The sequence below is a fragment of the Halorussus salinus genome, from assembly GCF_004765815.2.
In the GTDB taxonomy this organism is placed as follows: Archaea; Halobacteriota; Halobacteria; order Halobacteriales; family Haladaptataceae; genus Halorussus; species Halorussus salinus.
In genome coordinates, this window is sequence record NZ_ML974127.1 from 536,927 (window position 1) to 593,011 (window position 56,085).

Below are 56,085 nucleotides of genomic sequence, written 5' to 3' on the forward strand. Positions count from 1 at the left end.
GGGGGGGGGGCCTGTGGTGGGGGGTGGGCGCGTGGGGGCTCGTGGGCGCCCCCCGGGGGGGGGGGCGCCCCCCCCCCCCCCCCCCACGACTCGGGGGCTTCGGCGGCGTCCCCCTCGCTGTCGCCGAACGGGTCGCCAGATTCGCCCTCGCGTCTCCGTTTCTCCTCGTCGTGGCCCGCGATGTTCAGCGAGAACTCGTCGTCGCCGTCGTCCGCTTCGCCACCGGCGGCCTCTGTATCGCTCGCGGCTTCGCCGCTCGCGTTTCGAGACTCCTTCGGAGTCTCGCTACTCGCGGTTTCATCGCTCGTGTTCCGAGGTTCCTCCGGAACCTCGCTAGTCATCCGCGGGCACCTCCTCGTCGCCGTCGCCCAACTGGATGCCGGTCACGGTACTCACGTTGTCGCCCTGCATCGTGACGCCGATGGCGCGCTCCGAACGCTCCATCATCGCCGAGCGGTGGGAGACGACGACGAACTGGGCGTCGCCCGCGAGTTCGTCCACCATCTCGCCGACGCGCTCGGCGTTCGCGGCGTCGAGGAACGCGTCCACCTCGTCCAGCGCGTAGAACGGCGCGGGGTTGAACCGCTGGATGGCGAAGATGAAGGCGAGCGCGGTCAGACTCTTCTCGCCGCCCGACATCGCGTCGAGGCGCTGGATGGGCTTGTCGCCCGGTTGGGCTTTCATCGTCAGGCCGCCGTCGAATGGGTCGGCCTCGTCTTCGAGGTGGAGGGTCCCGGTCCCGTTCGACAGACGTTCGAAGATGTCCTCGAACTGCTCGTCGATCGCCTCGTAGGCGTCCATGAACGTCGCTTTCTTCTGGTCCTCGTAGGAGTCGATGCGCTCGCGGATTCCCTCGCGCTCCTCCACGAGGACCGACTTGCGCTCTTGGAGGTCGTCCAAGTCCGACTTCACGTCGTCGTACTCCTCGATGGCCAGCATGTTGACCGGTTCGAGTTCTTCCATCTGGCGCTCCAGACGCTCGATGTTCTGCTCGACCTCCTTCAGGTCCGGAATCTCGTCGGCGTCGTACTCGCCGACCTGTGCTTCGAGGTCGGCGATGTCGTCTTCCAGTCGCTCGACGCTCCGACGCAGGCTTTCGAGGCGGTTCTCGACGGTCTCGACCTCCGACTTCTTCTCGTCGCGGGCCTGTTGGGCCTCCCGTAAGTCGCCCTTCACGTCCTCGCGCTCGTCTTTGAGGTCCGCGAGTTCGTCTTCGAGTTCCGCGACGGCCTCGCGCTTCTCTTCGAGGAGGGCCTCTTGGTCCTCGATTTTGCCCTCCAACTCCTCGATTCGCTCCTCCTGTTCGGCCTTGCGGTTCTGGGCCTGCTCGATGTCGTCGTGGAGGTCCTCGATGGCGTCCTCGGCGTACTGCTTTTCGAGTTGAAGTTCGTTGAGTTGGCCGTCCAACTCGTCCATCTTGCCTTCGAGTTCGTCTATCTCGTCTTCTATCTCCTCGGCCTCGGCGGTGAGTTCCGGAATCCGCGAGTCTTCGAGTTCGGTCTCCAACGCCGCGATGTCGCCTTCGATTTCGGCGATGGTCTCGTCGCGCTCGTCTATCTCGTCTTCTAACTCCTCCATCTGCTCGTTGACGGCCTCGCGCTCGGCCTCCATCGCCACGAGTTCGTCTTCGAGGTCGGCGATGCGCTCTTTGGCCGACTCGACTCGCTGTTCGGTCTCCTCGATGTCGGACTCGATGGAACGCACTTGGTCGGTCGCGTCGCTCTTGCGGTCGCGGGCGTCGTCGAGTCGGTCGTCCACGTCGCGTAGCTCCTCGCGAATGGACTTGCGTTCGTCCTCCAACTCGTTGATGCGCTGGGCGACCCGCTCCAGTTGGCCCTTGCCGGATTTGGAGAAGGAGTAGCGCGACCCGGACTTGGACCCGCCGGTCATCGCGCCGCTCTTCTCGACCAACTCGCCCGAGAGGGTCACGAGTCGGTAGTCGCCCATCAGGTCGCGGGCGGTCTCCATGTCCTCCACGACCAGCGTGTCGCCGAGGACGTAGGCGAACACGCCCGCGTACTGGGAATCGAAGTCCACGAGGTTGTACGCGAAGTCCACGACCCCCGGTGCCGAGGGGGCGCTCGGGAGGTTCCGCGTGTGCATCTCGGTCAGCGGGAGGAACGTCGCGCGCCCGGCGTTCCGGGATTTCAGGTACTCGATGCACGACTGGCCCACGCCGTCGTCGTCCACCACGACGTTGGCCATCCGGCCGCCAGCCGCGGTCTCGCAGGCGGTCGCGTACTTCTGGTTCACGCCGCCTAACTGGCCGACCGTGCCGTGGACGCCCGGCTTCTCGGCGTTCAGGACGGTCGAGACCGCCCGGCCGTACGACGAGTCGCCGCTCTGTCCGGCCTTGGCTTCGAGTTCGGCGTACTCCTGCTGTTTGGCCTGAATCTCGTCCTCGACCGAATCGAGGTCGTCCTGCAACTCGCGTTTCTCCTGCTTGAGGTCGGCGACCACGTCGTCAATCTGGGCGCGGTTGCGCTCGGCCTTGGCCAACTCGTCTTCCAAATCGTCCAGTTTCGTCTCCAACTCCGGAATCGACTCGCGGGCCTCGTCTAGCTCCGCCTCCTTCTCGCTCTCGGCGTTCGACCGGCGTCTGGACTCGTCGATGAGGCGGTCTTTCTCGCGCTGGAGGTCGTTCTTCTCACTCTTCTGGGCTTCCAGCGCCTCCTTCTTCTCGGCGAGTTCGGCCTTCACCTCGTCGTACTCGGTGTCGATGGCGTCGATTTCGGCCTCGACCTCCGCTAACTCGGTCTCTTTCTGCTGCACGTCGGCTTTCACCGAGGACTTCTCTATCTTCAAATCGCGGATGTCCGACTCGAACTCGTCTACGTCCTCCTGCTTGCGGTCTATCTCCACGAACGCCTGTCGGCGCGTGTTCTCGGCGTCCTGAATCTTCTCGTCGGCCGACTCGATGGCGTCTTCGAGCCGGGAAATCTCGCCTTTGACCTCCTCGATTTCGCTCTTGATACGCAACTGCTCGTCTTCGCCCTTCCGCTCGATTTCGGCGTTCAGCTCCTCTAGCTCGTCTTCGAGGCGGATGACCGCGCCCTGCTTCTCGTCCAACTCGGCTTGCAGGTCGGCCAGTTCCTCCTCGCGGTCTTCGACATCCTCGCGGGTGTGCGCGAGGTCTTCGCGCTTCTCCTCTAACTCGGCGGCCTTGAGGTGCCCCTCGTACTCCTGTTTCTCGTCGCGCAGGCCCTGATATTCGAGGGCGGTCTCGCGCTCGTCGGCCAACTGGTCGAGTCGGTCCTGCTTCTCCTCGATGCGGAGTTCGGCCTCGCTGATGCGCTCTTTGACCGTCTCCAACTCTTCGAGTGCGTCCTCTTTCTTGGCGTCGAACTCCGCGACGCCAGCGATTTCGTCGATTATCTGGCGACGCTCGTACGGCGTCATGTTGATTATCTCGGTCACGTCGCCCTGCATGACGACGTTGTACCCCTCGGGCGTCACTCCGGCCTGCGCCAGCAGGTCTTGGATGTCCGAGAGGTTGACCGACCGGCCGTTGAGGTAGTAGTACGAGTAGTAGTTGTCCTCGGTCTCCTTGACCCGACGCTTGATGACGATTTCGTCCACGTCGCCGACGTTCTCCGACCCGGCGGCGTTGACGACCTGCGCTCGGTCGAGGGTTCCGTCGCTGTTGTCCAACACGACTTCCACGATGGCCTCGCGTGGACCGGAGGACTCCTCGCTCCCGTCGGCGTGGCCGGGGTTGTAGATGAGGTCGGTCAGTTTCTCGGCGCGGATGCCCCGCGTTCGGGCCAACCCGAGCGCGAACAGGATGCTGTCGATGATGTTACTCTTGCCAGAGCCGTTCGGGCCGCTAACAGTGGTGAAATCCTCGTAAAATGGGATTTCGGTCCGTCGTCCGAAGCTCTTGAAGTTGTCCAAGACGAGCTTTTTGATGTGCATGGTTGCTCGTACGTAGGGACCCTAGGCGACGATGATGTCGTCGCCCAACCCGGAATCGTCCCCCGTCTCGTCTTCCTCGTGGGACTCTTGGCTTTTAGCCTCGTCGTTTTGCTCGGTTTCGGTCGTCTGCGGTTCGGAGGCTTCCGTCTCGGTCCGTGTCCGAGTCGTCTGCTCGGCGGCGTCGGTCTCTTCGAGCGTTTCGAGTCGGTCGTGAACTTCGACTAACTCCTCGGTGAGTCCCTGAATCGTCGCTTCGAGTCGCTCGACTTTCGATTCGAGTTCCTCGACGCGCTCGGCTTGGTCGCTCATGTCCGTGTTGGCCCACGGCAGGACCATAAACGTACGTCAGACACGTGTCGATAATATTACTATGTTCCCGGCGCGACGACGATTATTTCGCGGATGGTCAGCTTCGGAGAGTATAAGTATTTACTACAGGTACCTTCGATACTCTGAACAGATGAACGGGGGTATCGACTCGAAGCCGCGGCGCTCACCGACGAGGTCGAAGCGGGCGCTCGCGACACTGGCCGTCGTCGGTCTGGTCGTCGCCAGCCTCGCGCCCGCCGTCGGCGTCGCCCTCGCCGACGGTAGGTCGGGCGTGAACGCACTCCCGACGACCGACGCGACTGGCTCGAACTCCCCGAACGAGACCGCCGAGGAGACCACGACTCACGAGGTCACCATGCCGGTCGAGCGGCCGACGAAGACCTCGACCGGGCGCTTCTCGACGACCGAGTCCACCGTCGAGCGGGCCCCGACGACCGACGAGACGACGACCGAAGCGGGCGACCCCGGAGGCGGACGCGACGGTGGCCGGACCACTCCTCCCGGAGGAGAGCCGCCGGACAGCGGGTCTAACGAAACGTCTCGGAGTCCCGGACCGCCCGGCGGAGACGGGCCGCCCGACGAGAGCGGACCGCCCGACGAACGCGGTCCCCCCGACCGGAACGGGCCGCCCGGTGGCGACGACTCGTCCACGACCGAGCGACCGCCCGGTCTCGGCGGCACGCCGGACGTGACCGACCCGAGCGACCCCGACGCGGCCGACCCGCCGGGGCGAGTCGGTGGTGGCCGGACTCCAGCCGACCGACCCGCAGACCGAGACGAATCGCCGAAGAATCGCGCCGGACCGCCCGCCGACCCGCCCGGCGGTCCGGGCGACGGGAGCGACGCCCCCGGCAATCGGTCGTTCGGCGATAACCGGACGCTTCCGGGTAATCGAACGCTTCCGGGCAATCGAACGCTTCCCGGAAACCGGACTCGCTCCGGGAATGCGACCGAACGCGGACCGCCGGTTCGCTCCGCCGAGGCTCCGACCGTCAACGTCACCGTCGAGAACGCCTCGGCGAACGAATCGGTGGCGGTGAACGTCTCGGCGTCCCCGGACCCGAGCCGGAACGTCTCGTTCTCGACGGTGGAAGTGACGCCGACCCGGAACGCGAGTTTCACGCTGAACGTCACCGGGAGCGACCGGCCGATAGCCGAGAAGACCCCGACCGAACGCCTCTCGAACGGCACCGAACCGTTGGCGTTTCTGAGCGTGGACCACTCGCTCCCGGACAGCAACATCAGTAGCGTCAACTTCACCTTCCGGCTCCGGCGAGACCGCGTGAACGCCTCCGAACGCGGCGACATCGCGCTCTATCGGTATCACGACGACTCGTGGAACGAACTCCCGACGACGCTGGTCGAGACGACCGCGAACCACTACGTCTACCGCGTCCGCTCGCCCGGCCTCTCGGAGTTCGCGGCCGGGAAGAAGCGCCCGAAGTTCGAGATAACCAACGCGACGGTCGACCTCTCGGCGCTCTCCATCGGCGACGCGCTCAAGGTGCAGGTCCGAATCTCGAACGAGGGCGACGCCGACGGGACCTTCACCGCGAAACTCGTCCTCGGCGACCAATCGGTCGCGAGTCGCCAACTCACCATCGCGGCGGGCGGGATGCGCCAGACGACCTTCGAGCGCACCGTCGCCGAACCCGGCACCTACGAGGTCTACGTCAACGACTTCCGGGTCGGCGACGTGGCGGTGAACGAGACCGACCCGACCACGGCGGCCGGAGCGACCGACGACGCGACGAGTGCGGGAGCGACCGACGACGCTACCGACCGCGACGGGACCGTCACCGACGACCGGTCGGACGAGGAGACGACCGCCGGAGCGCCCGGCTTCGGGGGTGGCGTCGCCATCGTCGCGCTCGTCGGGTCGCTCGCCGTCGCGCGCTGGCGGCGGGACTGAAACCTGCTTCCGCCACGGACTCCCGCGGTCACTCCTCGCTCGCGGGTCGCAGGTCCATCCGGACGACCGACCCGCGCGGGTCGTTCTCGGTGAACGAGAGTCGGCCGCCGGAGCGTTCGACGACCCAGTGGACGAGCCACAGGCCGAGTCCGCTCCCGTGTTCGAGGGCGGTCTCCTCGCCGTCGGTCAGGACCGCGCGCTCGTGGTCGGGGATGCCCGGTCCGTCGTCGGCGACCGCCACGCGAACCCACTCCTCGCCGTCGTCGGTGACGGAATCGACCGAAATCGACACCGTGGGGTCCGTCGCGTCGTTGTGTTCGACCGCGTTCTCACAGACGTTCTCGACCGCCGCGTCGAACGCGGGCGTGGTGACCGCGAACTGCCGGTCGGGCGCGTCGACCGACACGTCGGCGGCGGGGTACTCGTCGCGGACCACCGCCGCGGCGTCGGTGACGACGGCGGCCACGTCGGTCTCGACCGGTTCGGTACCCGACCCTTCCATACCCGCACCGAGTCGACGGGCCTTCTCGCTCAGGTCCACGAGGTCCCAGCCTCTGGCGGCGATCTTCTCGGCGGCCTCGCTGATTTCGGGGTCGTCGGACTCGTCGGCGACGTACTCGGCGTAGTTCACCACGACGGTCATGTCGTTGCGGAGGTTGTGGCGTAAGACGCGGTTGAACACCTGAATCCGCTGTTCGCGCTCGCGGAGTTCGGTCTCGCGGTCGTCCAGCGAGTCGGCGAGGTCGGCGAACCCCTCGCGTATCTGGTGCCACTCCTCACCCGACGCGAGGTCGGGCGTCCGGTCGTAGTCACCGTCCCGGAGCGCGTCGAAGCCGTCGAGGAGCTTCTCGGCCTGCCGGATGTTGGCGTTGTACTCCCAGACGGCCACGCCGAGGACCAGCGAGAGGACGAGCGCGAGGCTCCCCGTCTGGAATATCGCCATCTCGCGCAGGCGGGCGTCCAGTCCCGCCCGACTTCGACTGACCCGGACGGTCCACCCGGTCGAGGAGACCGTCGCGTTGGCGGCGACCTCGTCGGCGAACGACGCCTTCGGCTCGTGGAGCGTCTGATTGCGCGCTTCGACCGCGACCGTCCGCGCGTCGGTCTCCAAGGGCTTGACCATCGTGAGGAACGTGAACTCGTTGACCGGGACTGCGGCCGCGAGGACGCCGGTTATCCGGCCCTCCTCGAAGATGGGTGCGCTGACGACGACGATGTACTGATTCGTCCCGTTGACGCGCTCGGGTTCCGTGACGTATATCTCGCCGGTTCGGGCGGGATATTGGACGTAGGTTCGGTCGCCGATGTCGTCGCCGACCGTCTCGCGGCGCACCCCCGACGTTACGTCGCCCTCGAAAGCGACGACGGTGCCGTTGGCCGAGACGACCTGTCCGGCGAACATGTACGGGTTGGTCAGGAACTCGCGGAGGAACTCGTCGGACCGGCTGAAGTTGCTGGCCTGCGGCCGCGACGCGTAGAACCCGACGTAGTCCTTCTGGCGGCGAATCTGGGCGTCTATCTGCTCGGCGGTCTGGACCGCGGTCTGATCGACGCTCTCCTGCATTCGGGAGACGGACCGGTCTTTGGCCAGTTCGACTTGACCGTACACCACCGCAGTCAGTGCGAGCGTGACCACCAGCATCAGCACCGCGAACTTCGTCCGGACCTTCACGTTTCCTGCATCTGTTCGCTCGGGGGTAATGAACCTTCGTTCGTTAGTCTTTAGCGGCACGACCGCAAACTGGCGAGTAATGACTGCACAGGCTGTCCAGCGGGAGGACCTCGCGGTCGTCATCGGACTGGAGGTCCACGTTCAACTGGAGACGGACACGAAGATTTTCTGCGGCTGTTCGACCGACGTGGCCGACGCCGAACCGAACACCCACACCTGTCCGGTGTGTCTCGGCCTGCCGGGCGCGCTCCCGGTCCTGAACGAGGCCGCCGTCGAGTCGGCGGTCAAGGTCGGGAAGGCCATCGACGCCGACATCCCCGAGGAGACCACGTTCCACCGGAAGAACTACTTCTACCCCGACCTGCCGAAGGGGTTCCAGATTACCCAGTACGACGCGCCGGTCTGTCAGGACGGCGAACTCGACGTACAGGTGGACGGCGAGCGCCGCACGGTCGGCATCCAGCGCGCCCACCTCGAGGAGGACCCCGGAAGCCTCCAGCACGAAGGCGGGAGCATCGACCGCGCAGACTACACGCTGGTCAACTACAACCGCGCGGGCGTCCCGCTGATGGAGATTGTGACCGACCCCGACTTCCGCGGTGCCGAGGAGGTCCGAGCGTTCCTCGCCAAACTCGAAGAGGTCCTCGAGTACCTCGGCGTGTTCGACAGCCAGCGCGACGGGAGCCTCCGCATCGACGCCAACCTGAGCGTGGTCCCCGCCGACGAGGTGGGCGAGAACGGCGAGATTAGCGACGAGGCGCTCGAATCGGCCAACCGGACCGAGGTCAAGAACATCTCCAGCCACAAAGGTGCGGAGAAGGCGCTGGCCTACGAGGCGACCCGTCAGAAGAACTCGATTAAACGAGGGCGGGAAATCGAGCAGGAGACCCGCCACTGGGACGAGGGCCGCGGCGTCACCGTCTCGATGCGCTCGAAGGAAGAAGAAAAAGACTACCGCTACTTCCGCGAGGCCGACCTACCGCCGCTCCGAGTCAGCGACTGGAAGCAGAAGCTCGACATCCCGGAGTTGCCCGACGCCCGCCGCGAGCGGTTCCGCGACGAGTACGACCTGAGCGAGGAGGCCGCCTCGAAACTCACTTCCACGAAGCAGGTCGCGGACTTCTACGAGGACGTGGCTGGCGAGTACGACCCCGACCTCGCGGCGACGTGGGTCGCCGACAACCTGTTGGGCGAACTCAACTACCGCGACATGGAGATTACCGACGTGGAGGGTCGGCTCGACGAGTTCATGCACCTCATCGAGTTGGTCGCCGACGACGAGATTACGACCAAGAACGCCGAGGAGGTCGTCCTCCGCGAGATGTTGGACGAGGGCGAAGGCCCCGAGACGGTCATCGACCGCGAGGGGTTGGGCAAGGCCGACGAGGGTGCCGTCGAGGGTGCGGTCGAGGAGGCCATCGACGAGAACCCCGACGCGGTCGAGGACTACCACGCTGGCGAAGGCGGCGCGCTGAACTTCCTCGTCGGGCAGGTCATGCAGAAGACCGGCGGGAGCGCCGACCCCGGTTCGGTGAACCAGTTGCTCCGCGAGCGACTGGACGAGTAGTCGGTCCTCGCGGAACGCGAGCGACCGGGGCGAACAGGCGGCGCGTGGCGTTCTCGATTTTTCTCTCCGCGAGGAGCGCGCCGCGCTCCCGCCCGGACTCCTCGCGGCGGTTCTCAGGTCACGGTCGGGATTCGTCCCGGCTTCCGGTGTAAAGCTTCGCATGCGCCGTCGGCCGATACTTCTACGATTTCTAACTATTCGTCGGGGATAGAAGCGGAGGGTACTCGTTTAAATTATATCTACAGTAGTTAGAAAAATATTTTAGCTTGCTCCTCGATGGAAAAATGTAACATGCACTCACGACGCGACATGCTCAAGCGTATCGGCGCGACGGGAACGGCGGCGGTCGCCGTCACGGGACTGAGCGGGTCTGCGGCCGCGGCACCCGGTTCCATCCCGTCGAACTACCTCAGCGAGTACCGCGCGACGGGCGACGCCTACGGCATCGACTGGACGTATCTGGCGGGCGTCGGCTGGATAGAAACCCAACACGGCACCTACGAGTCCGGGTGTGCCGAATCGTACGCGGGCGCTCGGGGTCCGATGCAGTTCATGCCCGCGACGTGGGACGCCTACGGCGTGGACGGCGACGGCGACGGCTACGCCGACATCTGCAACTACAAGGACGCCATCCCCGCCGCGGCGAACTACCTCACCGCCTCGGGCGCGCCCGAGAACTGGGACGACGCGCTGTACGCCTACAACCACAGTTGGTCCTACGTCAACGACGTGAAAGACGCCGCGGCGTACTACCGCGACGCCTACGGCGGTGGCGGCGGTGGCGGTACCGGCTTTAGCGAGGGCGACCAAGTGACCCCGACCGTGGACCTGAACACGCGCAAACAGCCCGGCACCGATTCGACGGTCGTCGCCACGGTCTCGCCCGGCGAGGTCGGCGAAATCGTGAACGGTCCGACCGCGAAGGACGGCTACACGTGGTGGGGCATGCACTGGCTCGACCGCGACGTGTGGGGCTGGTCCGTCGAGCAGTACCTCGACCTCGCCTGAGGCGGCGAGGGTAGCGGTTCACCGACGGCGTTCACGCGCCACTTCCACCTGTCATCCACCGGTTGCGCATCCGTGGTCCCTGCGGAACCGCGGACGTATTCGACAATTTTCAGATACGCCTCGAAATCGTACCGGAGTCTTCGAGATGGGTAGCGTCGCTAATCGCCCGGCGTCGCCGTTCCGTCTCTCTCCACGACGCCCTCGCGCCAGCGACCGAGACTGAACCACGCGACGCCGACGAGGAACGACCCGATGGCCGAGAACGACCACGCCCACCAGAGACCCTCGACGCCCACCGCCAACCCCGCGAGCGGGACGCCAGCGACCGTGACGCTCCACGAGTAGGCGACGACGACTGCGGCGGGAATCCGGAGGAGCCACCGCGAGAGGACCGACAGCGCCATCGCGGTCCGGGTGTCGCCCGCGCCCCGGAACCCGCCCTGCACGACCATCAGGCCGCCGAAGAACGCGAGGAACGGACCGATGATGCGCAGGAACTCCACGCCCGCCGCGACGACCTCGGCGTCGGCGATGAACACGCGCATGGCTTCGTCGGGGAAGGCGACCATCAGCGCGCCGACGCCGAACAGCACCGCCATCGTGCCCCCGGTGGCTTTCCACGTCACGGTCGCCGCGCGGTCGGGCGTCTCCGCGCCGAGGTTCTGGCCGACGCCGGTCGCGGTGGCCTGACCGACCGCTCCCGAGACGGTCCACGACACCGACATCAGGCGGAGACCGATGCCGTAGGCCGCGGTCGGGACCGCGCCGAATCTGGCGACCAGCGCCGCCATCGCCACCGCCGCGAAGCTTCTGGCGAGACCGTCGAGCGTACCGGGGTAGCCCACGTCCACGAGTTTCCGGAGGACCGGCCAGTCGGGCCGGAGGTCCGCGACGCGCAGGCGGACGCCCCAGTCGCCCTTCACGAGGAGACCCACCCCGATGGCGGCCGCCAGAATCCGGGAAATAAGCGTCGCGACCGCGGCCCCGCGGACGCCCCACGCGGGGAACGGGCCGTAGCCGAGGACGAGAAACGGGTCCAAGACGACGTTGGCACCCGCCGAGAGGACCATCAGCCACATCGCGGTCCGGGTGTCGCCCGCGCCGCGCAGGACCGCCCGGAAGACGAAAAAGAGGAACGTGAACGGAATCGAGACGAACAGGACCTCGATGTACTGGAGCGAGTAGGCGTAGACCTGCCCCTCGGCACCGACAAGCGAGAGGAGTGGGTGGCGGAAGACGTAGCCGAACGCCGACAGGACGAGCGCGACCGCGACGGTCAGGATGGTGGTCTGAGCGACTACGTTGTCGGCTTTCCGGTCGTCGCCCGCGCCGACGTGCTGGGAGACCAGCGCGACCGACGCCGCGGTCAGGCCCATCGCCACCGAGACGAACATCCACGCGGTCGGGAACATCAGCGAGACGGCCGCGACCGCGTTCGGGCCGACGCGACCCACCCAGAACATGTCCGCGAGGTTGTAGAACGTCTGCAGTAAGTTCCCGGCCACGAGGGGCCACGCGAGGCTCACCAGTTTCGGCGTAATCGCCCCGGTCGTCATATCGACGCGACTGTCCTGTTGGTCCGACACGCTCTCGCCGGAAGGTCGTGCGTGCGGGTGGTAAACGTGTCCCTTCCGTTCGGGGTTGCCGGATGTCGCACTCGGGAAGAGGAGCTATCTCTCGGGTCACGTACGCGCACCGACTTGCGCTCTCGCACGCACGGCGCACGCGCCTTGGACCGCCGCCCGCTTACGATTTTTCGCGGCGAAAGCTTTACCGTTTCACTTGTCCTAGCGGGGACACGATGGACGACGAGCGACTCCCGAGCGGCGGGCGACTCCCCCGAGAGCGACCGCGCCGCGCCGGGCACTCCCCCGAAGTCGGAGGTGAGGCATGGAACTGATAATCACCGAGAAGGACAACGCGGCCAGACGCATCGCCGACATTCTGAGCGGCGAGTCCGCCGAAGCCGAGCGCAAGAACGGCGTCAACGTCTACAAGTGGGGCGGCCGCCGGTGCATCGGCCTGTCGGGCCACGTCGTGGGCGTGGACTTCCCCGACGAGTACAACGACTGGCGCGACGTGGAACCGGTCGAACTCATCGACGCGCCCATCGAGAAGAAGGCCACGAAGGAGAACATCGTCTCGACCCTGCGCCTGCTCGCGCGGAAGGCCGACCAAGTGACCATCGCGACCGACTACGACCGCGAGGGCGAACTCATCGGCAAGGAGGCGTGGGAACTCGTCCGCGAGGTCAACGACGAGGTGCCGATTCGCCGGGTCCGGTTCTCCTCGATTACGCAGAACGAGGTCACGAACGCCTTCGAGAACCCCGACGAGTTGGACTTCGATTTGGCCGCCGCGGGTGAGGCCCGACAGGAGATCGACCTCATCTGGGGGGCCGCGCTGACGCGGTTCCTCTCGCTCTCCTCGCGCCAACTGGGCGACGACTTCATCTCGGTCGGCCGCGTCCAGTCGCCGACCCTCAAACTCATCGTGGACCGCGAGCGCGAAATCGAGGCGTTCGACCCCGAGGAGTACTGGGAACTGTTCGCCGACCTGTTGAAGCGGGCCGACGACGAGAGCGACGAGGGCGAAGACGAGTCCGCGGCGTTCGAGGCCCAGTACTTCTACCGCGACGAGGACGGCAACGAGGCCGAGCGCGTCTGGGACGAGGAGACCGCCGAGAGCGTCTTCGAAGCCCTCGAATCGGCCGCGTCGGCGACCGTCGAGCGCGTCAACCGGCGCACTCGGACCGACGACCCGCCCGCGCCGTTCAACACCACGCAGTTCATCCGGGCGGCGGGGAGTCTCGGCTACTCCGCACAGCAGGCTATGAGCATCGCGGAAGACCTCTACACCGCGGGGTACATGACCTACCCGCGGACCGACAACACGGTCTACCCCGACGACTTGGACCCCGAGGAGCTTTTGGACACGTTCTCGGGCAACTACCACTTCGGCGACGACGCCGACGACCTGCTGGAACTGGACGACCTCGAACCCACCGAGGGCGACGAGGAGACCACCGACCACCCGCCGATTCACCCGACCGAGGACGTGCCGACGAAGGGCGACCTGAGCGACGACGAGTGGGAGATATACGAACTCGTCGTCCGGCGCTTCTTCGCTACGGTCGCCGAGTCCGCGACGTGGGAACACCTCAAGGTGGTCACCGCCGTCGAGGCGGCGTCCGGAGACGACCACACGCTGAAGTCCAACGGCAAGCGCCTGCTGAAAGAGGGTTACCACGCGGTCTACCCCTACTTCAACACCTCCGAGAACTACGTCCCCGACGTGGCCGAGGGCGAGGAGTTAGCGGTCACGGACACCCGCATCGAGGACAAGGAGACCCAACCGCCCCGAAGATACGGTCAGTCGCGGCTCATCGAGACGATGGAGCAGATGGGCATCGGGACGAAGGCGACGAGACACGAGACCATCGAAAAGCTCTACGACCGCGGCTACGTCGAGAGCGACCCGCCGCGCCCGACCCAACTCGCCAAGGCGGTGGTCGAGGCGGCCGAGAAGTTCGCGGAGTTGGTCGTCAGCGAGGAGATGACCGCGGACCTCGAAGCGGACATGACCGCCATCGCGGAGGGCGAGGCCGACCTGAGCGAGGTGGCCGACGAGTCCCGCGAGTATCTGGAGCAGGTGTTCGACGAGTTGCGCGACTCGCGCGAGGAGGTCGGGGACCTTCTACAGGAGTCGCTGAAAGCCGACAAGAAACTGGGTCCCTGCCCCGAGTCGGACCACGAACTGCTGGTCCGCCAGAGCCGGAACGGCTCGTACTTCGTCGGCTGTGACGGCTACCCGGACTGCGAGTACACCCTGCCGCTCCCGAACAAGGGCAAGCCGCTCATCTTGGACGAGGAGTGCGACGAACACGGCCTGCGCCACGTCAAGATGCTGGCGGGACGCCAGACGTTCGTCCACGGCTGTCCGCTCTGCAAGGCCGAGGAGGCCGACGAGCAGGAGGACGAAGTGATTGGCGTCTGTCCCGAATGCGGTGAGGAAGAAGGCGGCGAACTCGCAATCAAGCACCTCCAAAACGGGTCCAGACTCGTCGGCTGTACGCGCTACCCCGACTGCGACTACTCGCTCCCGCTCCCGCGCCGGGGCGACATCGAGGTCACCGACGAGCGGTGCGAGGAACACGACCTGCCGGAATTGGTCGTCCACAACGGCGACGAGCCGTGGGAACTGGGCTGTCCCATCTGCAACTATCGGGAGTTTCAGGCCCGCGAGAGCGAGTCGGGGAGCGACCTCGAATCGCTGGACGGCATCGGCTCGAAGACCGCCGAGAAGCTTTCGGCGGCCGGTATCGAGGACATCGAGGACCTGAAAGACGCCGAGGTCGAGACCGTGGCGTCGGAGGTGCAGGGCGTGAGCGAGGACCGGCTTCGGGGCTGGCAGGCGAAGGCCGACTGACGGATTCGGTTCGGCTTCGGGGGTCGTCTCGGCTCCGGGAGTCGTCTTTTCGTGGGTCTCCGTTTCCCAGTTCGTCGTTTCGCAGTTCGGCTTTCGGCGGTTCTCCGCCGGAGCGTTCGCCGATTTCGGTTCTGCGTCTAAAGTGGTGTTCGAGTCGTTCGACTAGTCTCGACCCGTGAACCGGCGAAAGCTACGCTTTCGGCTAGATTCCCTAATTTTAAGGCATGTCGAGTGCAACGACAAAACACGACACTCGGCTCGTCACTGCAAAAGGTGACAGGGTGCGGACACACCCTGCCGGGTGTCGTGGCGGACCCCACGACAATGACAGATGAAAATTCCCACCAAGATAGTAGTATCGAATCCGAAGACGCTAGCGTTGAAGCCGAGGAGGACGCGCACGTCTCGCCGGAAATTCTCGCGGAGTCGATTCGGAGCAAGACCGACGCCCTCCACGCGCAGGGCTTCGACCTCGCCGACCAGTTGGAGCGCATGGCCGAGGCCGAGGAGGACGAGGCTGGGACCGATACGGTCGAGGCTGGGGCCGACGACGACCACGACGAGGAGACCGAGGTGAACCTCGCGGGCATGATGACCGAACTGTTGGAGACCGCCAGCGACCTCGTGGAGGTGGCCCACGCGATAGAGGAGGCTCGGTTGCGAGACCGGTCGGAGTAGTCCGGGCGGGCCGGACGCGAGGAGTCGGTCGGAGTTACCCGACGACTCCCCGACCGCCTGACGGCGGCCGAGAGGGTCGCTCTGCCTTCGAGAACGGCTCGCAAACGAAGCCCGAAATTACTACCGAAGGGGTTTTACTCGCCGGTTTTGATTACACTGATAATGAGTACATCGTGGGCCGACTGGGACCACATCGTCAAACTGGACCCGGACAAGACGCTGGTGGAGGGCGAGACTTTCGAGGACGTGTGCGCGACCGGCACCGACGCCCTCGAAATCGGGGGCACCCTCGACATGACCCAAGCGAAGATGCAACGGGTCATCGACGCCTGCGCGAAGTACGATGTCCCGCTGTATCAGGAACCGAGCAACCCCGCGGTCGTGGTCGAGGACGACGACCTCGACGGCTACCTCGTGCCGGTCGTGATGAACGCTGGCGCGGTGTCGTGGATTACCGGCGCGCACAAAGAGTGGGTACGCATGGACGACGTGGAGTGGGAGCGCACCACCACCGAGGCGTACATCATCATGAACCCCGACGCGAGCGTCGCCCAACTCACCGAGGCCGACTGCAACCAGTCGCCCGAGGAGGTCGCGGCCTACGCCGAGGTCGCCGAGGAGATGTTCGGCCAAGAAATCGTCTACGTCGAGTACTCGGGTACCTTCGGCGACCCCGAGGTGGTCGAAGCGGCCGCGGACGCGCTCGAAGACGCGACCCTGTTCTACGGCGGCGGCATCCACGACTACGAGTCCGCCCGGACGATGGCAGAACACGCGGATACCGTCGTCGTCGGCGACTTGGTTCACGACGAAGGATGCGAGGCGGTCCGCGAGACCGTCGAAGGTGCGAAAGACGCGAAGAAGACGCCCGCCGAGTCGGTCTGACTCACTGCGGTTCGTAGACCGATACCCACCCCTCGCTGTTGACGGCGACCCCCAACTCGCCGTACCGAAACGTAAAGACGCTCTCCTCGTCGCGCCCTTCCCGGCCGGTTCGCTCGGTCTCGGTCCCGGTCGGTCCGAACAGGGTCTCCTCGATGGACTCGGCGTCCGCGAACTCGTACAGCGGCGGCATCGACTCGTAGTCGAGGGGGTCGACGCCCCGCGCCGCCGCGATGGCTTCGACCACCACGGTGGCGAGGTCCGCGTCGCCCTCCGGGTCGTAGACGCGCTGTTCGACCTGCCGCCAGTCGTCGCTTATCGAGTCGCCGCCGTCGAAGGTCTCCCCGCTCATGGTTGCTCGTCTTCGCTGGCGTGTGCCTCTTGTCGAGCGTCGAGTTCCGTCCCGGCCCCGTGGAGGACCGCCTCGACCTGCTCGGTGTTCTCTGCGCGGACGATGACCTCCTTGTCGGCGTCGTACGACAGCACCCCGAGGTCCGCGAGTTTCGGGACGTGACTGTGGTACAGCGACGCCTGTACTCGCTTGCGCCGCTCGTCGGTCACCTCGTCCGTCGAAACGTCGTCTTCCCACGCCGCGATTTTCGTCGCCAACTCGGTGAGCGTCTCCTCGTCGCTCCCCTCGACGAGCGTGTAGACGAGGTAGCGACGCCGCGGATTGTTGAGCGCCGCGAACACGTCGTCCAGTTCGAGAACCGAGCGCAGACCGTCGTCCGAGCGTGGTGTCGAGGTCGGTTCCGTCTCGCCGCGGTCGGTCGAATCGCTGTAGCTCCGTGGCGGTGAGTCGTCTTCCATCGATTTTACATAGCCGTCCGAGCATGATATAGATTGGCGGTATTTATACTGACAGCCGCTTCTTAATTGAATCACGGCGGGGACGGGGACTCGAAGTCGAACGCGAGACGTACTGCGACTGCTCGTGAACGAATAACCGAACCATTCATCTATTCACAGGACGAAGACCCTACGTGAAGCCATGACCGCCATCCAGACACGCGGCCTGACGAAGTACTACGGCGACACCCGCGGCATCGACGACCTCTCCATCGAGGTACGGGAGGGCGAGGTGTTCGGCTTCCTCGGGCCGAACGGCGCGGGCAAGACCACGACCATCCGGACGCTACTGGGGTTCGTCGCGCCGACCGGCGGGTCGGCGACCCTGCTCGGACGGGACGTGACCGACGAGGAGGCCCTCCTCGACGCCAAGCGCCACATCGGCTACCTGCCGAGCGACCCCGGCTTGGACGAGGGCGTCACCGGCGAGCGCCTGATTCGGTACCACGCCGCCCTGAAGGGCGACGAGCGGAGCGGGGACCTCCTCGAACGCTTCGACCCGCCGGTAGAGCGTGAAGTGGGCGAGTACTCGACCGGCAACAAGCAGAAACTCGCGCTCGTGCTGGCGTTCATGCACGACCCCGATTTGGTCATCATGGACGAACCGACCTCGGGGCTGGACCCCCTGATGCAGGAACGACTCTACGAGTTCATCGAGGAGGAACGCGCCCGCGGCACGACGTTCTTCTTCTCCAGTCACGTCCTCAGCGAAGTCCGGCGCGTCTGTGACCGCGTGGGCATCATCCGGGACGGGCGACTCGTCGCGATGGAGGGCGTCGAGGAGCTACTGGACCGGTCGGGCAAGCGCGTCCGCGTCGGCGTCGAATCGACCATCGACCCCGCGGACTTCGACATCGAAGGCGTCCACGACCTCGACGCCAGCGACGGCGACGCCTCGTTCATGTTCACCGGCGAGTACGACGCCCTGCTGGACCACCTCCGAAACTACCACGTCGTGGACCTCGATATCGAGGAGGCCCCGCTCGAAGACGTGTTCATGAAGTTCTACGACGACGCTCCGGCAGACGCCGCCGGGGAGAGCGCCGAGGCGCGACCGGGGTCCGGTCCCGGAGCCGCCGAGACCGCCGCCTCCGCGGGAGGCGAGACCGATGCTTGACATCGCCACCTACGAGTCCGAGCGCCGGATTCGCGGCGCGCTCGTGTTGGCGGTCTTGCTGGCCCTGCTGTCGCTCCTCTTCGTCGCGCTGTTCCCGTCCATCGCCTCCTCGGGCGCGGACTTGGACGCGTACATGGAGAGCCTGCCGCCCGCGATGCAGGCGGCGTTCGGCGCGACCGGCGCGTTCTCCATCGCCACCATCGAGGGCTTTCTGGCGGTCGAACTCTACCAGTTCTTCTGGCTCCTGTTGCTCGGCATCTACACGGCCTACGTCGCGGGCGGTCTCGTCGCTGGCGACGTGGAGCGGGGCCGGATGGACGTGTTGCTCGCCGCGCCGGTCTCCCGGCGGCGCGTCGTGGTCGAGAAGTTCGCCTCGCTGGTGCCGGTCGTGGTCGCGGTCAACCTCGTCGTCGGCGTCGTGGTCTACGCCACCGTCCTCGCAATCGGCGAGTCCATCCCGCTCGCTGACCTCGCGGCGGTCCACCTGCTGTCGATTCCGTACCTGCTCGCCTGCGGCGCTATCGGTCTCCTCCTGTCGGTCGCCTTCGACCAGTCGGACGTGGCCAAGCGCGGCGGACTGGGAGCCATCTTCGCGCTGTTCCTGCTGGAGACGGTCAGCCAGTCGGCCGACGCGGGGTGGCTCGGCGCGATTAGCCCGACGCGGTACTACGACCCGACCGCCGTCTTGGTCTCGGGCGAGTACGACTGGGTTGGCGCGCTCGTCCTGCTGGCGGGCACCGCGCTCCTCGTCGCGGTCAGCGCGGCGTGGTTCCGGAGGAAAGATATCGCGTGAAACCCCAAGGGGGAGACTGAATGCGAGGCTTCGACGCCGACGAGCGCGAGCGCATCCGCGACTCGCTCCGGGAGACCGGCCGAGAGCTGTTCGCGCGCTACGGACTCGACAAGACGACCATCGCCGACCTCACCGACCCCGCCGACATCGCCAACGGGACGTTCTATCGGTTCTACGACTCGAAGGAAGCACTCTACTTCGAGATTCTGCGCGAGGAGGGCGAACGTCTCGCCGCCGACATCCTCGCCGAGTCCTTCGAGCGCGTCGGCGCTGGCGCGGGTGAAGGCGACAACGGGAACGAGAACGGAGAAGCCCTCACCCCCGAGGAGGGCATCGTCGCGTTCCTCACCCTGCTGTGCGACGAGATAGAGACCAATCCCCTCGTGCGCCGACTGGTCGTGGACGACGACCTCTCGCGGCTGATGGCCCAATTCAGCGACGAGGAGTTGCGCGAGGAGCAGGCCCAGTCGCTGAGCTACGTCGTCCCCTACGTCGAACGCTGGCAGGCCGACGGACTCCTCCGGCAGGGCGACCCGGAAGTCCTCGCGGCCGCGATGGGCGTCGTGAAGTTCGTCGCCTACCACAGCGACGACTTCCACGACGAGACCTTCTACCGGTCGGTCCGCGACGCACTCATCGAAGTCGTCGCGTCGGGATTGACCACTCCCGAGAGTTCAAAGAAATAGGCGATTTTAAGACTTCTCCTGTGCAACCCGAGTGCATGCGAGACCGCACCTACGCCGCGGACGCCGAACCGGGCGAGACCGCGACCATCGCCGGGTGGGCACACGAGGTCCGGGACCTCGGGGGCATCGCCTTTCTCCTCCTGCGGGACGCCACCGGGAAGATTCAGGTCAAGTTCGAGAAAGAGGTGATGGACGACGACCTCGTGGCGACCGGCACGGAGGTCAACCGCGAGAGCGTCGTGCGCGTCACGGGGAGCGTCGAGGAGGAAGACCGCGCCCCGACCGGCGTCGAAATCGTGCCAGAGTCGGTCGAGGTCGTCGCCGAGGCCGCCCCGGAACTCCCGCTGGACCCCTCCGGGAAAGTGGACGCCGACCTCTCGACGCGGCTGGACAACCGCACCCTCGACCTCCGGAAAGACGAGTCGAAGGCCGTCTTCGAGATTCGCGCCGAGGTCCTGCGGTCGGTCCGCGAGGCGTTCCGCGAACTGAACTGCACCGAAATCAACACGCCAAAAATCGTGGCCACGGGCACCGAGGGCGGCACCGAACTGTTTCCCATCACCTACTTCGGGCAGGAGGCGTTCATGAACCAGTCGCCCCAACTGTTCAAGCAGTTGATGGTCGGCTCCGGGCTAGAACGCGTCTTCGAAATCGGTCCCATCTTCCGCGCGGAAGAACACAACACGCCGCGCCACCTCAACGAAGCAACCTCCATCGACTTCGAGAGCGCCTTTTTCGACCATCACGAGGCGATGGACGCCTGCGAGGAGGTCGTCCGGGCGGGCTACGAGGGCGTCGCCGACAACTGCGAGGACCAACTCGAAACGCTGGGCTACGACGACTTCGAGGTCCCCGACGGCGAGTTCCCGCGACTCGCCTACGACGAGGCCATCGAGCGCATCAACGCGACCGGCGAACTCGACGCGCAACTGGTGTGGGGCGACGACCTGCCGACCGAGGGCGAGAAGGCGCTCGGCGAGGACGTTGGGAGTCACTACTTCGTCACCGACTGGCCGAGCGAGATCAAACCCTTCTACATCAAGGACCACGACGACGACCCCGACCTCTCGACGGGCTTCGACCTCATGCACCCGAGCATGGAACTGGTTTCCGGCGGCCAGCGCGAACACCGCTACGAGAGACTTGTCGAGGGCTTCGAGCAACAGGGACTCGACCCCGCGGCGTTCGACTACTACACGAAGATGTTCCGGTACGGCATGCCGCCACACGCCGGGTGGGGCCTCGGCGGCGAACGCCTCGTGATGACGATGCTCGGCTTGGAGAACATCCGCGAGGCCGTCCTCTTCCCGCGGGACCGTCAGCGGCTGTCGCCGTAGGTAGCTCAGTCGCTCCTCGCGGCTTCTTCGACCAGTTCGTAGGCTTTCTCACGGAGTTCGCCCGTCATGTGGAGACCGTGGCTATCGACTCGCCGAACGAGGTCTTTGCCGTCCTCCTCGGTCATGTCCCGTTCTTCGACGGCACGGGCGAGGAGACCGACCGTTCCGGTAACAGTTACGCCGAGACCTCGCACAACGGTTCGGACGCGGTTGTCGTCCGAGATTACGCCGAAATCTTCGTGGTGGTCGTCGCTCAGTATCGCGGCTAGTATCTGTACGTCCCCGTTGGCCTCGTCTTCCCCGAGAATCTGTTTCGCTTCCGGGTACTCCGAGGCGTCCCCTGTGGCATCGGTAACTCGGCTCACGTCGGGCGCTTCGTGACGGTCCAAGAAGTTCTCCAGATTCGTGTTCGCCGGTTCGGTCGTCACCTCGGTTTCTACCTCCGGAACGACGTGGATTTTCCCATCGACGCACGTGAGCAAGTCGAGTTCTCCGATTCGGCCGAGGGCGATGAGGGTCGTCCCATCGACCAGAATCCGCGTTCTCATAGCTCACGGGCCGCGTCCGCGTCGGCTTCCAAGTCCTCGGGAGATTGTTGGGAAGTCAAGTTTCGCTCGCGGGCGATTTCGAACCACTCGCCGAGCGACACGCCAGCGATGCGGGCCGCTTCGTTGACCGAGACCTCGCCCGACTGGTACCGTTCGATTGCGACCCGGACCCGGAGGTCGTACAGTCCCTGATGGAGCGCCTTTCGGATGGTCGTACTCTTGTCTTCTTCCAGCAAATCGGCGACCTCTTCGAGAGCTTTCTCCTCGTCGTCGGGAATGCGGGCGCTTATCGACGGCATGTATACAGTGTACTACAGCGTAATCACTTATCAATCTATGGAGAGTGACGGTCAGCGAGTAGCGTTACGAAAATAAGTACCGAGCCGATGGTGCCCGGTTTCGGTGGCTACGACCTCAACACCCGCAGGCTTCGCAACAGGGCGTGACGTAGCCGGGGAACTGGTGACAGCATCCCACGACCCATCCAACGTCACAACCGCTGTCTTCGCAACACTCGACCTCGTAAATCTTGTAGTTGCCAGTGTTGTCGTCGCAGAGTTCGTTGTCACACACCTGCGCGGTGATGCACCGCTCCTGAATCGTCACGCCGTCCTGCGAGTCGTAGTCGAGGCGCTGGACGGTCTCGTCGCGGTCGAGGTAGCCGTACGTCCGGCCAGCCTCGGGTTGGACGATGACGTGGAGGTCGTACTCGTCGGTGCGGTACGCGAGGTCGATGTGGGCGGTCAGGCCGTCGTCGCCCGACACCGCGCCGACGTTGACGCTCCGGTCGCTCCGGAGGTGTTCGCCCGTCCCCTTCGGTTCGGTCACGAGGTCCGCGGGGTCGGCGCTCTCGACCAGTCCCTCGGCTTCGAGCGCGGCGAGGAACTCGCCCGCCTGCTCGGCGACGCTCTCGCGGACGACCTCCTCGGTGTCGTACCGGGCGCGGACCTGCTCTTTCTGGGCCATGCTCGCGTACCCCGCGGCGTCCGCGGCACTGGCGGTTCCCGCGCCCGCCGCGGCGACGGACCCCGCCGCGACTCCTTTCAGAAGGCTTCGTCGGCTTCCGTTCACGTCGTCGGTCTGGTCGTCTCGGAACATGCACGCATAGTTTACAATTATTTAATACTTAATTTAATGGCTAGATAACTAGTACCGGGGTTCGCCCGAGCGGAGCGCGGGGTCCCCGCGCCGACGAATAGTACAAACGTTATACGGACCGACTCGCAAGAGTCGCGCATGACCGACGACTCGTCGCGCTACTTCGTGCCGGGCCACGTCACCGGCTTCTTCAGCGTCCACGAGGCCGACGACCCCGAGCAAGCTGGCTCGCGCGGCGCGGGACTGACCCTCTCGAAAGGCGTAACCGCCGAAGTCGAACCCGCTGCCGAGACTTCGATGCAACTGAACGACGAACCGGCCGCAATCGAGGCGGTGACGCGCGTCTTGGACGCACTCGACGTTGACGCCTCCGTCCGGGCGGAGACCGACCTGCCGGTCGGCGCGGGCTTCGGCGTCTCGGGGGCGGCCGCGCTCGGGACCGCCTTGGCCGCGAACCGGACCTTCGACTGCGGGCGCTCGGAGAACGAACTCGTCTCCATCGCCCACGCCGCAGAGGTCCGCGCCGGGACCGGACTCGGCGACGTGGTGGCCCAAGCCCGCGGGGGCGTCCCCATCCGGCTCGACCCCGGCGCACCCGAGTACAACCGACTCGACGGCGTGCCCGAGCGAACCCGCGTCGAGTACCTGACGCTGGGCGAACGCTCGACCTCGGCGGTCCTCTCGGGGAACACCGACCGCCTCTCGGAGGTCGGCGTGGACCAACTCGTCCGACTGGTCGAGGAGCCCACCCTCTCGACGCTGATGGCCTCCTCGCGGGAGTTCGCCCGCGAGGCCGACCTGCTGACGCCCGAGGTCGAGGAGGTCTTGGCGGAGGTCGAGGCGGTCGGCGGCGAGGCCGCGATGGCGATGCTCGGCGAGACCGTCTTCGCACTGGGCAACGGCCTCTCGCGGGCGGGCTACGACCCCGAGACCTGCGAGACCCACCCCGCGGGCGCGACGCTGAAGCTGGACTGAGGAAACGACTTAGTGGCCCCGGTTCGTCTCGCCGAACAACTCGCTACGATGTCACGACGAACCATCACCGCGGACGCCACCGGACGACGCTCCGTGCCGCCCGAGCGAGCGACGGTCGAACTGAAGGTGACGGGCGACGGCGACTCGCCCACCGCCGCCCGGCGGACCGTCGCCGACCGAGCCGCGACCCTTCGAGCGTCGCTGACCGACGAAGTGCCGTCGGCCGACCGCGTCGCCACCGTCGAACTTCGCGTCTCGGACTCCTCGAAGGCGTTCGACCCCGCGACGGACGCGCCGTACTTCGCCGTCGAACGACTGCACGTGGACTGTGCGCCCGAGACCGCCTCGGAGGTCGCCGTGGTAGCGACCGAGAGCGGAGCCACGGTCCCGGATGTGCAGTTCCGATTGGACGAGACCGTTCACCGTCGGTTGCAGGACGAGGCGCTCGCCGACGCGATGGCGCGGGCCAGAGCGAAGGCCGACCGGCTCGCGGCCGCCGAGGAGCTATCGGTCGGCCGGGTCCGGGAGGTGACGACCGAGACGAGCGACGACGCGATGTCGGACATCGTCGAGGAGGCGCTCGCCAACGGTCCGGAGACCGACCTGAGTCCGGAACCCATCGCTGTCTCCGAGACGGTGGAAGTCGTCTACGAACTGGCCGACGACTGACTCGGCCGACGACCCCCCGCGTACAGTCGCTCCGGACGCGCCACCGAATCGAGGAGGGCGTCACGAGCAAGCAGGACTCGTCGCGCAGGGCCGCGGCGAGGCCTGCGACCACCCCTAAGATATATCACGCGACCGAATAATTTTTATCTCACCAGCATAGCATAAATAATGCCGATACAAATCGGCGGATAACAATCATGATTCGCAAATCGATGTTCATCGGACTCGCCGCAGTCGTGCTTCTCGCCGGAATGACGGGCGCTACGGCCGCCACGGACACCGAGACCGTCCAGCAGACGCCAGTCGAAGACGACCGCCTCACGGAACTCAGCGTCGTTACCATGAACGACGACTGCGTGAACTTGTCGGGCACCGTCTCGGTTCAGTGCGGTGGTGGTGATTACTGCGTCGGTGAACCCGGATCGAACTGCGGTTGGCTCTGACGGAAGCGCCGAATCGGACTCTTTTTTCACGTCACGGTGCCGACCAAGGGGTATGACCGAGATTCCCGACGACCACCCCCGCGCCCAGTCGCTCCGGACCCGCCACCGAATCGAGGAGGGCGTCGAGTTGGGCATCACGAGCAAGCAGGGACTCATCGCGCAGGGCCGCGGCGAGGCCTACGACTACCTGCTCGGCGAGGAGACCACGCCGAGCGCCGACCGCGCGGAGCGGGCCGCGGCCGCGCAGTTGCTCCTCGCGGACCACCCCGTCCTCTCGGTGAACGGGAACGTCGCCGCGCTCGTCCCCGGCGAGATGGTCGCGCTGGCAGAAGCGACCGGCGCGGACCTCGAAGTCAACCTCTTCAACCGGACCGACGAGCGAATGCAGGCCATCGCCGACCACCTGCGCGACCACGGCGCGGAAGACGTGAAGGGTCTCGCCGCGGACGGCCGGATTCCGGGGCTGGACCACGAGCGCGCGAAGGTGGACGCCGACGGCATCGGCGACGCCGACGTGGTGGTCGTCCCGCTGGAGGACGGCGACCGCGCGGAGGCGCTGGCCGAGATGGGTAAGACCGAGATAGTCATCGACCTGAATCCGATGTCCCGCTCGGCCCAGACGGCCGCGATTCCCATCATCGACAACATCGTCCGAGCGATTCCGAACGTGACGAAACACGCCGAGGAGTTGCGCGAGCGGGGCGCGAGCCGAGACGAGTTAGAAGCCATCGTCGCCGACTTCGACCGCGAGGAGGCCCTCCGAGCCGCCGAGGAGACGATTCGGCAGGGCGAGTTGGACTGACCGACCGCCGCGGTTCCGCTATCTTTTTATTTTCCGAACAGAACTACGCCACGATTGCATGACTCGACGGAGTTCGCTCGCGCGGGTGACGACGCCGTGACCGAGTACGAAGTGCGGTACGTGGACCGGACGCTCCCCGACCCCGAGACCGTCCGCGACGCCCTCTCGACGGTGGACGACGCGCTCGGAGACGAGCGACTGGTCAGGCTGTGTCGGCTCCTCTATCCGGTTCACAGGGTCCGAATCGCGTACACGCCGCCCGGCGACCCCGGCGCGGTCGCCGGACGCGCCGACGTGCTGGCGGACGGCCGCGGGGCGGGCCGCGACGCCGACCTCGCCCCTTTCGCCGAGAAGTGCGCCTCGCCGGTCCCGGTCTCGCTGGTCGGACGCTACCGACTCGGCACCCACGCCGGGCCCGAGTCGGCGATTCCCCTCGACTTCGAACGCGACAAGCGGTCGGTCAGAGGCGAGGTCGCCGAACGGCTCCGGGACGCCGACGCCGACTCGGTGGGACGACTCAGGGACCGCTACGGCCTGCCCGACGAGTTCGACCCCGAGGGAGCGGTCGAAATCGCGGACGTGACTCGCCTCTACCTCCCGTTCTGGCTCGCGGAGTTCGGCGGCGACGCGGGCGGCGGGCGACTGGTCGCGTTCCGCGACGCCAAGTGGATAACCGACGACGAGACCCGCAAGGGCGGGTGGCTCTCCGAACACGTCGCGGGAGACGACGCGCTCCTCGGGCGAGTTCGGGACGTGGCGACGCTGGCGACGTGGCGCGAGCGCCGCGGACCGCGCGACGGGACCGCGGCGTCCGACTCGCCGACCCGAACCGGCGACAGTTCCGGGGGTCCGATTCGTGACGCCCTCTCCTCGGCCGACGAATCGGTCGAATCCGGCAAATCCGGTGAGTCGGTCGAACCAAGTGACTCCGCCAACTCCAGCGAAGCGGTCGATTCGGGTGACGAGGAGGGAACCGGCGACGACGCGCAACCCGACGAAATCACGGTCCCCGACGACGTGGACCTGTCGGTCCGGTCCATCGTGGAGACGAACCCGGACCGCGACTTCGCCGACGTGGGCGGGATGGCCGACCTCAAGACGACGCTGACGGAGTTGGTCGTGGACCCGCTCGAAGACCCCGAGACCTACGAGCGATACGGTCTCGGCGTGACCGACGGCGTGTTGCTCTACGGTCCGCCGGGGTGCGGGAAGACGTACGTGGCTGGCGCGCTGGCGGGGGAACTCGACCGCCACTTCCTCTCCATCTCGCCGAGCGACCTGACGAGCAAGTTCGTCGGCGAGGCCGCGGACAACGTGGCCGACCTGTTCGAGGTCGCGCGAGCGAACGCGCCCTGTCTGGTGTTCATCGACGAGATAGACGCCGTGGCCAGCGACCGGAGCGGCGAGATGACCAACACCGAACAGCAGATGGTCAATCAACTCCTCGCCGAACTGGAGGGGTCCAGCGACGACGACGTGGTGGTGATGGCCGCGACGAACCTCCTCGAAGACGTAGACGACGCGGTGTTGCGCTCGGGCCGGTTCGACGAGCGCGTCGAAGTCGGGCCGCCGGACGCCGACGCGCGCGAGGCCATCCTCGGGGTCCACCTTGACGGGCGACCGACGGCCGACGACCTCGCGCTCGCCGAGGCGGTCGAACGAACCGCGGGCCACGCCGCCAGCGACCTCGAACTCGTCGCGGAGCGAGCGGCGCGGGCGGCGCTCGCCGACGAGGCCGACATCCGAGCGGAACACCTGCTGGCGGCCGCCGAGGAGGTCGAGACGAGCATCCCGGCGTGGCTGGACGAGTACGACGTGGCGGCGACCGGCGAGGCCGACGAGGACGGCGTCCGGCAACCGCCGGGCGTCTCGCTGGACGCGGGCGAGTTGCTGGACGCGCCCCCCGACCGCGACTTCGCGGCGATGCCCGGCATGGCGGGACCGGCGACCGCCCTCCGCGAGCGCGTCCTCGACCAACTCCGCAATGCCGACGAGTACGCCGACTACGGACTCGACTCGCCCGAGGGCGTCCTCCTGTACGGCCCGCCCGAGTGCGGGAAGACGTACCTGAGCCGCGCTGTCGCGGGGGAACTCGACCGGCCGTACCTCCGGGTGACGCCGACCGAACTCGCCGTCGAGTGGGACGGCTCGCCCACAGAAAACCTCGCCGACGCCTTCGAAATCGCGCGAGCCAACGCGCCCTGCGTCGTGTTCGTGGACGACTTGGACGCGCTGACGCCGGGCGGTCCGGCAGCGGCCGACCGCGCGCTGACCCATCGGCTCGTCGCCGAACTCGCCGCGACGCCGCCGGACGTGTTCGTCGTCGGCGCGACCCACCTCGTGGAGGACGTTGCCGATTCGGTCCGCCACGCCGACTGTTTCGCCGAGCGCGTCGAGGTCCCGCTCCCCGACGCCGACACCCGCGAGGCGGTCCTGCGGGCGACGTTAGACGACAGGCTCCTCGGCGACGTGGACTGGGACGAAGTGGTCGAGGCGTCGGCGGGCGACACCGTGGGCGACCTCCGACTGGTCGCGGAGAGCGCGGCCCGGAGCGCGCTCCGGGAAGACGAGGAAGTAGACACCGACCGCCTGCGCTCGGCGCTGGCGACGGTCGGCCGGAGCGTCGAAGACTGGAACGAGCGCAGTCGCTACGCCGACAGCGAGTACGGCTCGGACCTGCGGAGCGTGCGCTGAGCGGAGGCTCCTCGGTGTCGTCGTGTTAGTTCTCGCAAAAATCGCAATCTGGCGTCGCGCTGTGCGACGTGAGTTTCGATTTAAGCGCGGACGACGTTCGTCGCGCGCGGGCCCTTGGGGGCGTCTTCGATGTCGAATTCGATGTCAGTGCCTTCTTCGAGGTCGGGGCCGCCAACGTCCTCCATGTGGAAGAATACGTCGTCGTCAGAGTCCTCGGTCGCGATGAAGCCGTAACCGCCTGTGTCGTTGAAGAAATCAACAGTTCCGTTTGCCATTACAATTATCTAATGGCCCCCGTCACGGATAACACTTCCGAGGGTCGCGGTATCACGGCTGTCGGCCGCTCTAAACCTAAAATTCTACCGCGTACGGGTGCGTTCGGCTTTAAGTCGGGTGTTCGCGTCGATTCCGCGGAAACGAGTCGAACGTGACGAGGCTCTTCGCGCCCGAGTTCGACACTTCTTAGAATCGCAACTAATACCCACAGTTTATGAAGAGAGCGTACACGCGCCGCGTCCTTCTCGGAAGCGCGGTCGCGTGGTTCGGCGCGGCGAGTGGTTGTTCGTCCCCCCGCGACGACCAGACGGGGACCGAGCGGACTCAGCCTACCGCGACCCGAACGCCCGAGACGACGAGTCGAGTGAGGACGAGTCGGAGCGATACCGTGACGACTACCGCCGAGACGACCGCTCGAAGCCGAACGATGGAGTACACGGCGAGAGAGACGGGACGCGAGGTCGTCGCCGACCTCCGATACGCCTCGGCCGAGAGGATTCACGGCGGGGCGCTCCTGACCTCGACGGACGAACTCCGTCGGGTTCGAGCGGAGGTCGCCGAGACGGAAATCGGGCGCTTCGTCCGCGAGACGAACTTCGACGACAGCTACCTGTTGATACTGCGAACGACGCTTCCCAGTGCCGGACGGTTCCTCCTCGAAGGGATAGAGAGGACCGACGACGAGACCGTTCGGGCGGTCGCCGAGGCCGAGAGCCTACCCGGACCCAGCGCCGAGACCACGAAGACGGTGGTAGTGCGCGTGATGGGCGCATCAGCGCCCTCGACGGCGATCGTAACGGTGATTCACCCGTCCTTCGAAGAAGGCGAGACGGTCCGATTCACTGTCAGTGACGAAGGAAGTCGGTCGAGAGCCGGAACTTCGACGGCCTGAGCGTCGCCATTCTCCAACCGCGTTGGCGTAACACGAACTGTTCGTCGCCAGCGAATCGAATCGGGGTCCGAGTCGAAACGGTGACGCGAAGCGTCCGTGACCGACGGGCCATTCCGCAACCTCTTTCAACAACCTCGTGGTATTACCGAGTTGTATGCGCGAATTCGACCAGTTCAGCGATGTCGGCGAAGCGGACGTGACCCGAGCCATCGGCCAAGAGTGGACCGAGGAGTTCATGGACTTCAGCGACTCCGACGTGCTAATCGTCGGGGGCGGCCCATCCGGACTGATGGCCGCGAAGGAACTCTCCGAGCGCGGAGTCAAGACGATGGTCGTCGAGAAGAACAACTACCTCGGCGGCGGGTTCTGGCTCGGCGGCTTCCTGATGAACAAGGTGACGGTCCGGGACCCGGCCCAACACGTCTTGGACGACCTCGACGTGGACTTCAAGCAATCACAGGACAGCGAGGGCCTCTACGTCGCCAACGGTCCCCACGCCTGCTCGGCGCTCATCAAGGCCGCCTGCGACGCGGGCGCGAAGATGCAGAACATGACCGAGTTCACCGACATCGTGATTCGGGAGGACCACCGCGTCGGCGGCATCGTGATGAACTGGACGCCGGTCCACGCCCTGCCCCGCGAGATTACCTGCGTGGACCCCATCGCCGTCGAGGCCGATTTGGTCATCGACGCGACGGGCCACGACGCGATGGCCGTCTCGAAGTTGGACGAGCGCGGCGTCCTCGACGCGCCCGGCATCGGCGACGCGAAAGAGAGCGCGACCGGCATGGACAAGACCGGCGACGACTCGTACGGCGCGCCCGGCCACGACTCGCCGGGCCACGACTCGATGTGGGTCGGCAAGAGCGAGGACGCCGTGGTCGAACACACCGGTCTCGTCCACGACGGCCTGATTGCGACCGGGATGGCGACTGCGACCACCTACGGTCTCCCGCGGATGGGGCCGACCTTCGGCGCGATGCTCCTGTCGGGCAAGCGCGCCGCTCAGTGCGCCCTCGACGAGTTGGAAGTCGATGCCGAACCGGTTGACATGACCACGAAAGCGGCCTCCGCTGACGACTAGCCACTTTTTACTTCGTCGGGTTCCCTCGCTCACTTCGTTCGCTACGGGAACCACTCCTCGCAAAAACTTGGGGAAAAACCTCCCGGACGCTCGCTCCGCTCGCGTCCGGTGAACCACGCGCCTCCGGCGCGCGGATGCTTGAACCGCAGGTCGTCGTGGTCGCTACAACCACAACGTGTTTTATCGAGTGGTACAACAGACGAATATGGCCGGGAAGATTACGCTCTACCGCGCGCCGACCACCGTCGCTGACGCCGAGGAGATAGCTGACTGGCTCCGCGAGCGCCTCGCCGCCGACGTGGCGGTCCGCGAGCGATTTCTGGACGCGCATCGCTCCGACGACGGCGGCGCTCCCAGCACCGAGGAGCTAGCCGAACAGTTCGCCGAGGCGCGGGTCTCCTCGCCCTACGAGCGCGAGACGGGCAACACGATGCTCGGTATCCGCCGGTACGAGGAGCGCACACTCGACCACCCCGAGCGCGCGGGCGGCGTCCTCTACGACGGCGTGGGCGTCCAGCGCGCGCTCAACGCCGCGATTCCCGAGAGCGAGCGACCGCTCGACCACCTCCACGTCGCCCTGCTGGACCGCGCTATCGGGACGTGGGGCGACCACGACGCGAGGTGGCACAAGCGGGTGAACCTCCTCGGTCAGCCAGCCATCGTCTCGGTGCCGGGGCTGTACGAAGCGCCAGCCAAGCCCGAGCAGTACTACGAGGAGAAACAGAAGACGGCGTTGCTGTCGGGCGACGCGCCGCCCCGCGAGGTGCTGGAGAGCGAAGTCGAGGGCGAGTTTCTGGTCGCCGACGACCCGCGGACGACCGAGGCGCTGAAAGGCTACGTCCTGCAGGCGGTCCACTGCTGGCGGACCGGCGAGGGGTTCTGCGAGGAGGAGATTTGTCGGCTCTCGAACCCGCATCGCCAACCGGGAGTGGTCGAGGCCCAACTCCGCGACCCCGAGTTCTGCGAGGCCCACGCCGAGTCCTACGAGTAGCGCGACGAGTGGGGTCGGCGGTCACTCCTCGGACCGCAGGTCCTGCACCGTCACGACGAGGCCGACGGCGAGCGACGCCGCCGCGAGACTCGCCAACCACGTCCAGTCGCCGAGGTTGCTCGCCCAGACGTTCCCGTCGGCGAAGCCCGCGGTCGAGCGCGACCGTACCGCGAGCCACCACAGCGCGCCCGCCCAGCAACAACCCAGCGGCCCGTTCGCGCGACCGAGTCGGTCCAGTGCGGCCGCGTCCGCGGCGAGTGCGACGCCGTGCCCGACTGCGACGAGGCCGACCAGCAGGAACAACCGCTCTTCGAGCAGGAGCGCCATCTCGCCGGTCGCGCCGACCAGCGCGTACCCGCCGGTCGCGACGCCGAGGAGTCCCGCGAGGCTCCTCGTGGTGGTCCGCGTCGCTGGCGGAGTTACCGTGGGTTCGGCCGACCCGGTGGAGGAGTCGGTCGGCATCGTCCGGAAAAACTGGCGACGCGAGTTGTAGGCTTTCTGTTCGGCAGACCGAACCACGAAGTGCGAGCTATGGCTCTCGCCCCGGTCTGACAGACCACGGTGTCTGATGGACTCGGTTTATTCTATCGGCGCACCACTATCGAAGTGACGACATTGCGACTCTGGCAGTCAGTATCTGTCGTCCGGGGCTGGTATCCCCCACCACTACCCAAACTGGACCCTTCTGGCGCGAGACCGCTCGTCAAGCTACGCGTCCGCCCGTAATCCGAACCACGCCCAGTGCGCGTTCGCTGTGGGTCGTCTCGATGGCGCGCGCTCTGAGCGCCCGCCGAGCCGCCGCCACGCGGTCGTCTAACATCGTCCACGGCGGTTCGTCGTAGGCGTCCATCCCGGTCGGCGACGAGGCGACGACGAGGCCGCGGAACGCCTGATTCACCGGCCAGCCGAACCACCGCGTCGTCTGCGCGGCGTCCAGTAGCGCGAGTCGCCCGCCGGGCGCGAGGAGGTCGGCCCACCGCTCGACCTCGGCGGCGGGGTCGGCGAGCATCCCGACGACGAACGTCGCGAGGAGGGCGTCCGGTGGCTCGCGGAACTCGACTTCGGTGGCGTCCGCGCGGACGCAGTGGACGTTGGGCCACTCCTCGCGCTCGACGCGCTCGCGGGCGCGGGCGAGCATCCCCTGCGTGAAGTCCACGCCGACGACCCGACCGGTCGGACCGACGCGCTCGCGGAGGTGCGGGAAGTTCGCGCCCGTGCCACACCCCATCTCGACCACGGTGTCGCCGGGGTCGAGCGCGAGCGCGTCGGCTGCACGCGCTCGCAGGTTCCCGAGACCGGGCGTCGAACGCGCGAGGAGGTCGTAGAAGTCGGCCCACCGGCCGTAGAACTGCTGTGCCGCGGCGGTCGCGTCGCGTGACATGTCGGTTCGTACGACCGCCGAGAACTAAACGTCTGAGGTCGAAATCGGAATCGCGGTGACGGATACGCGGATAGAACGACCAAATTTCAGATACATTCTCTTACGTTACCTATATAGTCTTAGGTTTTAAGAAGGGTGGGTGGAGAGTTCCGGCCGATGAAGGATACCGACAGATGGTACCAGCGACTCGGTATATCAAATTTTGTACCCGATTCGATACGAAAGCGATACGCACGCAAGTTCTTCGTCGGCGTGCTGGTCGTCATGCTGGTCACCGGGAGCGTCGGTGCGTTCGGGTACGCGAGTACCCAAGGGGAACTGGAGTCGGAGGTCCGCAACCAACTCACCTCGACGGCGGAGTTGCAGGCCGACGGGCTGAACGGGTGGATTCGGGGACTCGAACGCCAGACGCGCACGCTCTCGCAGGCAAAGCAGTTCCAGAACGGGAACGTCGAGGAGATCGGTCTCTACCTGCTGGGCCAACAGCGGTCGCTCGGCGAGAGCATCGTCGCGGTCCACTACGTCGAAGTGAGTTCCGGGGCCGTGTTGGCCAGCACGTCCCGCGAGGTCGTGAACCGGAACATGTCCGACCTCGGAGCGACGTGGGACGTGGCCACGGTGGACGCGAAGACGAACGAACAGTCCTACGTCCACGTCACGAGCGACCCGTACGTCAGTCCGGTCTCCGGCGAGAAGGCCATCGCGTTCGTGAGTTCGCCGCCCAAGAACACCCAGCACGCCGTCGTCGTGGTCGCCAGCCTGAGCGTGCGGGCGAACAACTTCCACCAGACCATCGACGGCGGCGAGACGCTGGTCGTGGACGGCGCGGGCGAGACGGTGTTGGACACCAGCGAGAACGCCTCCGAGTCCTTCGACGCCGCCGCGCTGGCCGAGCGTGCCGATAGGAACGCGTCCCGCGAGTCGGACGGTTCCGCGGGCGACGCCGCCAACGCCACCGCGTCGGGATTCGCGTCCACCGAGTCGTCGGTCGTCGGCTACGCGCCGGTCGAGGGCACCGACTGGGTGGTGCTGAGTCACGCGCCGAAGCGGGCCGCCTACGCGATGCGCGACAGCGTCGGAACGAGCCTCGCCGCGATGATACTGGCGACCATCGCGGTGCTGGGGGTCGCGGCGGTCGGGTTCGGCCGCCGACAGACGCGGACGCTCGAATCGCTCACCGAGTCCGCCGAGGAGATGGAGCGTGGCAACCTCGACGTGACGCTCGAAACCCGGCGCATCGACGAGTTCGGTCGTCTCTACGACGCCTTCGGCGCGATGCGAGACTCGTTGCGCGAGCAGATAGCCACCGCCGAGACCGCCCGCGAGGAGGCCGAGCGGGCGAAGGAGGACGCCGAGGAGGCCCGCGCGGAGGTCGAACGCGAGCGCCGCGAGGCCGAGCGCGCCCGCGCCGACGCAGAGCGCCTCGGCGACCGCCTCGAAGCGACCGCCGCGGCGTTCGGCGAGACGATGGCCGACTGCGCCGACGGCGACCTGACCCGCAGACTGGACGACGAGGCCGACAGCGAGGCGATGGCCGAAGTCGCGCGGGCGTTCAACGAGATGGTGGACGAGTGGGAGGCGACCCTGCGGTCGGTCCGGACGTTCGGCGAGACGGTCGCCGACGAGAGCGAACTCGTGGACGAGACCGTCTCGGACGTAACCGCGACCAGCGCCGACGTGAGCGAGTCGGTCCAACGGATTTCGGAGGGCGCGGCCGAGCAGAGCGACGACCTCCAGTCGGTCGTCGGCGAGATGAACGACCTGACCGCGACGGTCGAGGAGGTGTCGGCCGCCGCCGACGACGCGGCCGACCGTGCCGAGCGCGTCGCCCGGCGCGGCGAGCAAGGCCGCGAATCGGCCGCTTCGGCGGTCGAAGAACTCGACGCCATCGAGACGCAGACCGAGGAGACCGTCGAGGCGGTCGAGGAGTTGCGCGAACTGGTGGCCGACATCGAGGACGTGACCGAGTTCATCACCGATATCGCCGAGCAGACCAACATGCTCGCGCTCAACGCCTCCATCGAGGCCGCCCGCGCCGGGGAGGCCGGAAGCGGGTTCGCGGTCGTCGCCGACGAGGTGAAGGAACTCGCCGACCAGACCCGCGACGCGACCGCGGACATCGAGGAGTCCATCGACCGCGTGCGCGCCCAGACCGACGACGCCGCCGCGGGCATCCACGAGACCCGCCGGAAGGTCTCGGACGGCGCGGAGACGGTGACGGAAGCGGTCGAAGCCTTCGAGGTGGTCGTGGACGGCGTGACCGAGACCAACGAGGACATCCAAGCGATGAGCGGTGCGACCGAGCGACAGGCCGAGTCGGCCCGCGAGGTCGTCTCGATGGTCGAGGCGGTCGCGGCCATCAGCGACGAGACCACCGCCGAGGCCCAGACCGTCGCGGCCGCCGCCGAGGAGCAGACCGCCGCCCTCGGCGAGGCGGCCGACGGCGTGACCGAGTTGGCCGAGCGCGCCGACGAGTTGCGCGGTCTCCTCGAATCGTTCGAGACCGACGACGAGGCGGACGGCGACGGGCGCGACGACGAGAACTCGGACGACGAGACCACAGCTACCGAGACGGCCGACTCCGAGCCGACCGAGGTCGCGACCTCCGACTCCGACACCACCGACACCGCGACTTCCGACTCCGACACCACCGACGCCACGCCTACCGGTACGGAGACGAGCGACAGCGAAACGACCGACGACGGTACCGGGACCGAAACGACCGACGACGATAGCGGGGCTGAATCGACCGACGACGATACCGAGGTCGAAACGACCCGCGATACTGACACCGAAGCGACTGGCGACGAACTCACCAACCCGGAAACCGCGGATGCGGACGAACTCCATCCGAAGGAAATCGTCGCCGACGACGTGGCGACAGACGACGCGTCGGACGAGGGCAAGAAAGACGAGAGCGGCCGGGACGAGACCGAGCGGGACGAGGAGCCAACGCCGAGTGACGAATCCGACGAAGAGTCCGACGATGGCGACCGCGACGAACTCCCCGCGCCGTAGCAGTGACCGCTCGTCGCCAGTCGCCCGCCAGCGGCCGTTGCGCTCAAGGACGAGACCGTCCTACCGTGCGGGCATGACAGTCGCGCTCACGGAAGACGAGGAGGACAAGACAGTCGTGGACGCCGACGGCAACGACATCGGGACTGTAGTCGATATTCACCACGGCGCGGCCCACGTCAGCGCCGACGAGGAGACCGTCGAGAAGATGCAGACCCGACTCCCACAGGGCGGCATCGACGACCGGACCTACGCGGTCCACGACGAGAGCGTCGCCGAGATAACCGACGACCGCCTCGTCCTCGATGTCGAAGTGTAGCCGAGTGGGAGTTTCGTGGCTCCTCGTCGGCTTTTTACATTCCGATAGTTGTCTTTAAAATATTTTTATCGTTGTCTAAGTGGGGCATAGGTTGCTTTGACCAGTAGCTGTCGGTTCGTCTCGGTACGACTCGGAACCGCACAGCACCGCCACCGCATCCGCAACGCGACCTGATGCCGACGCCCATCAGACCGCAACCGCCGACCGCACAGCACCGCATCCGCGCCCCGAACCTCCCCGCGTGCGTCTGCGCTCGCGCGGAACCGCGAGTGCGAGCGCAGACACGGCGCATCCTCTGGGTTGTGTCATCGAGCGTCTGTCCGTGGTTGGCGTCGCCGAGTGTTCGTCCGTGGTTGGCGTCGCCGAGTGTTCGTCCGTGGTTGGCGTCGCCGAGCGTCCATCCGCAGTCGGCGTCACCGAGTGCATCCCGTCGAACGTCTCACCGAGCGCGTCCCGAATCCGACGGCTCAAAACCAAATCCGGTTACGAGTTAATATTCAGCCCGCTAACCGGTCGGAACATTCTTTATTCGCCTTCTTGTTCTCCCACATGCACCAATGGCTGTACTCTGGCTGGACGAAATCACCGCGGACGACCTCGAACTGGTCGGCGGGAAGGGCGCGTCGCTGGGGGAACTCACCGGCGCGGGCCTGCCGGTCCCCTCGGGGTTCGTGGTTTCGGCTGGCACCTACCGCTCGTTCATCGAGGAGACCGGCATCGACGAGGAACTGTTCGCGGCCGTTGAGGTGGACACCGAGGACTCGAAGGCGCTCGCGGAGGCCCAGTCTCGGGCCAAGGAACTGATTCTGGAGACCGAGATGCCCGACGAGATTCGCCAAGAAATCTACGACTCCTACGACGAGTTGGGGGACGGCGAGGAGTTCGTGGCGGTTCGTTCCTCCGCGACCGCCGAGGACCTGCCGGACGCCTCGTTCGCGGGCCAACAGGAGACGTTCCTCAACGTCACCCGCGAGGACCTCGTGGACCGCGTCAAGCGATGCTGGGCGTCGCTGTTCACCCAACGCGCTATCTACTATCGACAGGAGAAGGGCTTCGCCCACGACAAGGTAGACATCGCGGTCGTCGTCCAGCGGATGGTGGACGCCGAGAAATCGGGCGTGATGTTCACCAGCCACCCCTCGACCGGCGCGTCGAAGATCATCATCGAGGCGGCGTGGGGTCTCGGCGAGGCGGTCGTCTCCGGCTCTGTATCGCCCGACAACTACGTCGTGGACCGCGAGTCGGGCGCGGTCGAGGAGGTCACCATCGCCGACAAGAAGACGATGATGGAGAAAGACGAGGCGACCGGCGAGACCGTCGAGCGCGAGGTCCCCGACGACCTGCGGGAGGCGCAAGTGCTGGACGAGCGCGACATCGAGCGCCTCGTGGAACTCGGCGAGCGTGTCGAGGACCACTACGGGAACCCGCAGGACGTGGAGTGGGCCGTCGTGGACGGCGAGGTCTTCATGCTCCAGTCCCGGCCCATCACGACCATCGACGACGAGAGCGAAATCGAGACCGACGACGGCGCGGGTACCAACGGCGCGAGCGCGGACGCCAGCGGCCCCGGCGCGAACGCGAGCGGCGCAAGCGCGGACGGCATCGCCGACGGGAGCGGCGCGGTCGAGACCGCCAGCGGTGCGAGTGGCGGAACCGACACGAACGAGGCCAACGGCGATGTCCTCGTCTCGGGACTCGGCGCGAGTCCCGGCATCGCCTCGGGCGCGGTCCGCATCGTGGACCAACTCGACCAACTCGACAAGGTGAGCGAGGGCGACATCATCGTCACCGAAATGACCACCCCCGACATGGTGCCCGCGATGAAGCGCGCGGCGGGCATCGCCACCGACGAGGGCGGGATGACCTCCCACGCCGCCATCGTCTCGCGCGAACTCGGCGTCCCGGCGGTCGTCGGCTGTACCGACGCCACGACGACGCTGACCGACGACCAGCGCATCTCTATCGACGGCGACAAGGGCACCATCACGGAGGGTCGCAAAGAGACCACCGAGGAGCGCGAACCCATCGAGGAGGCCCGCCCGAAGACCCCGGTCAAGCCGATGACCGCGACCGAGGTCAAGGTCAACGTCTCCATCCCGGAGGCCGCCGAACGCGCCGCCGCCACGGGCGCGGACGGCGTGGGTCTCCTCCGGATGGAACACATGATTCTCTCGACCAACAAGACGCCCGCGAAGTACCTCGAAGACCACGGCGTGGACGCCTACGTCAACGAAATCGTGGAGGGCGTCCGCGGCGTCGCCGACGAGTTCTACCCCCGGCCGGTCCGCGTGCGGACCCTCGACGCGCCGACCGACGAGTTCCGCCAGTTGCAGGGCGGCGAGGACGAACCCGACGAACACAACCCGATGCTGGGCTACCGGGGCATCCGCCGGAGCCTCGACCGGCCCGAGGTGTTCAAGCACGAACTCGAAGCGTTCGCCCGCCTCTACGAGATGGGCTACGACAACGTCGAAATCATGTTCCCGCTGGTCAACGACGCCGAGGACGTGATTCGAGCGCGCAACCTGCTGGAGGAGTCGGGCATCGACCCCGACAAGCGCACGTGGGGCGTGATGATAGAGACGCCCGCCTCGGCGCTCGGCGTCGGGAAGATGGCCGAGCAGGGCATCGACTTCGCCTCGTTCGGCACGAACGACCTGACCCAGTACACCCTCGCGGTGGACCGGAACAACGGGAACGTCGCCGACCGGTTCGACGAACTCCACCCCTCGGTCCTGCAACTCATCAGCCAGACAATCGCTACCTGCCGCGAACACGACGTTGACACCTCCATCTGCGGGCAGGCTGGCTCGAAGCCCCAGATGGTCCAGCACCTCGTGGACGAGGGCGTCTCGTCCATCTCGGCCAACATCGACGCGGTTCGGGACGTACAGCACGAGGTCAAGCGCGTCGAGCAGAGTTTGCTTCTGGACTCGGTGCGCTGACCCGCGAGAACGCCTCGGCGTGACCGATTCGCGCCGACCGTTTCACCCTAACTCGTCTCCTCGAACTGGCTCCTCCGAACGCTCCGTTTCGGGGACGCCGCCGGAGTAGGCGGCACTTAGTTTTCATAACTGGTTGCTAATCCCGAAAACGTGGCGGCACGAAGCCGTCTGTTTATGGGTCCGGGCGTCGGAGTCGAAGAGAAATGGCGTCACGCAGAGTCGCGCTCGTCGTCGTGGGTCTCGTCCTTCTGGCCGGATGCACCGGCGGCGGGTCCGCGCCGAGTACGACGACGGCCTCGCCTACAGTCGATTCGCCGACGACCTCGCCCCCGAACGGGTCGGCCGCAAACGGGTCGGCTGCGGACGGCGCGGCGACCGACACCGCGACGACCGCGGGCGGCGCGAGGAACGACTCGACGGCGAACTCGTCGCTCCCGCCGGGAGTGAACGCCACGGGCGTCGAGGACGCCGAGGAGTTGGTCGGCGCTCACCAGCGCGCGCTGAACGACACCAGCTTCGCGTTCCGGTTCCGGGCGAACGTCTCGGTCGGCCCCGCCAGCCAGTGGACGCTCCAGTACGGGAGCGTCGGTGAGGGTCTCTCGCCGCTGGTCGTCCACTCCAACAGCGTCCGGGAGTTCGACGGCGGGACCTCCTCGACGGCGACCGACCTCTGGGCGAACGAGACCGCGGTAGTCGTCCAGTATAGCGGCGAGAACCGGACCGAACTCCGGCGGTACAACCGCTCGGGCGGAAACGTCGGCGACGAGACGTGGGCCCACCTCCCGCGGGCCGACCTCGACTCGCAGGTCACCCAAGCGTGGCTCCTCGAACTCGCGCTGACCGCCGGGGACTACGAGCGCGTCCGGACCGACGAGGCCGCCGACCGGGCGACCGACAACCGAACCACCGCCGACCGGGCGGCGGACGACCGGACCGCCGACGACCGAACGAGCGACGACCGGACGAGCGACGACCGAACGAGCGACGACCGGACGATGACGGTCCTACGCGCGACCGAACCGGTCGCCGCCGCCAACTACACCGACCTGCGCTCGACGGTCCGCGTTGACTCGTCGGGCCGGGTCCACTCGCTGTCGCTGACCGCGACCTACGAGGGCGACAACGAGACCAGAATCCACTACGAGTTCGAGTTGACCGAGGTCGGCAACGTCTCCGTCGAGCGCCCGACGTGGGTCGGTGCCGCGACCCCGCCGACGACCCGACCGGCGACCACGACCGCGGAGAACGCGACGACGACGGTGCCGGGTGAGACGACGACAGTGCCAGCGAAGACGACCGCAGAAAACGCGACAGCCGCGACGGCTACGACCGAGAGCTGAGCCGAATTTTCCTCCGAGTCGAATCGCTCCTCGCCGTCGCACGATTCGACACATCCGCCACGTTCAAGCCGTCACGATGCGAGCCTGCAATTATGACACGCTCTGTCTGGCTCAAGGCCGACGACGCGGTCGGCGACTGGGACGACCGCCGGAAGCGAATCACGGCAGGACTCGAAGCGGGGGTCGATTGGGTGCTGGTAGACGCCGCCGACGTGGGTCGGGTGCGCGAACTCGGCGACGTGAACGTCGCGGCCTTCTCGGACGGCGACGCGCAGGTAATCGACGAGGCCGAGGAGCGTCCGGCGGCCGACGCCTACGTCGTCGGCAAGGACGGCGAGGGCGACGGCACCGTGGACCTTCCGAACGACTTCTCGGGGTCGGCGGACCTCACGACGCTCCGGCGCGGCGACGACCGGGCGGACGGCGCGTACGTCCGTATCTTGAGCGAGGAGTACGAGGCGTTCGCCGAGGAGGCCGCCGAGGAGGCCGACTACACCATCGTCGTCGGCGAGGACTGGACCATCATCCCGCTGGAGAACCTCATCGCGCGCATCGGCGACGAGACCGAACTCGTCGCTGGCGTCACCTCCGCCGACGAGGCCAAGACCGCGTTCGAGACGCTGGAAATCGGGAGCGACGCGGTCCTGCTGGACACCGACGACCCCGACGAGATTCGCCGGACAGTCGAGGTCCGCGACGAGGCCGAGCGCGAGCAGTTGGAGTTCGAGTGGGCCGAGGTGAAGACCGTCGAGCGCACCGGGAGCGCCGACCGCGTCTGCGTCGATACGGGGAGCCTGATGGACCACGACGAGGGAATGTTGGTCGGGTCGATGTCCCGCGGCCTCTTTTTCGTCCACGCCGAGACCGCCGAGTCGCCCTACGTCGCCTCCCGGCCGTTCCGGGTCAACGCTGGCGCGGTCCACGCCTACGTCCGGACGCCCGACGGCGGCACGAAGTACCTCTCGGAACTCCAGTCGGGCGACACCGTACAGGTCGTGGACACCGAGGGCCACACCCGCGAGGCGACGGTCGGCCGCGTGAAGATAGAGAAGCGCCCGATGTTCCGCGTCGTCGCCGAGTTCGAGGACGGCGATAGAGTCGAGACGCTCCTCCAGAACGCAGAGACCATCAAGGTCGCCACCGGCGAGGGCCGCAAGGCGGTCACGGACCTCGAAGCGGGCGACGACCTCAGAGTCTACCGCGAGGGCGGCGCTCGGCACTTCGGCGAAGCGGTCGAGGAGAGCATCATCGAGAAGTAGCGGCTGGCTCGATTCGGACTGATTTTCGGCCAGTCGGCGTCCGAGTTACCGCGAAATAGCGTTGCCTTCCGTCGGCCCGTTGGGACCCTCGCGCTCGGGCAGCGGCGTCGTACACCACTGACAGAAGTCCAGTTCCTCGTCCACGGGCTTGCCGCAGTGGGGACACTGCTCGCCTTCGTCCTCCTCGGGGTCGTCCTGAAGCGCGAGCCAGTAGGCGTCCACGGCGCTGAACAGGCGCACGACCCAGATCGGGAGCAGTTCCTGCCAACTCAGCCCCTGCGTCGCCTCCATCGCGGCGTCGAACGCGGCCGAGACGCTTCCCGAGGCCGCCGCTCCCGTCTCGGGCAACGGGACGAACAGCAGCACGGCGCTGACCGCGAACGCGAACCACATCGCCGAGCGAAGCCACTCCCGGACGTAGACGTGTCCGAGTCCGGGGAGGAAAAACGACAGCAGTGCGCCCAGCCACGGGCGCTTCTGGGAGTTCGTGCGAGTCACTACTCGGCGCTAACCGACCGACGTTAATAAATGCTGTCCCACGAGACCACCGCAATTCATCAATACAGGCGCTCTATTTTAAATATTCCACTAACCGCGACAGCGTTTCGAGGTCGTACTGCCCCGGCGCGGTGGCGTCCGCGGGCTCGACCGGCGCATAACCTATTTTCGAGCCGTAGAGCGGTGCTACCGCCCGCGAGTGGCGTCCGGGTTCGCCCATCGCCATCGTGGCCACGCACTCGCCCGCGGCGTCGAACTCGTGGGTGACCGCCAGCAGGTCCAGCACGTCGCTCCGACTCTCGGCCGTGACCGCGAGTTTCCCCACGTCCGCGACCTCGGTGGCGGTTTCGAGGTCGCCGCGCAACTCGGGTTTCGGCGGCGTGCGCTCGAAGTCGTGGACCGACGCGACGACGCTCGTCCCCGTCCGGCGCGCGCGCTCGGCGACGCGCTCGCCCTCGCCCGCGGTGAGGCTCTTCAGTTCCACGTCCACCGCGCCCACGCAGGCGAGTTCGGCGGCCTCGGCGAGGACGGCGAGTCGGTCCTCGTCGTCCTCGGCTTCGCCGCCCTCCCAGACCGCGCGGTTGGTGGCCAGAACCGGTAGCTCGCCGTCGTACTCCCGGAGTTCGGCGAGCGGGTCGCTGGCGAGGTCCATCCGGAACTCCACGGCGTCGGCGTGGTCGCGGGCGCGGGGTTCGGCGTCGAGGTCGGCGAGACTGGCGGTGAGGACGAACTCCTCGAAGTCCATGTGTAGGCGTTGGCGGGGGCGTGGAAAAGTGTACTCGTTGGGGGGATTTCTGTAGGTAGTAGCGGGGCGTATCGAGGAGAACCGTAGTCGCGGCGCGCCGTCACCGACGCACGCGAATCGAGTTCGTCAGTTCGCTCACCCGTCGAACGGCCGGTGGGAGACGACGTAGCGGTCGCCGTCCCGGCGGTACTCCTCGACCGTGTACAACTGCAACTCGCGCTCCTGCTTGGTCTTGACCTGAAAGTCGTAGTTCTCGGCCTCGTAGCCGAGTTGCTGGCCCGCCGCGAACTCCCGGTGGGCGTCGAGTCGGTCGCGGGCTTTTTCGTCGGCGAACTCCTCGATTTCGGCGAGGCGGTCGTCGAACACCTCCCGGAACTCCGTGCTGAGTTCGTAGCCCACCGAGTCGCGCCCGGCGACCATCGCCGCGAGCGTGGTCGTTCCGGTCCCCCAGAAGGGGTCTAACACCGTGTCGCCGTACACCGAGTACATGTTCACGAGTCGGTAGGGCACCTCGAAGGGGAACGCCGCCGAGCGCGTCCGGAGGTCGTCGTGGTCCAACTGCTGGCCCTCGCCCTGCACGTCGGTCCAGAGGTCCGAGAACCAGTCGTTTCGCTCCTCCCAAAAGTAGGCGGCCTCGTAACGGCGCTCGGCCCCGGTCTCGAACGACCGTCGGTCGCCCCCGTTCCGGAAGAGGAGAACGTACTCGTGTTCCAGCGTCGTGTAGGCGTTGGGCGGCACCATCCCCGACCCCATGAACTTCGTGAGGCTGTTGACCGGCTTGCGCCACAGCACGTCCGGCAGGAGGTCGAAGCCCCGCTCGCGGAATCTGGTGATGAGTTCGGCGTGGTTCGGGTAGAGTTGGAAGCCGTCGCCGACGCTTCTGGTGGCGTCGCCGACGTTGACGGCGGCGACGCCGCCGTCCACGAGGACGCGCGAGAGTTCGTCCCAGACGGGGTTGAGCGCGGTGTGCATCGCCTCGAAGGCGGCCTCGCCGTCGCCGTCGGCCAGTAACTCCTCGATTTCGTCGTCCAACTCCGCGAACAGGTCGTCCCACATCGCTATCATGGGATACGGCGGCGAGGTCACGACGAGTTCGACCGAGTCGTCGCCCAGCGCGGTCATCTCGCGGGCGTCGCCGACGTGAATCCGGTGTTCGGTCTCCATCCGCTCTGTAAGGCGTCTCTGTGGGCTATACAATTCTCTTTCGGTTCGAAACGGTGTGTAACTAGAAACGTTTTCGGAGTCGGGCGGCCGTCACACCGACTGTGCCGTGCGGACCCGACGAATCAGGCCATCGCGGGGGCCTCTTCGGCCTCCAGCAGTTCGTGGTAGCGGTTGCGGATGGTGACCTCGCTGATGTCCGCGACTTCGCTGACTTCCGCCTGCGTGGTCTTCTCGTTGGTCAGGAGCGCGGCGGCGTAGACGGCGGCCGCGGCCAGTCCGACCGGCGACTTGCCGCTGTGGACGCCCTTTTCCTTCGCGGTCTTGAGGAGTTCGCGGGCGCGGTGTTCGGCCTCGTCCGAGAGTTCGAGTCCGGAGGCGAACCGCGGGACGTAGCTCTCGGGGTCGGCGGGCTTGACCTCCAGATTCAGTTCGCGGACGACGTAGCGGTACGTCCGGGCGACCTCGCTCTTCTCGACGCGGCTCACGTCGGCGATTTCGTCCAGACTGCGCGGGACGCCAGCCTGTCGGGCGGCCGCGTAGACGCAGGCCGTCGAGACGCCCTCGATGGAGCGACCCGGCAGGAGGTCCTCGTCCAGTGCGCGCCGGTAGATGACCGAGGCGGTCTCGCGGACGTTGTTCGGCAGACCGAGCGCGGAGGCCATGCGGTCGATTTCGCCGAGCGCCTGCTTGAGGTTGCGCTCCTTGGAGTCGCGGGTGCGGAACCGCTCGTTCCACTTGCGCAGGCGCTGCATCTTCTCGCGCTGGCGCGACCCCAGCGAGTTGCCGTAGGCGTCCTTGTTCCGCCAGTCGATGTTGGTCGAGAGGCCCTTGTCGTGCATCGTGTTCGTCGTCGGCGCGCCGACGCGGGACTTCTCGTTCTTCTCTTTGGAGTCGAACGCGCGCCACTCGGGCCCGCGGTCGACTTGGTCTTCGTCCACGACCAGACCGCACTCCTCGCAGACGGTCTCGCCGTGTTCGGTGTCCGAGATGATGTTGCCGCCACACTCGGGGCAGGCGGTCGACTGCTCGGACTCTTCTTCTACCTCTTCCTCTGCTTCCGTTCGCTTGACTCGCGTAGTTACGTCTGACATTGTTACTCCTCGTTACGGAGATGGCGCGGGCTACCGGGCAGGGAAAACCTGAAAAACCCGGCCTCAGTTCCTTGACCTTCGATTCTTCCGAAAGGTATTTAGTATTTTCGGATTTGTATTCACCGGGTATCGTGAACGGTACACATACCCCGATGAGACGGCGGTCTCGGGCGACCGTCGGAAAAATTTAAGTCGGGTCTCGTCGGTCCGAGTCCGGGGCGGACGATTTAACCTGCCGGACTTCGAAGGCTCGGTCGATGGCAGTCCAGACCGACCGCGTTGCGGCCCGAGTCGTCTCTTTGGCTCCGAGCGCGACTGAGACCCTCCGGGAACTCGGCGCGACCGACCGCCTCGTCGGCGCGACCTACCACTGCGAGGCCGAGGTCCCGGCAGTCGGCGGGTGGCTCAACCCCGACTACGACGCCGTCGCCGAACGGGACCCCGACCTCGTGTTGACCGCCGACGACCTACAGGCCGACGTGACCGCCGACCTGCGCGACAGGGGCTACGACGTGTTCCACGCCGACCCGACCACGCTGGACGAAGTAATCGAATCGTTCGCCGACCTCGGCGCGGCCATGGGGATGGCCGAGGAGGGCGCGGAACTCGCCAAACGAGCCAGAACCCGCCTCGACCGCGTTCGGCGGTGCGTCTCGGACGCCGACCCCGACGAGCGGCCCGTGGTCTACTGCGAGGAGTGGTCCGAACCGCCGATGGTCGCGGGCAACTGGGTGCCCGAGGTGGTCGAAGTCGCGGGCGGGCGCTACCCGTTCGTCGCCCCCGGCGAACGCTCCCGCGAAATCTCTGGCACCGAAGTCGAGACCGCCGACCCCGACCACGTGGTCATCCACGTCTGCGGCCACGGGGCCTGCGCGGACCCCGAGGCCGTCACCGACCGCGACTGGGACCTCTCGGCGGTTGCCCGCGACGACGTTCACGTCGTGGACGACTCGCTTCTGAACCAGCCCAGTCCGCTCCTCGTGGCGGGCGTCGAACGACTCGCGGCGCTCCTCTACCCCGACGTATTCGACGCCTGAGCGCGTCGAGACCGCAGGCGTCGAAACCGAATTCGCCGAGGCCGAATCCGTCGAGGCCGAATCCGTCGAGGCCGAATCCGTCGAAACCGAGTGCATCGAGAGAGTATGTTTCGTCTGCTACCGACGACCGACTCACCGGTACGCGACCGCGACGGCGAGGAGACTCCCGACCCCGCCGCCGAGCGCGATACCGACGACGAGGGCGTCGCTCGCACCGACCCAGAGGGCCGGAGCGAGCGGGAGAACAAGGAGTCCCGACAGCATCGCGGCCGCCCCGAGTCGGCCGCCCGTCTCGCGGTCCACGTCGGGCGTCGTCAGGAGGTCTCGCCGGTCGCGGTAGCGAATCAGCCAGCCGAGCGCGACGCACGCGCCCGCGGCGACGACCACCGTGGCCGTCCCGAGAACTCGGTCCGACACGTCGGCGACCAGCGCGACTCCGAGCGCCGCGACGAGTCCGGCGGCGACGACCGTCCGCTCGTCCATGTTCGGTGGTTTCCCTCCTCGGTGATAAATGTCGGCCGAGAGCGCGCCGTCCGGGAGAACGCAATCGCCAAGTCGGCCGGGCGTCTCCACCCACGCATGCGCGTCGGTGTCGGAAGCACGAACCCCGTGAAGCGCGCGGCAACCGAGTCCGCCCTGACCGACTTCTCCGGTGCGGTCGTCGAGTCGGTCGCCGTCGAGTCGGGCGTGAGCGAGCAACCCGTCGGCGAGCGCGAGACGGTCGCCGGGGCGGAGAACCGCGCGCGTAACGTCCTCGACGCGGGCGACTACGACCTCGGCGTCGGACTGGAGGGCGGCGTCGCCGAAGTCGAGGGCACGGACGGCCTCTTTCTGGTCATGTGGGCGGCCGCGACCGACGGCGAGCAGGTCGGCCACGGCGCGGGACCGCGGCTTCGGCTTCCCGAGTCCATCGCGGGTCGGGTCCGCGACGGCGAGGAGTTAGGCCCGGTCATGGACGACGTGCTGGACATGGCGAACGTGGCTAAAAAGCAGGGCGCGGCGGGCGCGCTGACCGGCCACGTCATCGACCGCGAGGGCGCGTTAGAGCAGGCGCTGGCGGGTGCGCTCGGTCCGTTCGTGACCGAGCTGTACGAGTGAGCGAACGTCGGCGGACGCCGACCGAGCGAGGTCGGTGGCCACTCACTCGTGGGCGCGCTCGGTCTCGCGCTCACCGACCTGCTCGAAATCGAGGTCGCGGTCGAGGGTCACGTCCTCGGTCTCGACCAGATTGCTCATTCGACGTTCGAACTCCTCGTCGGTGAGTTCCCCGCGAGCGTACCGTCCCTTGAGTTCGGCCAGCGGGTCGGCCGTCGAGTCTTCCGCTTCGCGTTCGTCGCTCGACCCCCGGACGGCGGGCAGTATCTCCTCGCCGACCAAGGTTATCGTCGGAACGAGGAGTAACCAACCGACGACGAAGACGACGGCCGATAGCTTCCAGCCGACGAAGAGGGCTGTGAGAATACCGAGCGGGAGCGTGGCGACGGCAACGAGACCGGAGAGGAGAGCCGGTAAGTCGCTGGACATGCCTCTCGGTTGTCGGACGAGAATGATAATTATTGTGACTGCACCGTCGAAGCCGACGCCGAGAAGCGGGCCGCGCGGGGTCAGTCGTCGGTCGGTTCCGCCGCGGCCCGCGCGTCCTTGCTCTCCTCGACGGCCGTGGTCAGCGAGACGTTCAGCCAGAACATCGAAGCGACCCCGCCGACGAGCGTCACGACGTTCTTGACGGCGTGGTCGAGGATGGCCGCGCCCAGCGCGATGCTCCAGCCGATGGGCGTCAGGCCGACCACGAGAAGCGTAAAGGCTCCCTCGTAGAGACCGACGCCGCCGGGCGACAGCGGCAGGACCTTCGCGAGGTTGCCGACACTGACCGCGAAGAAACACACCCCGAGCAGAAGCGGAATCGGGAGCGAGACGCTCGGGAACGCGACCAACACCAGCAAGGCCGTCAGCACGTCGAGCGTCCAGATGGCGAGACTCGACGCGCCGACCGTGAGGAAGGCGCTCCGGTTGCCCGCGACGGTCTGCACGTCGCCGGTGAACCGCTCGATGACGCCAGCCACGTAGTCGGCGTACGAGTCGTTGCTGAGTCCCGAGACGACGCCGCGGACGAGGTTGCGGTCCGAGCGCGCGCTCAGGACGATGACGCCCACCGCGAGGATGGCCGCGAGACCGACGCCGCCAGCGACGTAGAGGGCGGTCTGTCCGGCCGCGCCGTACTCGCCGCTCGACTCGGCTCCCGCGGGTGCGGACCCGAACAGCGTCGATTCGAGGCCGCCGGTCGCGCCGGTCAGCGCGAGACCGACGAGGACGACGCCCGCGAGCATCGTGATGGTCAGCAGGTCGAAGACGCGCTCGACCGCCAGCGAGGCGAAGCCCGTCGGGTAGGGAATCGACCGGCGGGCCTTCACGACGTAGGCCCGCACCGCGTCACCGGCTCGCGCGGGGAACACGAGGTTGCCGGTCTGACTGACGAATATCGCCCCCGTGAGGAAGTTCGCGTCCTCGGTGTAGCCCAGTTCTTCGAGGATGTCGCGGTAACGGGTCCCGCGCAGGGGCCACGAGAGGACGTAGACCAGCGCGGCGAGACCGACCAGCATCGGGTCGGCCTGACTCATCTGGTTCAGGACTTTGTTCAGCGGGAGGTACTGGCCCATCAGCAGGACCGCGACGGCGGTCAGGAAGACGCCCGCCGCGATGGAGACCCGTTTCGTGATGCGCGGTTGGACGGAGAACTCCCACCAACAGCGCATGATTTGGCTTCCCATTCCGAACACGTCCCGGACGATATCGACCTTCGAGTCGCCCTTCGGTTCCCAATCGACCGCGAACTCGTGGATGTCGTAGCCCCGGCGCTGTGCGCGCACGAGGACCTCGGTGTCCCAGAACCAGTGTTCGTCCTCGACCTCGCTCAACACGTCGAAGAGCGCGGTCCGGTCGAAGGCCTTGAATCCGCACTGGTGGTCGCGCATCTCCGACCCGAGGAAGGTTCTGGTCAGTCCGTTGAACCCCCTGCTGGCAACGTCGCGTTTCGCCGGTCGGTCGGCCGTCTCGCCCGGCATCCAGCGCGACCCGGTGGCGAAGTCGTACTCGCCCGACCGGACGCTCTCGACCAGTTCTTCGAGGTGGCGCATGTCGGTGGCGAGGTCGGTGTCGAAGTACACCAGCGTCTCGCCGTCCGCGGCCTCGAAGGCGCGATTCAAAGCTCCGCCGCGGCCCAACCGCTCGTCGCTGTGGTAGTGGCGGACCCGCTCGTCCTCTGCCGCCATCCGGTCGGCGATGTCGGGGGTGCGGTCCTCGCACCCGTCCTCGGCGACGATGACTTCGAAGGTTCCCGCGGGGAGGAATTCGTCTAGCGTGGCGAGCGTCGTCTCGACCGTGTTCTCGATGGTGGCCTCCTCGTTGTAGGCCGGAAGGACGACACTCACCTCTACTCCACGACCGCTCATTATCGAAGAGAGTCTGTCCGGCCTCGTAAGTACCTTCTGCTCCGTTCCAGCCAGTACACGCCCGTAGGCCGGACCTTGTGGCGTCGTTCACGCCGAAAAGCTCTCGTGGAAACGAGTCGTGCCGACGTTACGCTCGGTAATCCGGGCTTACCGACGAGCGGACGCGGAACGTCGGTCGGCCGCCGAGTTCGCCGTGGTCGCTCGCCGTCCGTCGCGGTCCGCCGCGAACTCGTCGCAGTTCGCGAGGGTCCGGCCGGTCGTACCGGCGAGTCGGTCGAACGTTCTCTGGAAACTCCAGATTAACCAGCCGTACCAACAGTCCCCTCGGGGGTGGTTTAGTTCAAGTAAAAACTGATTGAAATCGCAAGACGGCGCGGTGTTAACTCCACGTACCAAATCCCCTAAGGTGGCTTCGGTCGAAGGTGTGAGTAAGGTATGAGCACGACCGCAACTGCTGGCACGACAACCCTGACCGACAAACAACAGCGCATCCTCCAGTACCTCCGGGAGAAAGGGCAGATGAAGACGTACTTCAAGTCCCGACTCATCGGCGACGAACTCGGGATGACCGCCAAGGAGGTCGGCGCGAACATGACCGCCATCGCCGAAGGCGAGTTCGACGTGGACGTAGAGAAGTGGGGCTACTCGTCCTCGACGACGTGGAAGGTCACGGCCTGACGCGGACACCGACACGACGCGAGCGCCACGAGGAGCGCCGAGACACTGCGCCGCGTTGCCCGTCGTAGAGCGCCGCCACGCCCGAGACGCGAACGCTGCTGGCACGTGCTCGGGGAGTGGGATTTCCGCCGTCGGTTCGGTCCCCGTTTTGCTTTTGCGACTACTCGCGCCACGACCGCGTTGCCGACCAGCCGAGCAGTTGCTCGGCCTTGCTCGCGTCGATTAGCCGTTCGTACCCCTCGAACGACCGACGGACCTCGGCGTCGTAGAGTTCGGCCAGTTCCGAACTCGGTGCCTCGACGGTCGTGTCCTCGGCGGCACCGAAGAAGACCTCGTGACCCGCGAAGTCGGCTTTCAGCGCCCGCAGTGTGAGGTCCACCGCGTCTGCGACATGGAGGTACGCGAACAGCGTCTTGCGCGCCTTCTCGAAGAACCCGGCGTCTCGAATCCCGGCCAGCGAGCGGTCGGCCTCGGCGAAGACGGTCCGTAACTCGTCGTCGGTCACTACGAGCGGGAACCGGAGCGACGCGACGGTGGTCGGCGCGCCCTCCCTGCGACCGAACCCGTCGGCGACGACTTCCGCGACCTGTTTGCCGAGACCGTAGGGGTTCGAGGGCGTCAGCGGGTGGGCTTCGTCCACGGGTAGGTACTCGACGCTCACTTCGTCCTCGAAGCCCGCACCCATCGCCGAGAGGCTAGACGCGAGTACCACCGTCTCGATTCCGAGGTTCTGGGCGGCTTCGAGGAGGTGGTACGTCGTCTGGGCGTTGCTCCGGAAGGTGACGTGACCGGGCGATTGGTCGGGGCGGGGAATCGTCCCGAAGTGGGCCACGGCGTCGGGGTCCTCGCGGGCGAGCGACCCGTAGACCTCGCCGGGGTCCAGCAGGTCGGTCCGGAGGTACCGGTCGGCGACTCGCTCTCGGCGGTCTCCTCGGCTCAGGTTGACGGTTCGGTAGCCCCGGTTGGCGAGCGCCGAGAGGAGCGCCGCGCCTAACTCGCCGTTCCCGCCGGTGACTGCCACGGTGTCCATGAGAGAAGACGGACGGGGAGCGACCGAAAAACTACGGGTCGAACGAGATGAACCCGTCGGCTTCGGCCGCGAACTCCGCGGCGGTCTCGCCGAACGAGTCGGCGTACCTGACGAGCAACGTGATGACCGTCTCGGGGTTCTGGACCGCGTAGCCCTCCTCGCGGTCCAGCAGGCCCGCGTCCTCGAGGTCGGCGGCGTACTTGCTCACGGTCGGTCTCGATACGTCCAGCGCGTCGGCGAGGTCGCTACCGGTCGCCGAGGGGTCGCGCAGTAGCTCGACGAGCATCCCCCGCGGCGTCTCCCGGCGGAGGTAGCCCAGTGCGACCTGCTCGAACGAGGAGAACTGTTCGGCCGGGTAGAACCGCCGATAGTCACCGTCGCGTCGGCTCTCGACCACGCCCGCGTCGAGGAGCTGTCGGAGGTGGTGCTGTGCTTCGCCCGTTCCCAGTTTCAGGTCGTCGCGGACCTTCGAGAAGTGCGCGCCCGGCGTCGTCGCGACGTAGCCCGCTATCGCGTCGCGGGCTTCGCTCTCGCCGCTGTCGGCCTCGGCGCGGAACGAAGCCAACGGCGTCGCGGCCCCCAAGACCGCGAACCGGCGGAGCGTCGCCCGCTTATTTTCATCCACTTCGGAACGCTCAACCATCTACGATAGAAGGGTCGGTGTGGAGGATTAAAACACCTTCGGCTTGCGAGTCGGTCGCACGGCCGAGAGGTCGGCGTCGGTCGGAAGCGTCGCCGTGCGGTCGGTCGCGGAGCGGTTCGGAATCGTCGTCTCCGGGAGCTATCACGATTCGCGTCGGCGTCGAGGGACGAACATCCGACAGAAATTTTCGGAATAGGTCGGCGCGGCCGTCGCTCGATAGTCGGCCTTTCGGTACTCGATTCGCGCCTCGAAGCGTGTGCCGGCGGTCGGAAACCGGCGCAACTCGGCACCGCCGCACGACCGTCTCGTCTCGGACCACCTACTTGTACGTTTCCGAAATCTCCAGAGAGATTCGTCTTATCGAGGCGAGCGGCGCGAAAAAGCGGGCGGGTTCGGTTACTTTTCGAGTTCGGCGTCCATCTCGGCTTCCATCTCGTCTACGTCCGGGGCGTCTTCGTCCATCTCCTCGATGACCTCGTCGGCGCTCTTGATGTTCGCGGGGTCCTCGCCCTCCTTGATGGCTTGGGCCTCCTGCTCCATCGCTTCCACGTCCATCTCGGCCTCCTCGTCTATCTGGCCGAGAATCTCCTCGATGTTGTCGAGACCGATGAGTTCGCGGGTCTCCTCGTCGAAGTCGAGGCTGTCGAGTTCGCCGTTGTCCTCTTTCACGTCGCTCCCGGTGAGATGCTTGCCGTAGCGGCCGAGCATCGAGGACAGTTCCTGCGGGAGGACGAAGGTCGTGGATTCGCCCTGACCGATGGATTCGAGCGTCTCCATGCCTTTGTCGATGACGGCGCGCTCGCCCATCGACTCGGCGGATTTGGCGCGGAGGACGGTCGAAACTGCGTCACCCTGCGCTTCGAGAATCTGGCTCTGTTTCTCACCCTGCGCGCGGATGATGTTGGACTGCTTGTCACCTTCCGCGGTCTCGATGGCGCTCCGGCGCTCACCCTGCGCTTCCAGAATCATGGCGCGGCGTTTGCGCTCTGCGGAGGTCTGTTGCTCCATCGCCTGCTGAACGTCCTTGCTCGGGTTGACCTCCCGGACCTCGACGCTCTCGACGCGAATGCCCCACTCGTCGGTGGGTTCGTCCAGTTCGCGTCGGATTTTGGCGTTTATCTCTTGGCGCTTGTTCAGCGTGTCGTCCAGTTCCATGTCGCCCAGCACTGCACGGAGCGTCGTCTGGGCGAGGTTCGAGACCGCGCGCTTGTAGTCCTCGACTTCGAGGAACGCCTTCTTGGCGTCCATGACCTTGATGTAGACCACGGCGTCGGCCGTCACCGGCGAGTTGTCGCGGGTGATGGCCTCTTGGCGCGGCACGTCCAACGTCTGCGTTCGCATGTCGAAGCGGTGGGTCGCGCTCACGAACGGCGGTACGAAGTTGATACCGGGTTCGAGGAGTTTCCGGTACTCGCCGAACACCGTCAGCGCACGCTTCTCCGTCGCGTCGACGATCTCGACCGACTGCCAGATGGTGATGACCGCCAGCGCGAGGACCAATAGCGCGACTACCGTGAAGCCCCCGACCGCGGAGGCCTGTAGTGGAACCAACATACTCGGACTGTTAGCAAGAACGAATGTTAAGCGTTCCCCTCATCGTCGGTGGGAGGGCGGCGAAATTTTGTCAATCGGCGGTGACGGTTGGGGCGCGAGTTCAAATCTCTTCGGTGTCGGTCTCGCGGTCTTCCGCCAGTTCGCGGTCGATGGGGTCGTCGTCCCGACCTTTCGCCAACTCGCGGTCGATGGGGTCCTCGATGGCCTCCAGCGCCTCGACGGTGACGACGTTGCCGCCGCCGGGGTCCACGACCATCACCTCGGTCCCCTCGGGAATCTCGCCCCGCATCGTCCGGGCGGCGTAGTAGGGGTTGAACCCGCCCTCGTGGAGCTTTATCTGGCCCTCCTCGGGCGTGACGCGTTCGGTGACGCGACCGGTCTCGCCCTTCAGCGAGTCGGAGTCGCGGGTGCGTGCGACGCCTTTCCCGCCGTAGAGGTCCAACTCCCGGTACGCGTACAGCGACGCCGCGCCGAAGCCCAATACCAGCGCGGCCAACACGAGCGGCGAGGCGGCCGGTCCGAGCAGTAGTCCGACGGCTCCCGCGAGCGCGAGCGCGACCCCGAGGACGATGAAGTGTGCGCCCGGAATCAGCGCCTCGGCGATGGCGAGTCCGATGCCAGCGACGAGGAGCAACAGCGGGAGCGAGTCCAACAGCGGTGCCATACCAACGTCTTGGGATTCGGACCGGTTAACGTTTTGCAGTCTCGGAGACGACGACCGCCGAGTGTTCCGGGAGTCGAGCGAGAGGAGGGCCGCCCGTAGGAACTTTGCTGTCGTTCTTTAAGAAATCTATACGTTGTCGAAGGCATTATAGAAGTACGTCGGCGGCGTCTCCCGACAGCACTGCCCGTCCGCCGACCGCGCCCCTCGCCTTCGCGCCGACAGCGCCGCTTATCCACCCGCCGAGAGGACGACGCGAGCGAAGATGAACAGCGTCGTAGCGATGCCGAGGAGGACGAAGAACGTGTTCTCCAGCGTCGGCGACCCCGGCTCTATCGGCGGAACGTCGTCCGCCTGCTCGGGTTCGTAGCCGTCTTCGCCGACTTCGTCGGTATCGTACTTCCAGTCCGACATAGCCGAGCGTACGCAGGCCACCGCCAAAAGGCTGGCTACCAGCGTCGAAGCAACGCAACGACGAGCTTCAGATTCGCTCGCGCTCCTCGTGGGTCACGTCGCCCTCGTAGACCACGCCGCGCTCGGCGTCGAGCGTGATGGTGTCGCCGTCCCGAATAGTGGGGTCCAGCGGCGCGCCGCTGATCATCGGGATGTCGAGTTCGCGGGCGACCATCGCGGGGTAGCCCGTCATCCCCGGACGGGCGTCCACGACGCCCAGCAGTTTCGAGGCGTCGCCGTCGAACTCGCCGTCGAACTCGGGGTCGAGTGCGAGAATCGACCCTTCGGGCACCTCCGAGAGGTCGCCGTCGGCGGTCCGGGCGACCGGCCCGGCGACTCGCCCGCGGACGACGCTCCGGCCCGTGGCGATGGTCTCGGCCGCGACGTGGACCTTGAGCATGTTGGTCGTGCTGGTGCCCTCCAGTTCCGACATCATGCCGGAGACGACGACCACCGTGTCGCCGCTGTCGGCCACGCCAGCGTCGAGGGCGGCCTGTACCGAGTCGTCGATGATGGTGTCCACGCCCTCCGCGAGCGGCGTGTACTGGGGGTTGACGCCCCACGAGAGCGCGAGTTCCCGGCGCACCTCGTCGTTGGGCGTCGTGGCGACGACCGGGACCTGTGGCCGGAACTTCGAGACCTTGAGCGCGGTGTAGCCGGATTCGCTGGCCGCCACGATGGCCGACGCGCCGATGTCCCGCGCCAGATAGCGGGCCGACCGGGCCAGCGCGTCGGTCCGGGCGTCCTCGGCGGCGGGGACGCGCTGTTCGCGAATCTCGTCGTACTCGCCGCTCTCTTCTACCTCGCGGACGATGCGGTCCATCGTCTCCACGACCCGCACCGGGTCGTCGCCGATGGCGGTCTCGCCCGACAGCATCACCGCGTCGGTGCCGTCTAACACCGCATTCGCCACGTCAGAGGCCTCCGCGCGGGTGGGTCTGCGGGCGTGGACCATCGAGTCGAGCATCTCGGTCGCGGTGATGACCGGCGTGCCGGTCTGTTGGCACTCGCGGATGATGCGCTTTTGAATCATCGGCACGTCTTCCAGTGGACACTCGACGCCGAGGTCGCCGCGCGCGACCATCACGCCGTAGGCGGCGTCCACGATTTCGTCCAGATTCTCCACCGCGCCCCGGCGCTCTATCTTGGCGACGATGGGGATGTCCGCGCCCAACTC

Annotated in this window: 51 protein-coding genes and 1 pseudogene (1 of these 52 running past the window's edge); 26 read left to right on the forward strand and 26 right to left on the reverse strand. The window is 66.7% G+C overall.

Annotation, left to right across the window (positions count from 1 at the left end; genetic code table 11):
- The 3 genes and pseudogenes from EPL00_RS23755 to EPL00_RS02725 all read right to left on the reverse strand — a co-directional run.
- Nucleotides 1-341 (reverse strand): annotated as a pseudogene (locus EPL00_RS23755) (hypothetical protein); the annotation flags it as partial.
- Nucleotides 334-3,915, reverse strand: a complete 3,582-nt coding sequence (smc, locus tag EPL00_RS02720; protein ID WP_135851954.1) for a chromosome segregation protein SMC — start codon at nt 3,913-3,915, stop codon at nt 334-336. The pseudogene EPL00_RS23755 and the gene smc, both read right to left, overlap by 8 nt.
- A gap of 21 nt (nt 3,916-3,936) precedes the next feature.
- Nucleotides 3,937-4,224, reverse strand: coding sequence for a DUF7518 family protein (locus EPL00_RS02725; protein WP_135851953.1), 288 nt, complete (start codon nt 4,222-4,224; stop codon nt 3,937-3,939).
- A gap of 151 nt (nt 4,225-4,375) precedes the next feature.
- Here EPL00_RS02725 and EPL00_RS02730 point away from each other — a divergent pair, with 151 nt between their 5' ends.
- Nucleotides 4,376-6,157: a PGF-pre-PGF domain-containing protein gene (locus EPL00_RS02730; RefSeq protein WP_135851952.1), complete on the forward strand. Its 1,782-nt coding sequence runs from the start codon at nt 4,376-4,378 to the stop codon at nt 6,155-6,157.
- Nucleotides 6,158-6,185: 28 nt separating this feature from the next.
- On the opposite strand, the gene EPL00_RS02735 is transcribed toward EPL00_RS02730, so the two are convergent.
- Nucleotides 6,186-7,829: a sensor histidine kinase gene (locus EPL00_RS02735; RefSeq protein ID WP_162224134.1), complete on the reverse strand. Its 1,644-nt coding sequence runs from the start codon at nt 7,827-7,829 to the stop codon at nt 6,186-6,188.
- A gap of 79 nt (nt 7,830-7,908) precedes the next feature.
- Here EPL00_RS02735 and gatB point away from each other — a divergent pair, with 79 nt between their 5' ends.
- Both gatB and EPL00_RS02745 read left to right on the forward strand, forming a co-directional pair.
- Nucleotides 7,909-9,396 carry an Asp-tRNA(Asn)/Glu-tRNA(Gln) amidotransferase subunit GatB gene (gatB, locus tag EPL00_RS02740; RefSeq protein WP_135851950.1) on the forward strand — a complete coding sequence of 496 codons (1,488 nt, stop codon included), beginning with the start codon at nt 7,909-7,911 and terminating at the stop codon, nt 9,394-9,396.
- Nucleotides 9,397-9,687: 291 nt separating this feature from the next.
- Nucleotides 9,688-10,404, forward strand: a complete 717-nt coding sequence (locus EPL00_RS02745) for a lytic transglycosylase domain-containing protein (protein WP_135851949.1) — start codon at nt 9,688-9,690, stop codon at nt 10,402-10,404.
- 158 nt (nt 10,405-10,562) lie between these two features.
- Here the strand turns inward: EPL00_RS02745 and EPL00_RS02750 are convergent, their stop codons facing one another.
- Nucleotides 10,563-11,960, reverse strand: a complete 1,398-nt coding sequence (locus EPL00_RS02750; protein ID WP_135852480.1) for an MATE family efflux transporter — start codon at nt 11,958-11,960, stop codon at nt 10,563-10,565.
- Nucleotides 11,961-12,294: 334 nt separating this feature from the next.
- On the opposite strand from EPL00_RS02750, the gene EPL00_RS02755 reads away from it, so the two are divergent.
- From EPL00_RS02755 to EPL00_RS02765, 3 genes are all read left to right on the forward strand, one after another.
- Nucleotides 12,295-14,832: a DNA topoisomerase I gene (locus tag EPL00_RS02755; protein WP_135851948.1), complete on the forward strand. Its 2,538-nt coding sequence runs from the start codon at nt 12,295-12,297 to the stop codon at nt 14,830-14,832.
- Nucleotides 14,833-15,156: 324 nt separating this feature from the next.
- Nucleotides 15,157-15,510: a hypothetical protein gene (locus EPL00_RS02760; protein ID WP_135851947.1), complete on the forward strand. Its 354-nt coding sequence runs from the start codon at nt 15,157-15,159 to the stop codon at nt 15,508-15,510.
- 162 nt (nt 15,511-15,672) lie between these two features.
- Entirely contained in the window at nt 15,673-16,395 is a 723-nt protein-coding gene (locus tag EPL00_RS02765; RefSeq protein ID WP_135851946.1) for a phosphoglycerol geranylgeranyltransferase, read from the forward strand.
- Between the two features lies 1 nt (nt 16,396).
- Here EPL00_RS02765 and EPL00_RS02770 read toward each other — a convergent pair whose 3' ends face one another.
- A complete protein-coding gene (locus EPL00_RS02770; RefSeq protein ID WP_135851945.1) occupies nt 16,397-16,744 on the reverse strand; it encodes a HalOD1 output domain-containing protein in 348 nt (115 codons plus the stop codon).
- The gene (locus tag EPL00_RS02775; protein WP_135851944.1) at nt 16,741-17,202 is read right to left on the reverse strand and encodes a DUF7344 domain-containing protein; all 462 of its coding nucleotides are present in this window, start codon (nt 17,200-17,202) and stop codon (nt 16,741-16,743) included. The genes EPL00_RS02770 and EPL00_RS02775 overlap by 4 nt, the downstream gene beginning before the upstream one ends.
- A 181-nt stretch (nt 17,203-17,383) precedes the next feature.
- Here EPL00_RS02775 and EPL00_RS02780 point away from each other — a divergent pair, with 181 nt between their 5' ends.
- Genes EPL00_RS02780 through aspS form a run of 4 tightly spaced genes read left to right on the forward strand, consistent with a single transcriptional unit; the run spans nt 17,384 to nt 21,174 of the window.
- Complete coding sequence (locus EPL00_RS02780) at nt 17,384-18,358, forward strand: ABC transporter ATP-binding protein (RefSeq protein ID WP_135851943.1); 975 nt, start codon at nt 17,384-17,386, stop codon at nt 18,356-18,358.
- Entirely contained in the window at nt 18,351-19,151 is an 801-nt protein-coding gene (locus EPL00_RS02785; RefSeq protein WP_135851942.1) for an ABC transporter permease subunit, read from the forward strand. The genes EPL00_RS02780 and EPL00_RS02785 overlap by 8 nt, the downstream gene beginning before the upstream one ends.
- Nucleotides 19,152-19,171: 20 nt before the next feature.
- The gene (locus EPL00_RS02790) at nt 19,172-19,837 is read left to right on the forward strand and encodes a TetR/AcrR family transcriptional regulator (protein WP_135851941.1); all 666 of its coding nucleotides are present in this window, start codon (nt 19,172-19,174) and stop codon (nt 19,835-19,837) included.
- A gap of 35 nt (nt 19,838-19,872) precedes the next feature.
- Entirely contained in the window at nt 19,873-21,174 is a 1,302-nt protein-coding gene (aspS, locus tag EPL00_RS02795) for an aspartate--tRNA(Asn) ligase (protein ID WP_135851940.1), read from the forward strand.
- Nucleotides 21,175-21,179: 5 nt separating this feature from the next.
- On the opposite strand, the gene EPL00_RS02800 is transcribed toward aspS, so the two are convergent.
- The 3 genes from EPL00_RS02800 to EPL00_RS02810 form a co-directional block, all read right to left on the reverse strand.
- Entirely contained in the window at nt 21,180-21,722 is a 543-nt protein-coding gene (locus tag EPL00_RS02800) for a hypothetical protein (RefSeq protein ID WP_135851939.1), read from the reverse strand.
- Nucleotides 21,719-22,021, reverse strand: a complete 303-nt coding sequence (locus EPL00_RS02805; RefSeq protein WP_135851938.1) for a UPF0175 family protein — start codon at nt 22,019-22,021, stop codon at nt 21,719-21,721. Before EPL00_RS02805 ends, EPL00_RS02800 begins: the two co-directional genes overlap by 4 nt.
- Before the next feature lie 115 nt (nt 22,022-22,136).
- On the reverse strand, nt 22,137-22,820 hold the full coding sequence (locus tag EPL00_RS02810; protein ID WP_135851937.1) for a hypothetical protein: 684 nt from the start codon (nt 22,818-22,820) through the stop codon (nt 22,137-22,139).
- Nucleotides 22,821-22,958: 138 nt separating this feature from the next.
- On the opposite strand from EPL00_RS02810, the gene EPL00_RS02815 reads away from it, so the two are divergent.
- The 5 genes from EPL00_RS02815 (at nt 22,959) to EPL00_RS02835 (ending at nt 28,403) form a co-directional block, all read left to right on the forward strand.
- Complete coding sequence (locus tag EPL00_RS02815; RefSeq protein WP_135851936.1) at nt 22,959-23,795, forward strand: pantoate kinase; 837 nt, start codon at nt 22,959-22,961, stop codon at nt 23,793-23,795.
- A 48-nt stretch (nt 23,796-23,843) separates the two neighbouring features.
- Nucleotides 23,844-24,464, forward strand: a complete 621-nt coding sequence (locus EPL00_RS02820) for an SIMPL domain-containing protein (RefSeq protein ID WP_135851935.1) — start codon at nt 23,844-23,846, stop codon at nt 24,462-24,464.
- Nucleotides 24,465-24,661: 197 nt separating this feature from the next.
- Nucleotides 24,662-24,907, forward strand: a complete 246-nt coding sequence (locus EPL00_RS02825) for a hypothetical protein (RefSeq protein WP_135851934.1) — start codon at nt 24,662-24,664, stop codon at nt 24,905-24,907.
- 52 nt (nt 24,908-24,959) lie between these two features.
- Complete coding sequence (locus EPL00_RS02830) at nt 24,960-25,709, forward strand: 4-phosphopantoate--beta-alanine ligase (protein WP_135851933.1); 750 nt, start codon at nt 24,960-24,962, stop codon at nt 25,707-25,709.
- A 54-nt stretch (nt 25,710-25,763) separates the two neighbouring features.
- Nucleotides 25,764-28,403, forward strand: a complete 2,640-nt coding sequence (locus EPL00_RS02835) for an AAA family ATPase (protein WP_135851932.1) — start codon at nt 25,764-25,766, stop codon at nt 28,401-28,403.
- An 80-nt stretch (nt 28,404-28,483) separates the two neighbouring features.
- Here the strand turns inward: EPL00_RS02835 and EPL00_RS02840 are convergent, their stop codons facing one another.
- Nucleotides 28,484-28,678 (reverse strand): cold-shock protein, encoded by a 195-nt coding sequence (locus tag EPL00_RS02840; protein ID WP_135851931.1) that lies wholly within the window; start codon nt 28,676-28,678, stop codon nt 28,484-28,486.
- Between the two features lie 215 nt (nt 28,679-28,893).
- Here EPL00_RS02840 and EPL00_RS02845 point away from each other — a divergent pair, with 215 nt between their 5' ends.
- The 3 genes from EPL00_RS02845 (at nt 28,894) to EPL00_RS02855 (ending at nt 31,646) form a co-directional block, all read left to right on the forward strand.
- Nucleotides 28,894-29,571, forward strand: coding sequence for a hypothetical protein (locus EPL00_RS02845; protein ID WP_135851930.1), 678 nt, complete (start codon nt 28,894-28,896; stop codon nt 29,569-29,571).
- 154 nt (nt 29,572-29,725) lie between these two features.
- Nucleotides 29,726-30,655: a sulfide-dependent adenosine diphosphate thiazole synthase gene (locus tag EPL00_RS02850; protein ID WP_135851929.1), complete on the forward strand. Its 930-nt coding sequence runs from the start codon at nt 29,726-29,728 to the stop codon at nt 30,653-30,655.
- A 205-nt stretch (nt 30,656-30,860) separates the two neighbouring features.
- Nucleotides 30,861-31,646 carry a DUF7001 family protein gene (locus EPL00_RS02855; protein WP_135851928.1) on the forward strand — a complete coding sequence of 262 codons (786 nt, stop codon included), beginning with the start codon at nt 30,861-30,863 and terminating at the stop codon, nt 31,644-31,646.
- A gap of 21 nt (nt 31,647-31,667) precedes the next feature.
- Here EPL00_RS02855 and EPL00_RS02860 read toward each other — a convergent pair whose 3' ends face one another.
- Both EPL00_RS02860 and EPL00_RS02865 read right to left on the reverse strand, forming a co-directional pair.
- A complete protein-coding gene (locus EPL00_RS02860; RefSeq protein ID WP_135851927.1) occupies nt 31,668-32,108 on the reverse strand; it encodes a hypothetical protein in 441 nt (146 codons plus the stop codon).
- Nucleotides 32,109-32,349: 241 nt separating this feature from the next.
- Nucleotides 32,350-33,027: a class I SAM-dependent methyltransferase gene (locus EPL00_RS02865; protein WP_135851926.1), complete on the reverse strand. Its 678-nt coding sequence runs from the start codon at nt 33,025-33,027 to the stop codon at nt 32,350-32,352.
- Nucleotides 33,028-33,183: 156 nt separating this feature from the next.
- Between EPL00_RS02865 and EPL00_RS02870 the strand changes: the two genes are divergently transcribed.
- The 5 genes from EPL00_RS02870 to EPL00_RS02890 all read left to right on the forward strand — a co-directional run bounded on the left by EPL00_RS02870 (nt 33,184) and on the right by EPL00_RS02890 (nt 41,905).
- On the forward strand, nt 33,184-36,045 hold the full coding sequence (locus EPL00_RS02870) for a methyl-accepting chemotaxis protein (protein WP_135851925.1): 2,862 nt from the start codon (nt 33,184-33,186) through the stop codon (nt 36,043-36,045).
- A 73-nt stretch (nt 36,046-36,118) separates the two neighbouring features.
- On the forward strand, nt 36,119-36,361 hold the full coding sequence (locus EPL00_RS02875; protein WP_135851924.1) for a PRC-barrel domain containing protein: 243 nt from the start codon (nt 36,119-36,121) through the stop codon (nt 36,359-36,361).
- Between the two features lie 557 nt (nt 36,362-36,918).
- Nucleotides 36,919-39,306 (forward strand): phosphoenolpyruvate synthase, encoded by a 2,388-nt coding sequence (gene ppsA / locus EPL00_RS02880; protein WP_135851923.1) that lies wholly within the window; start codon nt 36,919-36,921, stop codon nt 39,304-39,306.
- Between the two features lie 203 nt (nt 39,307-39,509).
- Nucleotides 39,510-40,646: a hypothetical protein gene (locus tag EPL00_RS02885; RefSeq protein ID WP_135851922.1), complete on the forward strand. Its 1,137-nt coding sequence runs from the start codon at nt 39,510-39,512 to the stop codon at nt 40,644-40,646.
- A gap of 92 nt (nt 40,647-40,738) precedes the next feature.
- Nucleotides 40,739-41,905: a 3-dehydroquinate synthase II gene (locus tag EPL00_RS02890; protein WP_135851921.1), complete on the forward strand. Its 1,167-nt coding sequence runs from the start codon at nt 40,739-40,741 to the stop codon at nt 41,903-41,905.
- A 45-nt stretch (nt 41,906-41,950) separates the two neighbouring features.
- Here EPL00_RS02890 and EPL00_RS02895 read toward each other — a convergent pair whose 3' ends face one another.
- The 4 genes from EPL00_RS02895 to EPL00_RS02910 all read right to left on the reverse strand — a co-directional run bounded on the left by EPL00_RS02895 (nt 41,951) and on the right by EPL00_RS02910 (nt 45,403).
- Nucleotides 41,951-42,403 carry a zinc ribbon domain-containing protein gene (locus tag EPL00_RS02895; RefSeq protein ID WP_135851920.1) on the reverse strand — a complete coding sequence of 151 codons (453 nt, stop codon included), beginning with the start codon at nt 42,401-42,403 and terminating at the stop codon, nt 41,951-41,953.
- Between the two features lie 73 nt (nt 42,404-42,476).
- The gene (locus EPL00_RS02900; protein WP_135851919.1) at nt 42,477-43,148 is read right to left on the reverse strand and encodes a type I 3-dehydroquinate dehydratase; all 672 of its coding nucleotides are present in this window, start codon (nt 43,146-43,148) and stop codon (nt 42,477-42,479) included.
- A 135-nt stretch (nt 43,149-43,283) separates the two neighbouring features.
- Complete coding sequence (locus EPL00_RS02905; RefSeq protein ID WP_135851918.1) at nt 43,284-44,312, reverse strand: DNA-methyltransferase; 1,029 nt, start codon at nt 44,310-44,312, stop codon at nt 43,284-43,286.
- Nucleotides 44,313-44,434: 122 nt separating this feature from the next.
- The gene (locus tag EPL00_RS02910; protein ID WP_135851917.1) at nt 44,435-45,403 is read right to left on the reverse strand and encodes a transcription initiation factor IIB; all 969 of its coding nucleotides are present in this window, start codon (nt 45,401-45,403) and stop codon (nt 44,435-44,437) included.
- Between the two features lie 257 nt (nt 45,404-45,660).
- Here EPL00_RS02910 and EPL00_RS02915 point away from each other — a divergent pair, with 257 nt between their 5' ends.
- Nucleotides 45,661-46,440 (forward strand): cobalamin-binding protein, encoded by a 780-nt coding sequence (locus tag EPL00_RS02915; protein ID WP_135851916.1) that lies wholly within the window; start codon nt 45,661-45,663, stop codon nt 46,438-46,440.
- 132 nt (nt 46,441-46,572) lie between these two features.
- Here EPL00_RS02915 and EPL00_RS02920 read toward each other — a convergent pair whose 3' ends face one another.
- Nucleotides 46,573-46,923: a hypothetical protein gene (locus EPL00_RS02920; RefSeq protein ID WP_135851915.1), complete on the reverse strand. Its 351-nt coding sequence runs from the start codon at nt 46,921-46,923 to the stop codon at nt 46,573-46,575.
- A gap of 96 nt (nt 46,924-47,019) precedes the next feature.
- On the opposite strand from EPL00_RS02920, the gene yjjX reads away from it, so the two are divergent.
- Nucleotides 47,020-47,538, forward strand: coding sequence for an inosine/xanthosine triphosphatase (gene yjjX / locus EPL00_RS02925; protein ID WP_135851914.1), 519 nt, complete (start codon nt 47,020-47,022; stop codon nt 47,536-47,538).
- A 42-nt stretch (nt 47,539-47,580) separates the two neighbouring features.
- On the opposite strand, the gene EPL00_RS02930 is transcribed toward yjjX, so the two are convergent.
- The gene (locus EPL00_RS02930) at nt 47,581-47,964 is read right to left on the reverse strand and encodes an SHOCT domain-containing protein (RefSeq protein ID WP_135851913.1); all 384 of its coding nucleotides are present in this window, start codon (nt 47,962-47,964) and stop codon (nt 47,581-47,583) included.
- 80 nt (nt 47,965-48,044) lie between these two features.
- The gene (locus EPL00_RS02935) at nt 48,045-49,889 is read right to left on the reverse strand and encodes a flippase-like domain-containing protein (RefSeq protein ID WP_135851912.1); all 1,845 of its coding nucleotides are present in this window, start codon (nt 49,887-49,889) and stop codon (nt 48,045-48,047) included.
- A gap of 435 nt (nt 49,890-50,324) precedes the next feature.
- Here EPL00_RS02935 and EPL00_RS02940 point away from each other — a divergent pair, with 435 nt between their 5' ends.
- Nucleotides 50,325-50,567, forward strand: a complete 243-nt coding sequence (locus EPL00_RS02940) for a DUF7123 family protein (protein WP_135851911.1) — start codon at nt 50,325-50,327, stop codon at nt 50,565-50,567.
- 160 nt (nt 50,568-50,727) lie between these two features.
- Here EPL00_RS02940 and EPL00_RS02945 read toward each other — a convergent pair whose 3' ends face one another.
- From EPL00_RS02945 to pyk, 6 genes are all read right to left on the reverse strand, one after another.
- The gene (locus tag EPL00_RS02945; RefSeq protein ID WP_135851910.1) at nt 50,728-51,597 is read right to left on the reverse strand and encodes an NAD-dependent epimerase/dehydratase family protein; all 870 of its coding nucleotides are present in this window, start codon (nt 51,595-51,597) and stop codon (nt 50,728-50,730) included.
- A 31-nt stretch (nt 51,598-51,628) separates the two neighbouring features.
- Nucleotides 51,629-52,240, reverse strand: coding sequence for a winged helix-turn-helix transcriptional regulator (locus tag EPL00_RS02950; RefSeq protein WP_135851909.1), 612 nt, complete (start codon nt 52,238-52,240; stop codon nt 51,629-51,631).
- Between the two features lie 396 nt (nt 52,241-52,636).
- Complete coding sequence (locus tag EPL00_RS02955) at nt 52,637-53,794, reverse strand: SPFH domain-containing protein (RefSeq protein WP_135851908.1); 1,158 nt, start codon at nt 53,792-53,794, stop codon at nt 52,637-52,639.
- A gap of 100 nt (nt 53,795-53,894) precedes the next feature.
- On the reverse strand, nt 53,895-54,458 hold the full coding sequence (locus tag EPL00_RS02960; RefSeq protein WP_135851907.1) for an NfeD family protein: 564 nt from the start codon (nt 54,456-54,458) through the stop codon (nt 53,895-53,897).
- A 228-nt stretch (nt 54,459-54,686) separates the two neighbouring features.
- A complete protein-coding gene (locus tag EPL00_RS02965) occupies nt 54,687-54,869 on the reverse strand; it encodes a DUF7312 domain-containing protein (RefSeq protein WP_135851906.1) in 183 nt (60 codons plus the stop codon).
- Between the two features lie 67 nt (nt 54,870-54,936).
- Nucleotides 54,937-56,085, reverse strand: the 3' portion of a protein-coding gene (gene pyk / locus EPL00_RS02970; RefSeq protein WP_135851905.1) for a pyruvate kinase. 618 nt of this gene lie beyond the right edge of the window; only the last 1,149 of its 1,767 coding nucleotides appear in the window; its start codon lies beyond the right edge, outside the window; the stop codon is at nt 54,937-54,939.

Excerpts from the sequence above, each read along its gene's own strand:
- EPL00_RS02755 (WP_135851948.1), top strand. The coding sequence starts at position 12,295 with ATGGAACTGATAATCACCGAGAAGGACAACGCGGCCAGACGCATCGCC.
- EPL00_RS02920 (WP_135851915.1), bottom strand. The coding sequence starts at position 46,923 with ATGGACGAGCGGACGGTCGTCGCCGCCGGACTCGTCGCGGCGCTCGGA.
- EPL00_RS02750 (WP_135852480.1), bottom strand. The coding sequence starts at position 11,960 with ATGACGACCGGGGCGATTACGCCGAAACTGGTGAGCCTCGCGTGGCCC.
- EPL00_RS02930 (WP_135851913.1), bottom strand. The coding sequence starts at position 47,964 with ATGTCCAGCGACTTACCGGCTCTCCTCTCCGGTCTCGTTGCCGTCGCC.
- aspS (WP_135851940.1), top strand. The coding sequence starts at position 19,873 with ATGCGAGACCGCACCTACGCCGCGGACGCCGAACCGGGCGAGACCGCG.
- EPL00_RS02950 (WP_135851909.1), bottom strand. The coding sequence starts at position 52,240 with ATGGTTGAGCGTTCCGAAGTGGATGAAAATAAGCGGGCGACGCTCCGC.
- EPL00_RS02910 (WP_135851917.1), bottom strand. The coding sequence starts at position 45,403 with ATGTCAGACGTAACTACGCGAGTCAAGCGAACGGAAGCAGAGGAAGAG.
- gatB (WP_135851950.1), top strand. The coding sequence starts at position 7,909 with ATGACTGCACAGGCTGTCCAGCGGGAGGACCTCGCGGTCGTCATCGGA.
- EPL00_RS02865 (WP_135851926.1), bottom strand. The coding sequence starts at position 33,027 with ATGTCACGCGACGCGACCGCCGCGGCACAGCAGTTCTACGGCCGGTGG.
- EPL00_RS02780 (WP_135851943.1), top strand. The coding sequence starts at position 17,384 with ATGACCGCCATCCAGACACGCGGCCTGACGAAGTACTACGGCGACACC.
- EPL00_RS02960 (WP_135851907.1), bottom strand. The coding sequence starts at position 54,458 with ATGGCACCGCTGTTGGACTCGCTCCCGCTGTTGCTCCTCGTCGCTGGC.
- EPL00_RS02725 (WP_135851953.1), bottom strand. The coding sequence starts at position 4,224 with ATGAGCGACCAAGCCGAGCGCGTCGAGGAACTCGAATCGAAAGTCGAG.
- EPL00_RS02845 (WP_135851930.1), top strand. The coding sequence starts at position 28,894 with ATGAAGAGAGCGTACACGCGCCGCGTCCTTCTCGGAAGCGCGGTCGCG.
- EPL00_RS02940 (WP_135851911.1), top strand. The coding sequence starts at position 50,325 with ATGAGCACGACCGCAACTGCTGGCACGACAACCCTGACCGACAAACAA.
- EPL00_RS02775 (WP_135851944.1), bottom strand. The coding sequence starts at position 17,202 with ATGGAAGACGACTCACCGCCACGGAGCTACAGCGATTCGACCGACCGC.
- EPL00_RS02790 (WP_135851941.1), top strand. The coding sequence starts at position 19,172 with ATGCGAGGCTTCGACGCCGACGAGCGCGAGCGCATCCGCGACTCGCTC.
- EPL00_RS02855 (WP_135851928.1), top strand. The coding sequence starts at position 30,861 with ATGGCCGGGAAGATTACGCTCTACCGCGCGCCGACCACCGTCGCTGAC.
- EPL00_RS02785 (WP_135851942.1), top strand. The coding sequence starts at position 18,351 with ATGCTTGACATCGCCACCTACGAGTCCGAGCGCCGGATTCGCGGCGCG.
- EPL00_RS02890 (WP_135851921.1), top strand. The coding sequence starts at position 40,739 with ATGACACGCTCTGTCTGGCTCAAGGCCGACGACGCGGTCGGCGACTGG.
- EPL00_RS02840 (WP_135851931.1), bottom strand. The coding sequence starts at position 28,678 with ATGGCAAACGGAACTGTTGATTTCTTCAACGACACAGGCGGTTACGGC.
- yjjX (WP_135851914.1), top strand. The coding sequence starts at position 47,020 with ATGCGCGTCGGTGTCGGAAGCACGAACCCCGTGAAGCGCGCGGCAACC.
- EPL00_RS02850 (WP_135851929.1), top strand. The coding sequence starts at position 29,726 with ATGCGCGAATTCGACCAGTTCAGCGATGTCGGCGAAGCGGACGTGACC.
- EPL00_RS02815 (WP_135851936.1), top strand. The coding sequence starts at position 22,959 with ATGACCGACGACTCGTCGCGCTACTTCGTGCCGGGCCACGTCACCGGC.
- EPL00_RS02875 (WP_135851924.1), top strand. The coding sequence starts at position 36,119 with ATGACAGTCGCGCTCACGGAAGACGAGGAGGACAAGACAGTCGTGGAC.
- EPL00_RS02905 (WP_135851918.1), bottom strand. The coding sequence starts at position 44,312 with ATGGAGACCGAACACCGGATTCACGTCGGCGACGCCCGCGAGATGACC.
- EPL00_RS02810 (WP_135851937.1), bottom strand. The coding sequence starts at position 22,820 with ATGTTCCGAGACGACCAGACCGACGACGTGAACGGAAGCCGACGAAGC.
- EPL00_RS02765 (WP_135851946.1), top strand. The coding sequence starts at position 15,673 with ATGAGTACATCGTGGGCCGACTGGGACCACATCGTCAAACTGGACCCG.
- EPL00_RS02955 (WP_135851908.1), bottom strand. The coding sequence starts at position 53,794 with ATGTTGGTTCCACTACAGGCCTCCGCGGTCGGGGGCTTCACGGTAGTC.
- EPL00_RS02945 (WP_135851910.1), bottom strand. The coding sequence starts at position 51,597 with ATGGACACCGTGGCAGTCACCGGCGGGAACGGCGAGTTAGGCGCGGCG.
- EPL00_RS02770 (WP_135851945.1), bottom strand. The coding sequence starts at position 16,744 with ATGAGCGGGGAGACCTTCGACGGCGGCGACTCGATAAGCGACGACTGG.
- EPL00_RS02800 (WP_135851939.1), bottom strand. The coding sequence starts at position 21,722 with ATGAGAACGCGGATTCTGGTCGATGGGACGACCCTCATCGCCCTCGGC.
- EPL00_RS02860 (WP_135851927.1), bottom strand. The coding sequence starts at position 32,108 with ATGCCGACCGACTCCTCCACCGGGTCGGCCGAACCCACGGTAACTCCG.
- EPL00_RS02885 (WP_135851922.1), top strand. The coding sequence starts at position 39,510 with ATGGCGTCACGCAGAGTCGCGCTCGTCGTCGTGGGTCTCGTCCTTCTG.
- EPL00_RS02870 (WP_135851925.1), top strand. The coding sequence starts at position 33,184 with ATGAAGGATACCGACAGATGGTACCAGCGACTCGGTATATCAAATTTT.
- EPL00_RS02825 (WP_135851934.1), top strand. The coding sequence starts at position 24,662 with ATGATTCGCAAATCGATGTTCATCGGACTCGCCGCAGTCGTGCTTCTC.
- EPL00_RS02830 (WP_135851933.1), top strand. The coding sequence starts at position 24,960 with ATGACCGAGATTCCCGACGACCACCCCCGCGCCCAGTCGCTCCGGACC.
- EPL00_RS02915 (WP_135851916.1), top strand. The coding sequence starts at position 45,661 with ATGGCAGTCCAGACCGACCGCGTTGCGGCCCGAGTCGTCTCTTTGGCT.
- ppsA (WP_135851923.1), top strand. The coding sequence starts at position 36,919 with ATGGCTGTACTCTGGCTGGACGAAATCACCGCGGACGACCTCGAACTG.
- EPL00_RS02805 (WP_135851938.1), bottom strand. The coding sequence starts at position 22,021 with ATGCCGTCGATAAGCGCCCGCATTCCCGACGACGAGGAGAAAGCTCTC.
- EPL00_RS02745 (WP_135851949.1), top strand. The coding sequence starts at position 9,688 with ATGCACTCACGACGCGACATGCTCAAGCGTATCGGCGCGACGGGAACG.
- smc (WP_135851954.1), bottom strand. The coding sequence starts at position 3,915 with ATGCACATCAAAAAGCTCGTCTTGGACAACTTCAAGAGCTTCGGACGA.
- EPL00_RS02730 (WP_135851952.1), top strand. The coding sequence starts at position 4,376 with ATGAACGGGGGTATCGACTCGAAGCCGCGGCGCTCACCGACGAGGTCG.
- EPL00_RS02820 (WP_135851935.1), top strand. The coding sequence starts at position 23,844 with ATGTCACGACGAACCATCACCGCGGACGCCACCGGACGACGCTCCGTG.
- EPL00_RS02935 (WP_135851912.1), bottom strand. The coding sequence starts at position 49,889 with ATGAGCGGTCGTGGAGTAGAGGTGAGTGTCGTCCTTCCGGCCTACAAC.
- EPL00_RS02760 (WP_135851947.1), top strand. The coding sequence starts at position 15,157 with ATGACAGATGAAAATTCCCACCAAGATAGTAGTATCGAATCCGAAGAC.
- EPL00_RS02900 (WP_135851919.1), bottom strand. The coding sequence starts at position 43,148 with ATGGACTTCGAGGAGTTCGTCCTCACCGCCAGTCTCGCCGACCTCGAC.
- EPL00_RS02965 (WP_135851906.1), bottom strand. The coding sequence starts at position 54,869 with ATGTCGGACTGGAAGTACGATACCGACGAAGTCGGCGAAGACGGCTAC.